Source organism: Kurthia zopfii (assembly GCF_003143955.1).
Taxonomy (GTDB): Bacteria; Bacillota; Bacilli; order Bacillales_A; family Planococcaceae; genus Kurthia; species Kurthia zopfii.
The window spans coordinates 57,672-112,545 of record NZ_QFVS01000004.1 but is presented as its reverse complement, the minus strand read 5'-3'; the positions used below and the strand labels follow the sequence as shown (position 1 = coordinate 112,545).

General features: G+C 35.4%; 79 protein-coding genes and 1 riboswitch (1 of these 80 running past the window's edge). Of the genes, 69 read left to right on the top strand and 10 right to left on the bottom strand.

Going from position 1 to position 54,874, the window contains the following annotated elements; translation table 11 throughout:
* Positions 1–82: 82 nt before the first annotated feature.
* The 4 genes from DF281_RS03010 to DF281_RS02995 form a co-directional block, all read right to left on the bottom strand.
* Positions 83–1,204: a site-specific integrase gene (locus DF281_RS03010; protein WP_109348764.1), complete on the bottom strand. Its 1,122-nt coding sequence runs from the start codon at positions 1,202–1,204 to the stop codon at positions 83–85.
* A gap of 56 nt (positions 1,205–1,260) precedes the next feature.
* Positions 1,261–1,737, bottom strand: a complete 477-nt coding sequence (locus tag DF281_RS03005; RefSeq protein WP_109348763.1) for an ImmA/IrrE family metallo-endopeptidase — start codon at positions 1,735–1,737, stop codon at positions 1,261–1,263.
* 167 nt (positions 1,738–1,904) lie between these two features.
* A complete protein-coding gene (locus DF281_RS03000; protein WP_109348762.1) occupies positions 1,905–2,423 on the bottom strand; it encodes a DUF4352 domain-containing protein in 519 nt (172 codons plus the stop codon).
* Positions 2,424–2,615: 192 nt separating this feature from the next.
* A complete protein-coding gene (locus DF281_RS02995; protein ID WP_109348761.1) occupies positions 2,616–2,966 on the bottom strand; it encodes a helix-turn-helix domain-containing protein in 351 nt (116 codons plus the stop codon).
* A gap of 154 nt (positions 2,967–3,120) precedes the next feature.
* Here DF281_RS02995 and DF281_RS02990 point away from each other — a divergent pair, with 154 nt between their 5' ends.
* From DF281_RS02990 to DF281_RS14660, 52 genes are all read left to right on the top strand, one after another.
* The gene (locus DF281_RS02990) at positions 3,121–3,321 is read left to right on the top strand and encodes a helix-turn-helix domain-containing protein (protein ID WP_109348760.1); all 201 of its coding nucleotides are present in this window, start codon (positions 3,121–3,123) and stop codon (positions 3,319–3,321) included.
* Positions 3,322–3,357: 36 nt separating this feature from the next.
* Positions 3,358–4,020, top strand: coding sequence for an ORF6N domain-containing protein (locus DF281_RS02985; protein WP_109348759.1), 663 nt, complete (start codon positions 3,358–3,360; stop codon positions 4,018–4,020).
* 10 nt (positions 4,021–4,030) lie between these two features.
* Entirely contained in the window at positions 4,031–4,300 is a 270-nt protein-coding gene (locus DF281_RS02980; RefSeq protein ID WP_109348758.1) for a group-specific protein, read from the top strand.
* A gap of 97 nt (positions 4,301–4,397) precedes the next feature.
* Positions 4,398–4,922, top strand: coding sequence for a helix-turn-helix domain-containing protein (locus DF281_RS02975; RefSeq protein ID WP_109348757.1), 525 nt, complete (start codon positions 4,398–4,400; stop codon positions 4,920–4,922).
* Positions 4,916–5,191 carry a hypothetical protein gene (locus tag DF281_RS02970; protein WP_109348756.1) on the top strand — a complete coding sequence of 92 codons (276 nt, stop codon included), beginning with the start codon at positions 4,916–4,918 and terminating at the stop codon, positions 5,189–5,191. The genes DF281_RS02975 and DF281_RS02970 overlap by 7 nt, the downstream gene beginning before the upstream one ends.
* Before the next feature lie 33 nt (positions 5,192–5,224).
* The gene (locus DF281_RS02965; protein ID WP_109348755.1) at positions 5,225–6,001 is read left to right on the top strand and encodes a conserved phage C-terminal domain-containing protein; all 777 of its coding nucleotides are present in this window, start codon (positions 5,225–5,227) and stop codon (positions 5,999–6,001) included.
* Positions 5,946–6,767 (top strand): ATP-binding protein, encoded by an 822-nt coding sequence (locus tag DF281_RS02960; protein ID WP_109348754.1) that lies wholly within the window; start codon positions 5,946–5,948, stop codon positions 6,765–6,767. Before DF281_RS02965 ends, DF281_RS02960 begins: the two co-directional genes overlap by 56 nt.
* Before the next feature lie 2 nt (positions 6,768–6,769).
* Entirely contained in the window at positions 6,770–6,973 is a 204-nt protein-coding gene (locus DF281_RS02955; protein WP_109304952.1) for a hypothetical protein, read from the top strand.
* Positions 6,974–7,035: 62 nt separating this feature from the next.
* Positions 7,036–7,242 (top strand): hypothetical protein, encoded by a 207-nt coding sequence (locus tag DF281_RS02950; RefSeq protein WP_109348753.1) that lies wholly within the window; start codon positions 7,036–7,038, stop codon positions 7,240–7,242.
* A complete protein-coding gene (locus tag DF281_RS02945) occupies positions 7,243–7,437 on the top strand; it encodes a hypothetical protein (protein WP_109348752.1) in 195 nt (64 codons plus the stop codon). It begins immediately after the preceding gene.
* The gene (locus DF281_RS02940; RefSeq protein WP_109348751.1) at positions 7,434–7,676 is read left to right on the top strand and encodes a hypothetical protein; all 243 of its coding nucleotides are present in this window, start codon (positions 7,434–7,436) and stop codon (positions 7,674–7,676) included. The genes DF281_RS02945 and DF281_RS02940 overlap by 4 nt, the downstream gene beginning before the upstream one ends.
* 9 nt (positions 7,677–7,685) lie before the next feature.
* Positions 7,686–7,943 carry a hypothetical protein gene (locus DF281_RS02935; RefSeq protein WP_109348750.1) on the top strand — a complete coding sequence of 86 codons (258 nt, stop codon included), beginning with the start codon at positions 7,686–7,688 and terminating at the stop codon, positions 7,941–7,943.
* A 75-nt stretch (positions 7,944–8,018) separates the two neighbouring features.
* Entirely contained in the window at positions 8,019–8,336 is a 318-nt protein-coding gene (locus tag DF281_RS02930; RefSeq protein ID WP_109348749.1) for a hypothetical protein, read from the top strand.
* 265 nt (positions 8,337–8,601) lie between these two features.
* The gene (locus tag DF281_RS02925) at positions 8,602–8,853 is read left to right on the top strand and encodes a hypothetical protein (RefSeq protein WP_109348748.1); all 252 of its coding nucleotides are present in this window, start codon (positions 8,602–8,604) and stop codon (positions 8,851–8,853) included.
* Between the two features lie 82 nt (positions 8,854–8,935).
* Entirely contained in the window at positions 8,936–9,115 is a 180-nt protein-coding gene (locus DF281_RS02920) for a DUF3954 domain-containing protein (RefSeq protein WP_109348747.1), read from the top strand.
* Between the two features lie 135 nt (positions 9,116–9,250).
* Entirely contained in the window at positions 9,251–9,766 is a 516-nt protein-coding gene (locus tag DF281_RS02915) for a sigma factor-like helix-turn-helix DNA-binding protein (RefSeq protein ID WP_166636125.1), read from the top strand.
* Positions 9,763–10,320 (top strand): tyrosine-type recombinase/integrase, encoded by a 558-nt coding sequence (locus tag DF281_RS02910; RefSeq protein WP_109348745.1) that lies wholly within the window; start codon positions 9,763–9,765, stop codon positions 10,318–10,320. Before DF281_RS02915 ends, DF281_RS02910 begins: the two co-directional genes overlap by 4 nt.
* A gap of 336 nt (positions 10,321–10,656) precedes the next feature.
* A complete protein-coding gene (locus DF281_RS02905) occupies positions 10,657–11,274 on the top strand; it encodes a hypothetical protein (RefSeq protein ID WP_109348744.1) in 618 nt (205 codons plus the stop codon).
* A gap of 48 nt (positions 11,275–11,322) precedes the next feature.
* A complete protein-coding gene (locus tag DF281_RS02900; RefSeq protein ID WP_109348743.1) occupies positions 11,323–11,583 on the top strand; it encodes a Rho termination factor N-terminal domain-containing protein in 261 nt (86 codons plus the stop codon).
* A gap of 134 nt (positions 11,584–11,717) precedes the next feature.
* Positions 11,718–12,050, top strand: coding sequence for an HNH endonuclease (locus tag DF281_RS02895; RefSeq protein ID WP_370447833.1), 333 nt, complete (start codon positions 11,718–11,720; stop codon positions 12,048–12,050).
* Positions 12,051–12,149: 99 nt separating this feature from the next.
* Positions 12,150–12,566 carry a P27 family phage terminase small subunit gene (locus tag DF281_RS02890; RefSeq protein ID WP_109348741.1) on the top strand — a complete coding sequence of 139 codons (417 nt, stop codon included), beginning with the start codon at positions 12,150–12,152 and terminating at the stop codon, positions 12,564–12,566.
* Complete coding sequence (locus DF281_RS02885) at positions 12,563–14,290, top strand: terminase large subunit (protein ID WP_109348740.1); 1,728 nt, start codon at positions 12,563–12,565, stop codon at positions 14,288–14,290. The genes DF281_RS02890 and DF281_RS02885 overlap by 4 nt, the downstream gene beginning before the upstream one ends.
* A gap of 12 nt (positions 14,291–14,302) precedes the next feature.
* Positions 14,303–15,505 (top strand): phage portal protein, encoded by a 1,203-nt coding sequence (locus DF281_RS02880; RefSeq protein WP_109348739.1) that lies wholly within the window; start codon positions 14,303–14,305, stop codon positions 15,503–15,505.
* Complete coding sequence (locus tag DF281_RS02875) at positions 15,474–16,052, top strand: HK97 family phage prohead protease (RefSeq protein ID WP_109348738.1); 579 nt, start codon at positions 15,474–15,476, stop codon at positions 16,050–16,052. Before DF281_RS02880 ends, DF281_RS02875 begins: the two co-directional genes overlap by 32 nt.
* Positions 16,053–17,387, top strand: coding sequence for a phage major capsid protein (locus DF281_RS02870; protein ID WP_109348737.1), 1,335 nt, complete (start codon positions 16,053–16,055; stop codon positions 17,385–17,387).
* 1 nt (position 17,388) lies between these two features.
* On the top strand, positions 17,389–17,664 hold the full coding sequence (locus tag DF281_RS02865; RefSeq protein ID WP_109348736.1) for a head-tail connector protein: 276 nt from the start codon (positions 17,389–17,391) through the stop codon (positions 17,662–17,664).
* Positions 17,630–17,968: a phage head closure protein gene (locus tag DF281_RS02860; protein ID WP_206058878.1), complete on the top strand. Its 339-nt coding sequence runs from the start codon at positions 17,630–17,632 to the stop codon at positions 17,966–17,968. Before DF281_RS02865 ends, DF281_RS02860 begins: the two co-directional genes overlap by 35 nt.
* Positions 17,965–18,390, top strand: coding sequence for an HK97 gp10 family phage protein (locus tag DF281_RS02855; RefSeq protein ID WP_109348735.1), 426 nt, complete (start codon positions 17,965–17,967; stop codon positions 18,388–18,390). The genes DF281_RS02860 and DF281_RS02855 overlap by 4 nt, the downstream gene beginning before the upstream one ends.
* A gap of 8 nt (positions 18,391–18,398) precedes the next feature.
* A complete protein-coding gene (locus DF281_RS02850; RefSeq protein WP_146983545.1) occupies positions 18,399–18,887 on the top strand; it encodes a phage tail terminator family protein in 489 nt (162 codons plus the stop codon).
* Between the two features lie 5 nt (positions 18,888–18,892).
* Complete coding sequence (locus DF281_RS02845; RefSeq protein ID WP_109348733.1) at positions 18,893–19,948, top strand: phage tail sheath C-terminal domain-containing protein; 1,056 nt, start codon at positions 18,893–18,895, stop codon at positions 19,946–19,948.
* A 13-nt stretch (positions 19,949–19,961) separates the two neighbouring features.
* Entirely contained in the window at positions 19,962–20,399 is a 438-nt protein-coding gene (locus DF281_RS02840; RefSeq protein ID WP_109348732.1) for a phage tail tube protein, read from the top strand.
* A 15-nt stretch (positions 20,400–20,414) separates the two neighbouring features.
* Positions 20,415–20,816 (top strand): phage tail assembly chaperone, encoded by a 402-nt coding sequence (locus DF281_RS02835; RefSeq protein WP_109348731.1) that lies wholly within the window; start codon positions 20,415–20,417, stop codon positions 20,814–20,816.
* Between the two features lie 170 nt (positions 20,817–20,986).
* Positions 20,987–22,783: a tape measure protein gene (locus DF281_RS02830; protein WP_109348730.1), complete on the top strand. Its 1,797-nt coding sequence runs from the start codon at positions 20,987–20,989 to the stop codon at positions 22,781–22,783.
* Between the two features lie 11 nt (positions 22,784–22,794).
* On the top strand, positions 22,795–23,229 hold the full coding sequence (locus DF281_RS02825) for a hypothetical protein (protein ID WP_109348729.1): 435 nt from the start codon (positions 22,795–22,797) through the stop codon (positions 23,227–23,229).
* A gap of 8 nt (positions 23,230–23,237) precedes the next feature.
* A complete protein-coding gene (locus tag DF281_RS02820) occupies positions 23,238–24,197 on the top strand; it encodes an XkdQ/YqbQ family protein (RefSeq protein ID WP_109348728.1) in 960 nt (319 codons plus the stop codon).
* A gap of 4 nt (positions 24,198–24,201) precedes the next feature.
* A complete protein-coding gene (locus DF281_RS02815) occupies positions 24,202–24,462 on the top strand; it encodes a hypothetical protein (protein ID WP_109348727.1) in 261 nt (86 codons plus the stop codon).
* Complete coding sequence (locus DF281_RS02810) at positions 24,462–24,920, top strand: DUF2634 domain-containing protein (RefSeq protein ID WP_109348726.1); 459 nt, start codon at positions 24,462–24,464, stop codon at positions 24,918–24,920. The genes DF281_RS02815 and DF281_RS02810 overlap by 1 nt, the downstream gene beginning before the upstream one ends.
* Positions 24,913–25,959 (top strand): baseplate J/gp47 family protein, encoded by a 1,047-nt coding sequence (locus tag DF281_RS02805; protein WP_109348725.1) that lies wholly within the window; start codon positions 24,913–24,915, stop codon positions 25,957–25,959. Before DF281_RS02810 ends, DF281_RS02805 begins: the two co-directional genes overlap by 8 nt.
* Complete coding sequence (locus tag DF281_RS02800) at positions 25,956–26,297, top strand: phage tail fiber protein (RefSeq protein ID WP_109348724.1); 342 nt, start codon at positions 25,956–25,958, stop codon at positions 26,295–26,297. The genes DF281_RS02805 and DF281_RS02800 overlap by 4 nt, the downstream gene beginning before the upstream one ends.
* Before the next feature lie 8 nt (positions 26,298–26,305).
* Positions 26,306–27,118: a putative phage tail protein gene (locus DF281_RS02795; RefSeq protein WP_109348723.1), complete on the top strand. Its 813-nt coding sequence runs from the start codon at positions 26,306–26,308 to the stop codon at positions 27,116–27,118.
* A gap of 2 nt (positions 27,119–27,120) precedes the next feature.
* Positions 27,121–27,726, top strand: coding sequence for a tail fiber protein (locus DF281_RS02790; protein WP_109348722.1), 606 nt, complete (start codon positions 27,121–27,123; stop codon positions 27,724–27,726).
* 3 nt (positions 27,727–27,729) lie between these two features.
* Positions 27,730–28,851, top strand: coding sequence for a hypothetical protein (locus DF281_RS02785; RefSeq protein WP_109348721.1), 1,122 nt, complete (start codon positions 27,730–27,732; stop codon positions 28,849–28,851).
* 22 nt (positions 28,852–28,873) lie between these two features.
* Positions 28,874–29,203 (top strand): hypothetical protein, encoded by a 330-nt coding sequence (locus tag DF281_RS02780; RefSeq protein WP_109348720.1) that lies wholly within the window; start codon positions 28,874–28,876, stop codon positions 29,201–29,203.
* 1 nt (position 29,204) lies between these two features.
* The gene (locus DF281_RS02775) at positions 29,205–29,342 is read left to right on the top strand and encodes an XkdX family protein (RefSeq protein WP_109348719.1); all 138 of its coding nucleotides are present in this window, start codon (positions 29,205–29,207) and stop codon (positions 29,340–29,342) included.
* A 103-nt stretch (positions 29,343–29,445) separates the two neighbouring features.
* Positions 29,446–29,898, top strand: a complete 453-nt coding sequence (locus DF281_RS02770; protein ID WP_109348718.1) for a Bsp6I family type II restriction endonuclease — start codon at positions 29,446–29,448, stop codon at positions 29,896–29,898.
* A gap of 43 nt (positions 29,899–29,941) precedes the next feature.
* The gene (locus DF281_RS02765; protein WP_109348717.1) at positions 29,942–30,301 is read left to right on the top strand and encodes a hypothetical protein; all 360 of its coding nucleotides are present in this window, start codon (positions 29,942–29,944) and stop codon (positions 30,299–30,301) included.
* Between the two features lie 10 nt (positions 30,302–30,311).
* A complete protein-coding gene (locus tag DF281_RS02760; RefSeq protein WP_109348716.1) occupies positions 30,312–30,578 on the top strand; it encodes a holin in 267 nt (88 codons plus the stop codon).
* Position 30,579: 1 nt separating this feature from the next.
* Positions 30,580–31,398, top strand: a complete 819-nt coding sequence (locus DF281_RS02755) for a GH25 family lysozyme (RefSeq protein WP_109348715.1) — start codon at positions 30,580–30,582, stop codon at positions 31,396–31,398.
* Positions 31,399–32,070: 672 nt separating this feature from the next.
* Complete coding sequence (locus DF281_RS02750; RefSeq protein WP_109348714.1) at positions 32,071–32,328, top strand: hypothetical protein; 258 nt, start codon at positions 32,071–32,073, stop codon at positions 32,326–32,328.
* A gap of 148 nt (positions 32,329–32,476) precedes the next feature.
* Entirely contained in the window at positions 32,477–33,040 is a 564-nt protein-coding gene (locus tag DF281_RS02745) for an SH3 domain-containing protein (protein ID WP_109348713.1), read from the top strand.
* Positions 33,041–33,225: 185 nt separating this feature from the next.
* Complete coding sequence (locus DF281_RS02740; RefSeq protein ID WP_109348712.1) at positions 33,226–34,209, top strand: hypothetical protein; 984 nt, start codon at positions 33,226–33,228, stop codon at positions 34,207–34,209.
* A gap of 25 nt (positions 34,210–34,234) precedes the next feature.
* Entirely contained in the window at positions 34,235–34,387 is a 153-nt protein-coding gene (locus DF281_RS14660) for a hypothetical protein (RefSeq protein ID WP_166636084.1), read from the top strand.
* Positions 34,388–34,430: 43 nt separating this feature from the next.
* Here the strand turns inward: DF281_RS14660 and DF281_RS02735 are convergent, their stop codons facing one another.
* Positions 34,431–35,069: a PBECR4 domain-containing protein gene (locus tag DF281_RS02735; protein WP_109348711.1), complete on the bottom strand. Its 639-nt coding sequence runs from the start codon at positions 35,067–35,069 to the stop codon at positions 34,431–34,433.
* A gap of 475 nt (positions 35,070–35,544) precedes the next feature.
* Here DF281_RS02735 and DF281_RS02730 point away from each other — a divergent pair, with 475 nt between their 5' ends.
* From DF281_RS02730 to DF281_RS02670, 13 genes are all read left to right on the top strand, one after another.
* A complete protein-coding gene (locus tag DF281_RS02730; RefSeq protein WP_109348710.1) occupies positions 35,545–36,081 on the top strand; it encodes a hypothetical protein in 537 nt (178 codons plus the stop codon).
* Between the two features lie 143 nt (positions 36,082–36,224).
* Positions 36,225–37,034: an ABC transporter ATP-binding protein gene (locus DF281_RS02725; protein WP_109348709.1), complete on the top strand. Its 810-nt coding sequence runs from the start codon at positions 36,225–36,227 to the stop codon at positions 37,032–37,034.
* 41 nt (positions 37,035–37,075) lie between these two features.
* The gene (locus tag DF281_RS02720; protein WP_109348708.1) at positions 37,076–37,981 is read left to right on the top strand and encodes an iron-hydroxamate ABC transporter substrate-binding protein; all 906 of its coding nucleotides are present in this window, start codon (positions 37,076–37,078) and stop codon (positions 37,979–37,981) included.
* Positions 37,982–38,063: 82 nt separating this feature from the next.
* Positions 38,064–39,065 carry a FecCD family ABC transporter permease gene (locus DF281_RS02715; protein WP_109348707.1) on the top strand — a complete coding sequence of 334 codons (1,002 nt, stop codon included), beginning with the start codon at positions 38,064–38,066 and terminating at the stop codon, positions 39,063–39,065.
* A complete protein-coding gene (locus DF281_RS02710; RefSeq protein ID WP_109348706.1) occupies positions 39,058–40,056 on the top strand; it encodes a FecCD family ABC transporter permease in 999 nt (332 codons plus the stop codon). Before DF281_RS02715 ends, DF281_RS02710 begins: the two co-directional genes overlap by 8 nt.
* 194 nt (positions 40,057–40,250) lie before the next feature.
* Positions 40,251–40,469: a hypothetical protein gene (locus DF281_RS02705; protein ID WP_109348705.1), complete on the top strand. Its 219-nt coding sequence runs from the start codon at positions 40,251–40,253 to the stop codon at positions 40,467–40,469.
* 62 nt (positions 40,470–40,531) lie between these two features.
* A complete protein-coding gene (locus tag DF281_RS15050; RefSeq protein ID WP_109348704.1) occupies positions 40,532–40,708 on the top strand; it encodes a GyrI-like domain-containing protein in 177 nt (58 codons plus the stop codon).
* Between the two features lie 5 nt (positions 40,709–40,713).
* Entirely contained in the window at positions 40,714–41,190 is a 477-nt protein-coding gene (locus DF281_RS02695) for a glutathione peroxidase (protein ID WP_109348703.1), read from the top strand.
* A 40-nt stretch (positions 41,191–41,230) separates the two neighbouring features.
* A riboswitch (cobalamin riboswitch) is annotated at positions 41,231–41,428 on the top strand.
* 372 nt (positions 41,429–41,800) lie between these two features.
* On the top strand, positions 41,801–42,439 hold the full coding sequence (locus DF281_RS02690; RefSeq protein ID WP_109348702.1) for a GntR family transcriptional regulator: 639 nt from the start codon (positions 41,801–41,803) through the stop codon (positions 42,437–42,439).
* Positions 42,440–42,665: 226 nt separating this feature from the next.
* Positions 42,666–43,865 carry a quaternary amine ABC transporter ATP-binding protein gene (locus DF281_RS02685; RefSeq protein WP_109348701.1) on the top strand — a complete coding sequence of 400 codons (1,200 nt, stop codon included), beginning with the start codon at positions 42,666–42,668 and terminating at the stop codon, positions 43,863–43,865.
* Positions 43,858–44,709, top strand: coding sequence for an ABC transporter permease (locus DF281_RS02680; protein WP_109348700.1), 852 nt, complete (start codon positions 43,858–43,860; stop codon positions 44,707–44,709). The genes DF281_RS02685 and DF281_RS02680 overlap by 8 nt, the downstream gene beginning before the upstream one ends.
* Before the next feature lie 10 nt (positions 44,710–44,719).
* Positions 44,720–45,586: a glycine betaine ABC transporter substrate-binding protein gene (locus DF281_RS02675; RefSeq protein ID WP_232025792.1), complete on the top strand. Its 867-nt coding sequence runs from the start codon at positions 44,720–44,722 to the stop codon at positions 45,584–45,586.
* A gap of 161 nt (positions 45,587–45,747) precedes the next feature.
* Positions 45,748–47,067 carry a hypothetical protein gene (locus tag DF281_RS02670; RefSeq protein ID WP_109348699.1) on the top strand — a complete coding sequence of 440 codons (1,320 nt, stop codon included), beginning with the start codon at positions 45,748–45,750 and terminating at the stop codon, positions 47,065–47,067.
* Between the two features lie 62 nt (positions 47,068–47,129).
* Here the strand turns inward: DF281_RS02670 and DF281_RS02665 are convergent, their stop codons facing one another.
* The 5 genes from DF281_RS02665 to lexA all read right to left on the bottom strand — a co-directional run bounded on the left by DF281_RS02665 (position 47,130) and on the right by lexA (position 52,692).
* The gene (locus DF281_RS02665) at positions 47,130–47,924 is read right to left on the bottom strand and encodes a DUF4309 domain-containing protein (RefSeq protein ID WP_109348698.1); all 795 of its coding nucleotides are present in this window, start codon (positions 47,922–47,924) and stop codon (positions 47,130–47,132) included.
* A gap of 169 nt (positions 47,925–48,093) precedes the next feature.
* On the bottom strand, positions 48,094–49,866 hold the full coding sequence (locus DF281_RS02660) for a bifunctional metallophosphatase/5'-nucleotidase (protein ID WP_109348697.1): 1,773 nt from the start codon (positions 49,864–49,866) through the stop codon (positions 48,094–48,096).
* Positions 49,867–50,357: 491 nt separating this feature from the next.
* Entirely contained in the window at positions 50,358–50,579 is a 222-nt protein-coding gene (locus DF281_RS15045) for a 5'-nucleotidase C-terminal domain-containing protein (protein ID WP_422730514.1), read from the bottom strand.
* 184 nt (positions 50,580–50,763) lie between these two features.
* Entirely contained in the window at positions 50,764–51,891 is a 1,128-nt protein-coding gene (locus tag DF281_RS02650; RefSeq protein WP_109348695.1) for a metallophosphoesterase, read from the bottom strand.
* 159 nt (positions 51,892–52,050) lie between these two features.
* Positions 52,051–52,692 (bottom strand): transcriptional repressor LexA, encoded by a 642-nt coding sequence (gene lexA / locus DF281_RS02645; RefSeq protein ID WP_109348694.1) that lies wholly within the window; start codon positions 52,690–52,692, stop codon positions 52,051–52,053.
* Between the two features lie 161 nt (positions 52,693–52,853).
* On the opposite strand from lexA, the gene yneA reads away from it, so the two are divergent.
* From yneA to tkt, 4 genes are all read left to right on the top strand, one after another.
* On the top strand, positions 52,854–53,159 hold the full coding sequence (gene yneA / locus DF281_RS02640) for a cell division suppressor protein YneA (RefSeq protein ID WP_109348693.1): 306 nt from the start codon (positions 52,854–52,856) through the stop codon (positions 53,157–53,159).
* Complete coding sequence (locus tag DF281_RS02635) at positions 53,159–53,815, top strand: YneB family resolvase-like protein (protein ID WP_109348692.1); 657 nt, start codon at positions 53,159–53,161, stop codon at positions 53,813–53,815. Before yneA ends, DF281_RS02635 begins: the two co-directional genes overlap by 1 nt.
* A 266-nt stretch (positions 53,816–54,081) precedes the next feature.
* Positions 54,082–54,318, top strand: coding sequence for a DUF896 domain-containing protein (locus tag DF281_RS02630; RefSeq protein WP_109348691.1), 237 nt, complete (start codon positions 54,082–54,084; stop codon positions 54,316–54,318).
* Positions 54,319–54,475: 157 nt separating this feature from the next.
* Positions 54,476–54,874, top strand: partial view of a transketolase gene (gene tkt, locus DF281_RS02625; RefSeq protein ID WP_109348690.1) — the 5' portion only. 1,599 nt of this gene lie beyond the right edge of the window; only the first 399 of its 1,998 coding nucleotides appear in the window; it begins with the start codon at positions 54,476–54,478; its stop codon lies beyond the right edge, outside the window.

Below are 54,874 nucleotides of genomic sequence, written 5' to 3'. Positions count from 1 at the left end.
CAAGAGATTGGGGCTGTTTTTATTTGTCTTTTTTTAGATGGACCAAAACGAATAAACTGCTTGGACCAAAATTAGACCAAAATTATTTTTCATTCATATAGGAATCAAATAATTTTATGGCTCTGTTCTCCATTTTTTGTGTTACATGAGAATAAATATCCGCAGTTACTTGCATTGAAGAATGACCTAAACGTTCTTGTAAATCTTTCATTGATACGCCAGCCTCTAACATCATAACAGCGTGAGTATGTCTTGTAGAATGAATAGGTAAGTGAACATGATCAATAAACTCTAAAGCACTTGAAAAAGTATTAAATAAAGTAGCTTTTGGGAAGGCGGTACCATCATCGCGACCAAATACAAAATTTTGTTGTTGGTTATATAGTTTCCCTACAAGGCTTCGTTTTTGTATCTTATGTTTTGTATAAGCACGTAACTTATTCATGAATGATTCTCTCATTAAAATAGTACGATTTGATTTTTCAGTTTTCACTTCACTTAATTTTGGTTCGTTTTTTGTTGCTTGATAATCGTAAGTGGCGTTTACTCTTAATGTAGAATCATTCCAATTAATATCATCTAATTCTAAAGCGCTGCACTCGCCTTTACGCATGCCACTTTCAAATAAACATTCAAAGAATATCCCTTGATCATAACTTCTTTTGTAAATATAGTTGAGAAGGTCTTCGATATATTCAGGGTTTAGGTATTTTAGCTTTTTGACTTTTTTCTTTTCGATTTTCACATATGCTGCGGGATTCATTTCTAAATCCCCATTTATTACTGCTTGCTGAAAGGCTAAACGAACAGGTGTGTGAACCCTTTTGGCACTTTCTGAACTTAAACCATTCTCCATTATAGAGTCTACAAATTTTTGATATTCTAATGGTTTCAATTCTCTCACTTTTAAGTGACCTATCCCTGGTATAATATGATTTTTGATAGATAACCAGTATGTTTTTTCAGTGTTGGGTTTTCTTTTATTTTTTATATAAACTTGATACCAGTCTGTTAAGTAGTTTGCAATCGTCATCTCTTTTATTGTGTTTGTTGTTTCAATATCTTCTTCTTTTTTTCTGGCTGAAATTTCTGCCTCTTTTTTTGTTTTAAAACCACCCTTTGATTTAACTTTATATTTTCCTGAATTATCTTTGAAACTAATTCTATATTCCCATAAGCCATTTCTTTTTCTAAACGATGCCATCTAAATCCCTCCTTGATTTGAGCCTAGCATAAAACCATAGCATTGATGTGCGTTCTTTACACTGCTTTCTGTGCATTTGTGAGTGTATGTAAGTGATTGTTAATGAAATGGTTTAAACGACGACATGCGAACTCTGGACTAACGCTAAATGTATCTTGAATAACAGACACAGCTTCAAAATAATTAGATGGTAAATTCAGTTCCATCAACATGGTAGTCGGTACTGCAGCATGAAGTGCAAAGTTGTTCGCTTTAATTTCTTGATATTCGACGAATAACGGATCCATATACATTTGATCGCCAGCATGCAATAAAACGTGACCTAACTCATGGCAAAATTCTTCTGATTGAACGAGAGATCGATTCAAAAAAATGAAAATCACATCATCATTTGAAAATGCCTGACTCGGTTCATCCCAATACATAATCTCAATATTTAATTGATCTGCAATATTCTCTACAGTTAGTTCTGTCGGTGTTACGATGTTCAATCTACTATATAAATTCCTAATACTGTCTTCTAAATAATTCATATTACACCACCTAACAAACGTATGTTCGTATTTAGTATAAAATAAAAACAAGCATATTGGAAGTATGCATGTAAATTATAAAGAACTATGGGAATTAGAAATAAAAAAAGCCCAATTCTTATCACTTAGTAAGTGCGGAAGAATAGGAGCTTTTTTTGCTTCTACAATTATTTTACTTTGATATTCCATTTTACTTCTTTGTTATCTAATGAGAACGAAGGAGTGTAAATTAATTCATAAGTTCCTGGACCAGCAACATCAAATTCAACTACTCCTGTAGTTTTCTTACCTTTATTTAAATCGCCCATAAGCGTTTTGTCGCCACTTCCGAAATAACTTTCAGCTTGATCATCGCCTTTATAAAGGTTAAATTCACCAGAAGAAACGAATGTTTTTGATTCAGACTTGTTATGAACTTCAATACTTAAAGTTAAAACTTTACCACTTTTAGGTTCGATATATTGCGAACCATTTCCTAAAGTAGCCGACTTGATTTTATATTCAATGTCATTGATTTTAACAACGTCGCCAACTTTAAATACTTCATCTTTTTTAGCTTCATCTTTTTTAGGTTGTTCTGCAGCTGCTGGAGCATCGCTCTTTTCAACTTTTTCTACAGCAGTTTCTCCGCATGCCCCAAGTAATAGTGCCGCAGTGATCGGTAAGCTTAGTAATAATTTTTTCATCAAATTTACCTCTTTTCATTTTATACCTAATTTTAGCAATAAAACTAAATGTTGTAATCAATAAAAAAATGATAAAAATAATATTTTTATTAGAAAGATATTATCAACAGAATACTTCTAATAGTGTATTTATATTGATTTTTTTAAAGTTTATTCCAAATTTAATCAAAATAAAAAGCACCATGTAGTGCTTTAAATCTTACCGCTATCCTTCAATATCTCCCACATCTTGCGCAGGCGACGTAAATCTTCTTCTTTTGATTCAGGTAATTCTTTATACCATTTTTGTAATGACGGATCGTTAGCAAAAGCTTCGAATTCTTTATCTTCAGGTTTCGGAGAATTAGATTCTATTCCTAGCAAGTAATCTGCAGAACATTCAAGAGCAATAGCAAGTTTTGAAAGTTCTTCATCTTTAACTGGTCTTTCACCAGATTCAATTCTATTCATGACACTTTGATTTATATTAATTCGTCGCGCTAACTCTTTTTGACTCCAATTTTTCTTTTCACGTAAGGAAATAATTCTTTTATTGATACTCATGAATTCACCATCCTAACTAATATGTATTTTATCATGTTTCTGAAATGGAAATAAATAAATTGCTAAAATAGAAATATATCTATTGCATTTCTGTTTTAGCAATGTTATATTTTATTCAAGGAGTTGCTGAAACAGAAATTCCGGAGGTGCTAAAGTGAAAATATTCAGCTTAACTTATATTAAAAATAGAAGAATTGAATTAGGAATGACCCAACAAGAACTTGCTAAATCATTGGGTTATAAGGGTTCATCAACATACTTGAAGTATGAAAATGGAACATATTCATTTAAGGCAGAGCAATTACCATTGCTAGCCAATGAATTAAACTGCGATATTTTAGATTTTTTTATCTAAACGATTGCTGAAACAGAAATTTAAGGAGATGGGAATATGGATCAATTACAGGTTATTGAACGTGGTGGCCACAGAGTTTTGACAACACAACAAGTTGCAGATGCATTTGGTGTAGAAACAAAACAGTTGCTTAGAAATTTCCAACGTAATTCTGAAAGATATATGGAAGGAAAGCATTACTACGCTCTAAATGGTGAAGCCTTAAAGATGTTCAAAGCTGAACGTCAACATGACGACACCCTTAAATTTGCATCATCTTTATATCTTTGGACTGAACAAGGTGCTTGGTTACATGCAAAATCATTAAATAATGATGCTTCATGGAAAGCATACTCAATGTTAGTGGACGACTACTACATGGTTAAATCGGAATTATCATTAGCATCTGTTGCAGCAACAACAGACAAAATTTTACTCAGTCATGATGAACTGAAGAATGAAATATTAATGATCAACAAACGATTAGATGAACAAATTACCTTGTTAGCTGGAGAACAACGTAGGCTTCAAAAAGTAGTCGCAACTAGGGTTTATGAATTAGAGTCCGATTCACAATGTAGACCACGACTTTTCAGTGAGATTTATCGAGAGATAAAAGATCGTTTTGCAGTGTCTAGCTATAAAGATGTTAGACGAAAAGATTTACAGTCTGCAATATCTTATATCGAACATTACATTCCTAAAAAAATAGCGATGTAGGAGGTGCAATATGTTAAACGTGCAAATAGATTCAGAACAGTTGGAACATGATTATAAAGTTGCGCTCAATAAGGCGATCAGTGAAATCACATTCCAAAAAACATTCTGGGATTTCAAAGAATTAATGAACCAAACGTGTATGAGTAAATCTTTCATCTTAGAAAAATTCTTTTATGAACCTGATTTCCCGAAATACAAAGTTGGACAGAAGTGGTTAATGCCAGCGGTTGAAACACAGGAGTTTTTAAAAAACTGGTTGAAAAAACAATCGCAGAATTAATTTCTTCTATATTAAAATTTTAACAATTATTAGAAGTTACGTTGGTAGCTTTAATGATATAGAGGTAATGCAGTGTGAGTGAACAGGGGGAATAAACATGAAAAAAGTGGGCGAAATCATGAAGGAACTTAGAGGTGACGATACTCAACAGAAACAGGCTTTGAAGATGTCTATCGCAAGAGAAACGGTATCTCGCTATGAAACAGGTAAGGACAAAGTAAACATTGATGTAGCACGTCAGTATAGTGCTAAATATGATAATCCGAGGTTTGCAATTACAGTTCAAAATCAGTACACAGGTACAGGGCCAGTGTTATTAGATGGTGAAAATGTTGATTTACATCGTTCAGCAATAAAAGAGAAAACGCTCGAAGAATTAGAAGAAGCGTTTAATCGACTTAAGAAGACGAGCTTAGCGAAACCACTCGCTTGTTTAGAAATTTATGAAAAACAAGATTTGCATGATGCGCTTGAAGAACTTATAGAAGCAAGTACAGCAATAAGTAATTTAGTAGCTGTTGTTTGTATGGAGAGTGACATTAGTTATAAAAGTCTTTGGTTAGACCATTACAACTATTTGATTAGTAAAGGATTTTTGAAAGGAGAAATGACGACATGTTAGAAAAATTCAGAGCAGACGATGCTCAAAAGGCGCAATGGTTATACGATTCAGCGGAGGACACACTTGCAGAAATTCAAACATTCTTGAAGGCTGGACATTATGCTGCAGCTGAAATCGCAACTGAAGAACTTCACGATAATATCAATCAGATCCGCATGCTTTCAAAAGCTAAAAAGGACCACGATCGGTTAGCTAAACTCGCAAAATCTTTAAAAGGAAAAAACGTTAAAGCAGAAGTAATATCGTTTGTTTCGACACAATCAATCTAGCTTTGAACGAAGTGGTAATTAGGAGGATTTATCATGGCAGAAAAAATAGAAGGAGTTAAACATGAAGGGATACTTTCAAAAGGGTTCGGATTAATTCCACGCATGTTGACTCGTGATAAGGATTTAAGTATTGAAGCAAAAGCAATTTACGCATATTTAGCTGCATTTGCTGGTAACAATACTGAAGCATTTCCGAGTGTTGAATTGATATGTTCAGAATTGAATATTTCTGAAAATCGATACCATAAGCATCGCAAGGCACTATTAGAGAAACAATATATTCGCATCAGGAGAGAGCGACTAGAAACAGGGTTTTCTAAAAATCATTATGAATTGGTACAAATGATTCCTGATACCGTATCCCTTCAAAACGTAGGCATAGGAAATGTAGGCATAAGAATCGTAGGCATACAAAATGAAGGTACTAATAGTAACAGTCTTAATAAAAACAATATTAATAGTAACAGTAATAAAGAGAATATTACGTCTTGCAAGCAAGACAACGCATATTCTGAAATTATTGATTACTTAAATCTCAAAGCAAATACGAAATATAGAAGTACAGCTGGAGCTACAAAAAAATTGATTAAAGCACGTATCGAAGAAGGATTTACGGTTGATGATTTTAAAATGGTCATCGATAAAAAAGTAGCTGCTTGGTTGCACGATCCACAGTTTAACCAATACCTAAGACCAAGCACATTATTCCAAGCATCAAAATTTGAAGGTTACTTAAACGAAAGGGTGAGAGGTTATGAAGGCAATCGCACAAGCGTTACCAAAGTCTATTCAGATGACATTAACTTCTAATGAATGCTCGTTACATGCAAAGCCAGTTCCATTAATGATGATTGATGGTAAAGAACTTTGCCCAGCTTGCCAGATCGCAAAGGAAAATCAATCTTTTGAACAAAGCTTTCAAAAAGAAATCTTAGATCGCGCAGCTAAGAAGAAGAAAAACACTTTGTATATGCGTTCAGTTTTTGCAGACGAAACGATTCGTGAAGCTAGTTTTGGCAAATTCTTTGCTGAATCTAGTGAGGAATCAAAAAATAAAGATTTGGCAGTACAATCTTTCAAGCATTACAAATCAGGTAAAACATTCACTACATTGCTTCAAGGCGACACAGGAGTTGGCAAGTCGCACTTGGCCATGTCTATCCTACGAAACTTAAATGAGAAGTTGGATGTTGAGTGTGTATTTGTTAGCGTTCGAGAGATGATGGCGAAAATACGTGATTCATTCGACAACAAGGAATCAAAGTTCACGCAACTTTATTTCGTCGAGATGTTATCGAGAGTGGATTACCTTTGCTTAGATGACTTAGGGGCAGAAACAGGGGCTATTACGACGAATAAAACCGCAACAAACTTCACACTAGAAGTACTGACGGCAATCTTAGAAGCTAGACAGTCGAAATCGACGATCATCACTTCAAATTTGTCACGTAATCAAATGGAATTAATGTACGACAAAAAGCTAATTTCTCGTTGCCTTAAAAATATTGCGGTCATCAAGTTCACAGATACTCGTGACAAAAGAATTTCAGTCTTTGATCTATCGCAGGAGGTGTAGTCATGGCGCATTCATCAGCACATACGCAATTTGCGAGTGGTAATGGAGTTGGACTAATGCGTTGTCCTTATCCGAATTGTGGCCACTCTAACACAATCATCACAAAAGTACATTGTCGTATGCATCATCAAATGGAAAGGGAAGTCTTGTTTGAGCAATATGGCAAGCCGACTAGGGTGCTATTGAATTATGGAAATCTTAAATAAAGTACAACAAGATCTACATAAATTGCGTGAAGAAATCTTAAAAACATTGGAGGATATTGAGGATGACAAACGTAATGAAGCCAATTTTAATGGGGTTTGATGGTCCAGAACCACTTGCAATCGTAATTGTAAATCGAGTTGCTGGCAATCGATTCAAGAAAGTTTGCTACGATGCAGCAGAACTTCAAGTAGTTTTCGAAATGTACCCAACTAGCGAAGGTTATGTGCTAGAAGTGTTGATGTCAGAACCACTTGAGGAGGTAGTTTGATTGGATAAGATTTTCGCTCTGTACAAAGGTGAAAGATGGATTTGGGATGGTACGATTCAGGAATTGGCAGAATACACAGGGAAGCCTTTAGGAACTTTACGCTGGCTACAATATGATTCGGTAAAAGCACGCGCATTAGCTAAAAAGAATTATAAAGGCTTTTGGCTAGAACCGATCGAGGAGGAATCGGTATGAATTTAAAATATCAAGGTGTTAACTCACGCGGTCGTAGATTATGGCTAGAAACAGATTTAAATCAGAAAATCGAAGAATGGCAAAAAGAGCATTACGAAAAGTGCGTAACTGAATTGGAGGTAATGCTCAATCGTCAACTTTCTAAAAATGAATTACAGCATATTTTATGGTTAAGTGGCTGGGATAAAAGCACGATTGATACGTTTAGAGGACTATTTATGGATTTAAAGAAGGCGTGAGGTGGAAATATGAAAAGCGAGAAAGAGATTCGAGCAAAGCTTGATAAATTATGCGACGAATATTCAACAGTGGCAGAATTATTAGCTGCTAAAGAAACTTATTTTGAAGGATTTAAAAAGACGATTAGACATGATGTTAGTTCGTTATCCTTCTGTGGAGAAATATGTCGCAAGTTAGAAATGGAGATTTGGGTAATAGATCGTAAAAAAATCTCGATGCTTACTCAAATCGAAACCTTGTCATGGGTGTTGGATCGTGCGGAATAAACAAAATTTGAGACGCATAAGAAACATAACGTGCATTAACGCATTAACAAACTTTAAAAAAGAGGAGCAAAAGTGATGGGAACATATTTTGAAACGAAACACGATACTTTCAATCTTAAATTTAAAGAACATGAAGTGTTTGATGGAAAGATGGTAATAGTCGATGAATCAGATGATCCGTATCTTTGGATTGACAAAGAATCTGGGAAAGTCAGTTTCGGTGGAAAATACTTCTTACAATACAAAGAACAACGATTATTAGAAACACTATTAGAATTCGTTTATACGACACATAGATTAATGGAGAACGTTGATATTGACGAAGTGAAAGCCGATTTTGTAAAAAACCTTATTAAATTTGAAGAAATTAGTCGTGACTTTGCATTGAAGTGACTTGTACATCACGCAGCGAAGGAGAGAGAAAATGGATTCAAGAGAAGCATTTAGAATTTTTATCAGACATCATTTAGAAGTGATGTCTGATAAAAATATATTAATTTACCCAAAGAGAAAACAGAGGAAATCGCAGAATGGATTGAAATCGACCCTAGTTTTTACGAAAGTTTAAGCGAACTACTAGTTGAATACATTCGTGATTTTCATGTTGATATAGATTAACGTCACATCACGACCAAACTATGAATAAAGGAGAATGAACATGGGAGAACAATTAGATTTATTCGGAGTTCTATTTGAAATGAAGGCGGTCGATAAGATTCGTCAAGAGATTGCAGGATTGAAGGAGTTGGATTATATACACACTTGCCTTTGCATTGTTGAGCGAGGATCTAAAAGCAATTACGTCGTTAAAACAGACGACTTTGAAAAATGTTTCAGAGATACAAATGAGTTGCTTCGTTTTGTAGAACTTGGATCAGTACATGGTTGGGAAAATGTACATGGATTTTAAGACAAAAAAATAAAGCATTAGAGATTTCCTCCAACGCTTGTTTAATGTGGTAATTAAATTATAGCATAGGAGGAAACTTAAAATGAATAAACAAGTAGAATTAAAAACAGAAATCAGCTTGATGGAGAATGGAGTCTACATAGTTTCAAACGGTAAATTGATTCCTTTAGAAAGTCCACAAGCTGGGTTCGGTAAACAAGAAATAAATTGGCAAAGTGGAAAAGTAACACATGTAGATTATAAATATACTAAAAAAATCTAAATGTGGTATTATAAGTGTAACAAAATATTCGTGCTTATCAGATAACCTGGGAGCGCTAGATAAATGCAGAAAACACTTCTGTGCTTATTTAGCGCTCTTTTTATTTTCATTTTATTGGGACTGGGAGGAAACCACATGAAAGAGTTGATAAATGAGTACATCGTTACAAGAAAACAAACAAAGAAATTATATAAAGATTTATTAGAAAGAAAAGATGAAATGATAGATGATGAAGAAATCGAAAAAGCAGTTGCCGATCTAGCTACTGTACGACAAATGATTAGCAGTTTAACGTATTCAATTGAAACAATGTCATTGGGCCGTTTTCGTGGCAGGTCGTTAAATAGACGTGCAGCTTATGAAAGAGAAATACCAGTAAGCAACGAAATACTAGCGATGAATAGCGATAAACGTCAGCAAATGCCATTTGAAAAAGAAGAAAATCAAGATGAAGAAGAAGTGAAGGAATTGTTGGCCAAAGAAATATCAAAAGTCTTAGATGCCAGGGAACGAGAAGTTTTTAACTTAGCTGCAAATGAATTTAGTCATCGTCAAATTGCAGAGATTATGGACATTCCAAAGTCTACAGTTCAGGGCATACTGCAACGATGTAAAAGTAAAATCATTGCGGAAGGTTGGGTGATTGTATGAGATTTGTTGAGCCAATTAGAGATAAAGAACAATTAGATGATTTAACAAATTATTTAAAAGAGCATAATGAACGTGACTATATAATGTGGTTGATCGGCATTCATGTAGGCATACGTATAAGTGATATTCTTCAGTTACGCGTTAAAGATGTACGTAAACAAACGCATCTGAAAATCTTTGAACAAAAGACGAAAAAATACAAACGAGTTATTATTCCACCAAGATTAAGAAAAGAGTTTGAACAATTTATAAAAGGAAAGAAGGAAAATGACTATCTTATTGCATCTCGTGAACGGACCAGCACAGGAAAACAAAGACCGATCACAAGAAAGACTGCTTGGACAAATATTAACAAGGCAGCAAAAGCAATTGGCTATCGAGAAAAAATAGGAACGCACAGCATGAGAAAAACGTTTGGCTATCATTATTATAAGAAATACCATTCTGTAGGCGATTTGATGGTGTTATTCAATCACTCTGAAGAAGCAACAACACTTCGCTACATAGGCATTGTACAAGACCAACTAGATAGTAATATGTCGAACCTCTATTAAGGGGTTCTTTTTTTATGCTTACAAATAGCTCAACAGAGCAACTTCATAACACTTATAGAGGGATTGGGTAGGTATTTAAAAAAGTAATAGTTACACTCAAATAAAAAGAATTTTACAGGTATTGATATAGAGCCATTTTAAAGGCTTTTTGAAATGTAACAGAATATTAGATATGTTACACCCAAAGAGAAAACCGTCCAGATGCCCATAATAAGTGTAAGGGTAACAACTTACAGCTCATGAAAATCCTCCTCGAAGGACAGGCTATATGCACAGTAACGAAAGCATATAGCTTGGACTTCTAAATATGGTAATATGTTCAAGGGAGTGATTAATATGAATATAGTTATTTGGACAGCAGTAATAACAGCGATAACTACTTTATTTGCTAATATATTATTTCATTTATTAAAAAATGAATTTGATTGGTTTACAGATAAAAAAAGATTTAAAAGAGAGCATGCATATAAGCAACTTACAGAATTATACTTAGAGTTATATGGTATAGTTGCTCAATCTGAGTATATTAGGAAATTTATAAAATTATCTAAAGAAAGTGAATTTACTATATACGAGGTGCCGTTTTTAGAGTGGGTAGTAAAGAATACATCACTTGACGCCGAAACGAAAGAACTAAAAGTAGAATTGGAACAGACAGATGTGACTAAATATAATAAGAGCAAAATTGATGAATTAGTTATAAAGAATTCAAAATACGCTTCAAGTGAGTTATTAAAATTATGCATAGCACATAGATTTTGTAAAAGTAATATGGTAAAGGATCTTGAAGAAAAAACTCAACAAGATTTTTTTGACGAGGAAGTAATGTTATTAAGAAAAATTGTTAATAAAATAATTATAGAAACTAATGAACTTTTAGAAATAACTCATATGAGATATGAAAGTAACGAAAAAGCAAGTGGACTGATGAATACTAATATATTTAAAGAGTGAAACTACATTTTATAAGTGTAGTTTTTTATTTAGAAAGGAGAATGAAAAATGCTTAAAAAATATCGAGTAACATCAACTGGTATTGAATACTGGGATACAGAAGAAAAGCGCATTGTAGTTATGCAGGAAGAAATTGAAGTTGCAGATCAGCATGAACAAGAACATGTCGATACTTCAGGAATCAATCTTGAAGAAATGACAGTGAAGGAATTGAAAGAGTTTGCTGAATCACAGGGCATTGATATTCCTAAGTCTATGACAAAGAAAGAATTAGTGATTGCTCAAATCACAGGTGAATCAATTGATTAAGAAAACGGTATATAAAGAACCAGGTACTACAATTACAACATTGCGTTTATTTGGTATTACGATTTATTCAATTACTGAAAACGAATGGAATATGTAATATGAAGTATTGTGATTTCAATGGCTGTAGAAACAAGATGGAAAAAGGGCAGTATTGTGAAGATCATAAAAGGGATAAGAAGAAGGCTATTACTAAGGTCAAGTACGATCTAAGTAATAAGCCTTTTTATAATTCAGCAATTTGGAAAGCGACACGACGGAGAGTGTATGAACGTGAGCGTGGTTGTTGTCAGCGTTGCAATCGCTTTGTATTTGGAAAGCTTGCGCAGGTACATCACATCGTTAAGGTGAAGGACAACCCAACACTCAAGCTTCAAGAGGACAACCTACGTTTGTTATGTCCTGAGTGTCACATGATAGAGGAATATGGCGAGAAAAATAAAAAAGTTTTTGCAAATTTTTTCAAATAGCCCCCCTATCGAAAAAAGATTTTTTGGAAAAAAGCTCAAGACCGGTTGTGGCGGTATTTAAATGGTTGTGCAGTCTAAAAAAGTGAAGGGGGTGTGAGAATGGCGAGAATGTCGAAAAAAAGAAGATTGGAACTTCTCGATGAAGCGAGAGCTGACGAGGAATTGCGCATAATGGAACTATTAAAAGAAGAAGACCTTTTTCAAAAATCACTCACACCTCTTATTGAAAATTATTTAGATGCATTTGTCATTTATAAAACGATGTATGATAAGTGGTTAGATTTAGGATTTCCACCGACAAAAACGCATACGAACAAGGCTGGTGCAGTGAATGAGATGAAGCATCCGTTATCGCAGCAAGTCGAAACATGGAACGAAAAAAAGAATAAATTATTAGATTTACTTGGAATGACGAACAAAGGAAAAAGTGTACAAAAAACTACAAATAATCAAGCTGTTAATGCGAGTGTTGATGAACTAGCAGCACATCGTAATAAATGGCGAAAAGTTAAATGATTACGATTGAGCAAGGAAAAAACTATGCTGATCTATATGCAAACCGAGTTATGCGAAACAAAAAGAAATATCCAACTTCTATTATCAAATCGGTTGAAAGATACCGAAAATGGAAGAAACGAAAGGATATTTGGTTTGATGTAGACAAAGCAAATGAGATGTTAGATTTTGTACAGTCCTTTGTACGTCATGTTAAAGGCCCACTCGCAGGTGAGTTGATCTCGCTTGAAGAATGGGAAATGTTTATCTTTGCGAATATGTACGGTTGGCAACATAAAAATGAAAAAGGTAATGTAGTACGCGTAATTCGTGAAGCTTACGGACAAGTACCAAAAAAGAATGGTAAAACAATAATCGCTGCAGGAGCTTTATTGTATGCAATGTATGGTGAGGGTGAACGTGGAGCAGATTGTTATTGTGCAGCAACAGATTATGAACAAGCACAGAATGCAGCTGAACCAATTGCACAAGCGATCGAAAACTCAGAGCCACTCTTAAAAAATACTCAAATTTATAAAGGAATCAATGGTTCAACATCTGGTGCAATGTATCGTTATTCGATTGATGGACTTGTTTATCAAAATAAATTTAAGGTTTTAACAAAAAATACAAAAGGACTTGAAGGTAAGAACCCTTATTTTGTATTAAATGACGAGTTGCATGCACAAGAAAATATGGACATGTACGATAACTTAAAGTCCGCACAGATTTCTCGTGAACAACCAATGATGTTGAACATCTCGACAGCTGGTAAAGGTTCATCATCTGTTGGTATGCGTGTTTATAAATATGCGAAGCACGTACTTAAAGAAGATGATGACGATTCGCTATTTGTTTATATAGCAGAGCCAAATCGTGGATATGATTGGGAAGACCGTAAAGTATGGGAAATGGTTAACCCGAATATAGGCGTGTCTGTAACGATGGAACAATTAGAAACGGAGTTCAAAAAGGCGCAGCAGTCGGCACATTCAAAGTCTGAGTTCCTTTCGAAACACTTGAACGTCTTTGTAAATGGCGCTGAAAATTATTTTGAACGTGAGCAGATCGAACATATATTAGTTGATGATCTAGGCGAATTAGAAAATGAACGTTGTTTCATCGGACTCGATTTGTCGAAAGTAAACGATTTAACATGTGTTAGCTTAAATTTCCCAACTTATGATGAAGAAGGAAAGGCAATACTGAAAGTAAAACAGATGTATTTCATTCCTTCAGACAATATTGACTTCCGAGAGAAAGAGGACAATGTGCCATACAGTGATTTAGTCGAGCGTGGTTTTGTGACACTTTGCGATGGCAAAATGATAGATCAAGACATGGTGTTGGAGTATATTATCGAATGTATGAATTTATATGATGTTCAGCAAATAAACTATGACCCAGCAATGTCACAGAAGCTTATTGAAAAATGTGAAAATCTCGGTTTAGATTGTATCGTTGTAAACCAGTATCCAGCAGTAATGAATGCCATGATTGATGATAGTGAATTATTAATATATGAAAAGCGTTTAGTGACGGATAATCCTTTGCTTGTCTACTGCGCACTGAACATGGTTGTTATAACAAATATCAATGGAATGAAAGGGCCATCGAAACGTCAATCTAAGAAAAAGATTGATGGCTTCGTTGCTTTTTTAGTTGCGCATAAAGAAAGTATGTTCCAAATGGAAGATATTAATCAAGATCAGTTTGATGAATTACTAGATGAAATCTATAGGTAGGGTGGTGATTAAGTGGGGTTACGAAATTGGGCTTCCAATAAAATATATAAACAAGTAGAAAAGCGTGGTTGGTTTGAAGATGCATATTCATCTGTACTTCGTTACAGTGGTCGTTATGTGAGTGACGAGAATATATTGGAATCGAGCGACGTGTACGAGCTACTAAATGACATCAGCAATCAAATTATGCTTGCTGACATTGTTGTTACTAATGAAAAAGGTGAGGAAGTTGAAGATAGTATTAAATCAATTATTTCACATCCGAATAATTATTTAACGCAAGCAGAGTTTTTTAAATTGCTTACAAATACTTATTTACTCGAAGGAGAAGTTTATCCAATTCTTGATGGCGATCAACTGCATATCGCTAAAAATGTATATCCTGAACTTGATGAAAAGTTAGTGGAACATTTTAAAATTGGCGGTACTTCTATTCCATCATCAATGATTCGCCACATTAAAAACATTGGTGTGAGCCATCTTCAAGGACAAGGGTTATTATCGCTCGGTAAAAATACTTTAGAAGGTGTTATGAGCGCCGAAAAGGTTTTGACGGATAAATATAAGAAAGGCGGTCTACTCGCCTTCCTGTTGAAGCTAGACGCGAATATCAACCCACAAAACGCTGCACAGTCAAAATTGATTAAAGCAATCCTCAATCAACTCGAAGATATTGACGAAAGCAGGTCAGTAAAAATGATTCCACTCGGTAAAGGGTACGAGATCGACACAATGGAATCACCAATCGATGACGAAAAAATATTAGCGTTCTTGAATGTGTACAAGAAAGATTTAGGAAAGTATTTGAATATTAATGTTGCAACGTATCAATCGCTCATTAAAAGCGATCTAGAGAAAGCAATGATGTATTTACACAATAAAGCAGTGAAACCGATTATGCGTAATTTTGAAGACCATTTGAGTCTTCTTTTTTTCGGCAAAAAATCGAAGAAACGAATTAAATTCAAAATCAATATTTTAGATTTTGTTACCTATAGTACAAAAACAAATATTGGTTACAACATTGTTCGTACAGGTATTACATCGCCAGACAATGTAGCGGAAATGTTAGGTTTCCCTAAACAAAATACACCTGAATCAAGTGCAATCTACATTTCTAAAGATTTATCAAAAATTGGAGAGAAAAATGCCACAGATGATAGTTTGAAGGGAGGTGCAGAAAGTGACAACAAAAAAGGAAACGAGAACATTTAACATTGAAAATTTGAATACGCGTGATGGTGGTGAAGGAGAATCTGTCATCGGTGGTTATGCTGCGGTATTTAATTCACCAACTGAGATTGGTGGTGGATGTTTTACAGAAGAAATTGCACCTGGCGCATTCAGTCGAGCAATCGCTGAAAATAGCGATATTCGAGCGCTCTTTAATCACGATTGGAACAACGTGTTAGGTCGTACAAAGTCAGGAACTTTACAGTTAAGTGAAGATGAACGTGGCTTGAAGTTCGAAGTAACATTGCCTAACACATCACTTGGTAGAGATTTAAAAGAATCTATGCAACGTGGCGACATTAATGAATGTTCATTTGGTTTCATACCAACTGAAGAACACTGGGACTATAATGTAGAACCTGCAAAAAGAATGATTTTAGAAGTTGATCTCTTTGAAATATCAGTAGTGTCTATTCCAGCGTATGAAGATACGGAAGCAAGTGTTATTCGTAGCAAAGAAGTGAATGAACAAGTCGAAAAACGAATGAATTTAATTAAAAAAATCAATACAACATTGGAGGCAATATAAATGGATAAACAGTTATTAGTAGCATTACAAAAGCGCACAAAAGCACGTCTAGTGGAGTTACGCACAAAAATTGAAAAAAATGAAGTGCGTGAAGATGACATTGCATCAGTGCAAACAGAAATTGAAGAACTCGCAGAAGAAGCGCAAGCAATCGCCGAAACATTAGCGAGCCTTGATGATGAAGGAACAGAAGAAGGCGGAGAAGATGCTGGAGCAGAAGGTGAAGAAAGCAACGGAGATGGAGAAAGTCGTTCTGGAAACGAAGGTGAAGAACGCGGTTTAAATCCAGAACAGCGATCTAAAGCAATGAATGGAATTAAATCAGCTCTTTCTACTCGAAATGCGAAATCAACTAAGAATCGAGAAAAAGAAATTCGTTCCGCATTTGCGAACTTTGTGGTTGGAAATATTAGTGAAGCAGAAGCTCGATCACTTGGTATTGAAGTTGGTAACGGTTCTGTAACAGTTCCAGAAGTCATTGCATCGGAAGTTATTACGTACGCTCAGGAAGAAAACTTACTTCGTAAATACGGTTCAATCCATAAAACAACAGGTAATGTAAAATACCCTGTGCTAGTGAAGAAAGCCAAAGCCAATGTAAATAAAAAAGAGCGCACAACTGAAATTTCAGAAACAGATATTGAATTCGATGAAGTTTTACTTGATCCAGCTGAATTCGATGCGCTTGCAACAGTGACTAAAAAATTATTAAAAATGTCAGGTGTAAACGTTGAAGAAATCGTTGTTGAAGAACTGAAAAAAGCCTATGTAGAAAAAGAAATTAACTATATGTTCCGAGGTGACGATGCAAGCAACGAAAACTTGGGTGCATTACAGAAGAAAGCAGTTGCTTATTATGAAACAGAAGCAATCGATGTGAACGCTGCAGGTTACTCACAAAAGCTATATCAACAACTTGTGAAGCTAAAAGGACAACCTGTAACTTCTGTGCTTAAAAAATCGATGTGGATTATCAATCGTGCGGCATTAACAATTCTTGAAGGAATGACTGACACAACAGGACGTCCACTATTACATGAAGCAAAAGACGGTGTAGGTTATACGTTACTTGGACATAAAGTGGATTTTACAGATGCAGCGAATAAAACGGAAACAGATCATACAACACCTGTTTTCTATTTTGGTGACTTCTCAGCATTCCATATTCAAGATGTAATTGGATCGTTAGAAATGCAAAAGTTAATTGAAAAATTCAGCGGTACTAATAAAGTAGGCTTCCAAATCTACAACTTACTTGATGGACAACTGATCTACTCACCATTTGAGCCAGCTGTATATCGTTACGAAGTAGCATTAGTTAAACCAGGTGTTTAGTATGGATGAGCTATTAAATAAGCTTCGTAAACATTTACACATCGAAGACGACATGGATGATTCCATGTTGTCTTTATATTTAGAACAAGGTAAAAAGTATGTGCAAACAGCTACAGGCAAACAAACAGAGTGGCTCGTCATTATGACGTCAGCCATCTTTTATGAATATCGAGTAGCTGAAAAAGAATTAGGCGATGCATTAAATGCACTCACACCATTCTTTGTACAGGAGGTGTACGCAGATGCCGAAACACCAAATGAATCGACTACGCCATAAAATCGAAGTACATGGCAATCGAAAGGTAAAGAATGAAATAGGAGAATCATCTTATAAGTTCGGCCTTATTAAAGAAATGTATGCGGAAGTCGTTCCACAAACAGGTGCATTGATTAAACAACAAGCTGATACAATCCTCACGAATGTTACACATAAAATCATTGTGCGATATATTGCTGGCAAAGATATTACCAAAGATATGCAAATTTTTTTCCGAGGGCATCGCTTTGAGATTAAGTACATTTTAAATCCATACTTCGCAAATGAAACATTAGAAATCTTTGTACAGGAGCTAATGCGATGAGTTTAGAAATTGAAGGACTTACTGAATTTCAAAAAGACTTATTGGATGTCGCTCAAAATAAACTTCCAAAAGAAACGTTTAAAATCATGCGTAAACTTGGTAGTAAAGCACGTACAAAAGTGGCTAGGAGCGCTCGTTCGAAAGTCAAAAAGAAAACAGGCAACTATCACAAAGGTTTCAAGCGTGGGAAGGTGTTTAAAGACGGTGAAGGTAAATACGTTGTACGAGTAATTAACTCACAACCACATGCCCATTTAATCGAATATGGACATAAGCAGGTCACAAAAAATGGTCGTAACATTGGATTCGTCCCAGGGAAAAATGTACTCGGTAGTGGTATTGCTGATTTTGATAATTCGGGCATTTTCGAAGAAGAAATACTGAATTGGCTTGATGATCTATTAGAAAGTGGTGATTTATAGTGATTACCATGAAAGATGTAAAAAAAGCGATTAATAGTCGCTTACAAGCAAAGTTTCCAAGCATTGAAATCAATAGTAATGATGTTAAGGAAGGTTTTGCTAGACCTTCTTTTTTTGTTGAATTAGTAGGACGTAGAACAAGTTTAACAGAACATGTGGACCGAGATATTAACATCACAGTGTATTATTTTCCTACGGATGATTATGAGAATGCTATTGAATTATTAGATACGCAGGAGCAACTAGAATCAACCTTTGATTTAAAATTTAAAGTTGCAGATCGGTGGATCAATATTGAAGATACAAGCATCGTCACAACAGACGGTGTTTTAAATATGTCTTTTTCTCTTGAATTTAACGATGCAAGAGATATTACTGAAGACAGCAACTGGTTAGATAAAGAATATACAAAACCTACAGGACCACCACCAGAACATTTTGAAAAATATCCTGTTGAGTTGATGGAAGATTTAAATTTTATTTTGGATAAGGAGTGAAGAATTTGGGATTACCACAAATTAATATTGAATTTTTAGGACGAGCAACGTCAGCAATTGCCCGAAGTGCTAGAGGTATTGTCGCTTTAGTATTAAAAGATGATACACCAAATGCAAAATCGCAAGAGATTAAAAGCATTGATGACTTAAAGCCAGCTGATTGGACAGTGAGAAACCTAGCCTATATTAAACAGGTGCTAAAAGGTACGCCATCAAAAGTAATTATTGAAGTTGTACCAACAGAAACTGTAGATTATTTGGAAGTATTAAATCGCTTGAGTTTTAAAAAATTCAATTATTTAACGATTCCAGATATTACTACACCACAAACATCAGATGTAGTGACATGGATTAAAGAAAAGCGTAAGGCTAAAAAGACTTTCAAAGCTGTATTATCGAATGTTAAAGCTGATTCAGAAGGCATTATTAACTTTACGACAGCAGGTATTAAAGTTGGTGAAGAAACGTACACAAGCGCCGAATATGCGCCACGTATTGCTGGTATTTTGGCTGGCTTAGACTTTACTCGTTCTTCAACATATTTTGTATTGGACGAAGTAGAGTCGATTGTTGAACACGCAGATCCAGATGGCGCAATTGATGCAGGTGAATTAATTCTAATTAATGATGGCGAAAAAATTAAAATTGGACGTGGTGTGAATAGCCTTGTTACAACTACTACGACTAAAACGGAAGATTTTAAGTCTATTCGTATTATCGAAGTTGTAGACATGATTTCAGACGATGTACGTAGCGTATTTGAGGACGAATATGTTGGGAAGGTCAATAACATCTATGACAATCAAGTGTTGTTTATTACTTCTTTAAATGCGTATTTTAAAGAATTATCAACTGATGAAGTGCTTGATAAAGAAGCAGACAATATTGCAGAAATTAATGTAGATGCACAGCGCTTAGCTTGGGAAAAAATCGGCACTGATACATCAACCTGGGAAGATCAAGTGGTCAAAGAAACTTCTTTCAAACGAAATGTATTTTTAAAAGGTAATGTGAAAATTGTCGATTCTATGGAAGATTTGGACTTCAATATCTTTATGTAAAGGAGGAATTTAGATGGCAAAAAAGGTTACAGCCAATAAGCAGATTAATGGTACGTTTGGTGCGCTTTGGGTAAACGGTGAAAAATGGATGGACATCGAAAGCTTTGAAGGTAAAATTTCATTGAATTTTGAAGATGTCAACATGGCCGAGGATTTATCAACACGTAAGAAATATACGGGTTGGGCAGGCGAAGGAACAATTACTGTTAAAAAAGTATTCAGTCGTGGAGCAAAATTAATTGCCAAAGCTGCTAAAACAGGTAAGATGCCTGCAATTAAATTAGTTGGGAAATTAGCAGATCCCGATGCATATGGTTCAGAACGTGTTTCATTTTCAGATGTGACAATCAACGAAGCTACATTGCTTGCTTTCGAACAAAAAACATTAGTAACGGAAGAAATTCCGTTTAATTTCGGGGACTATGATTTCCTTGATACGATTTCAGCATAAATTAGGAGGGGTACTATGGATAAAAAAGTACGAGAAAAACTAACTTTATTACAATTAATTAAAGAAAAGGAAAAATACGAAGTGAAAAGTGGTGTGAAGGAGGAACTTTACATCGAACGATTGGATGCAACAATTGTTTTTGAAAAGCCAGATCGGGCGCTGGTTTTGGAATCAATTGAATTGTCACAAGACAAAGATACTGATCCGGGTTCAGCTGACGTTCATATTCTTTATAATTCAATCGTTGAACCAAATCTAAAAGATGATGAATTACAAAAAGCGTATGCATGCGGAGCGCCAACCGATATTGTATGGAAAGTGTTCGAACCTGGCGAGGTTTCAACAATCGCTGGAGAAATTATGAAATCGGTTGGTTATGGATCACACATCGAAAAGGTTGAACACGTAAAAAACTAATAAATAGTGATGGGGATTTTTATTTGCTTCATCACTATTTGCAAAGAGGACATTCGTTGAGCTATCTATTAAATGTTAGCCCAACGGAACGTCTTTTTTTATTTGCTTCATTGGAGCAACATTTTGAGGAAGAAAAGGCAAGGCATGAAGCAATGTTTGGAGGTGGTTAAATGGCTAAAAAGCGTGTCATATCAGCAGTTTTAACACTTAAAGATAAAGACTTTTCGAGTGGTGTCGGTAAGGCTGCAAATAAGACCACAGATTTTGAAAGAAAAATGAGGCAATCTTCAAACGCAGTTACGAGTTTTGGTAGATCAGGCGTTTCCGCATTTAAAAGTGTTGCGTTAGGAGCTACAGCGATCGTTGGAGCTATAGGTGTTACAAAAGCATTATCAGGCGCATTTAATATGGTTAAATCATCCGTTTCCTCAGCATTTGACCGTATTGATACAATGGAAGCCTTTAAGTCTACTTTGACAGTGCTAACAGGTTCAGCTGAGAAAACACAAAAAGCATTAGATGCGACACGAGAATCTGTCAAAGGTACAGCATACGGATTAAACGTAGCTGCAAAGTCTGTTCAAGATTTTGTTACTCGTGGTATGAAAGTTGACGATGCAACAAAAACATTAGCTCAATGGGGCGATGCAGTAGCGTTCTACGGTGATGGTAGTAACGAACAGTTGGCAAGTGTAACAGATGCCCTTGCTAAAATGTATTCAAGCGGCAAAGTTGGCATGGATCAAATGAATACATTATTTGATGCAGGGATTGATGGTGTCGGAACTTATGCAAAAGCAGTTGGTCGTGACACAGCAAGCGTTCAAAAAGATTTATCTGGTGGTAAAATTTCAGCATCAGAATTTATTGATGTTGTAGGGACAGCCTTTGAAAAAGGAACAAATGGAGTCGTCAAAATAGCGGGTGCCGCAAAAGGCGCTGGTGCTTCCTGGGGATCTGTATTTAGTAATATGCAAGCGGCAGTAACTCGAGGTACTGAGTCAATCATATTAAAAATTGATGAAATGCTTGTTGCGAATGGCTTGCCAGATATGCGATCAATGGTTTCTCAATTTGGGACTACTTTTGAATCCGTATTAAGTGCTATATCCGACAAAATACCAGTTGTGACAGATTATTTAGTTAATATGTACACTGCAGCTCAACCCGGTTTAGATTACATGAAAGACACCGCATTTCCAGCAATCAAAGATGGAATAGGTTATGTCGTTGATAAGGCGACTGAAATGTACGATTTTATTGCGACAAACTGGTCGACACTTGAACCGGTTATTGCAGGAGTAACGGCTGCAGTAGCAACATTCAAAATCGGTGTAATGGCAATTTCGGCGGCACAAACAACTTGGAAAGTAGTTACATCTGGATTGCAAATTGCGACAGCATTATTAAACGGTACATTGGCATTGTCACCACTCGGTTGGGTGGCTATTGCGATTGGAGCAGTTATTGCAATTGGAGTATTGCTATGGCAAAACTGGGATAAAGTAAAAGCTGCAGCAAGTACTTTATGGACAAGCTTAAAAACATCATTTTCAAATGCAAAAGATGCAGTAGTCGATTTTGCAGAACCTGTAATCTCATTTTTTGACCGCATGATGGCAAAGTGGAATAGTTTTAAAGATGCTGTATCTAGTTTTAAAATGCCAAAGATTTCACTTCCGTCGATGGAAAGCATTAAAGAAAAAATCCCTGGGTTTGCAACAGGTACGAATTCAGCGCCAGGGGGAATTGCTCAAGTACACGAAAAGGGTGGAGAGATTATCGATTTACCTCGTGGATCGCGAGTATATCCTCACGATAAATCTGTCGCAATGGCTCGTGCAGAAGGCGCTCAAAGTTCAGGTGGTAATGTATTTACGATTAATATCAATGGTTCAGGCAAATCAACAAATGAAATTGTAAACGAGCTAGTGCCAGCGTTACAAAGTCGATTGGCAAACATTTAAGGAGGGATAGATTGAATATATATTTGAGTGTGAAAAATCGTAAACAAGTATTGAAGCTTCCTATCGTTCCTGAAGAAGTAAAGGTGCAAACTAATCGCAAGAATGAAAAATTCGAAACAATTAATTTTGGTGAAATCTTATTGCTAGGTCAAGCAGGTTTGAAAGAGTTTGAAATTGAAACTTTTTTCCCGAAAGATCCTAAGCGATATTCTTTTTCTAGGAACAAAAAAAGAAAAGGTTGGGATTGTGTAAAGCTAATCGAATCTTGGATGGCTAAAAAATTACCTGTACGCGTCACAGTGACTGGTTCACCAATCAATATTTTAATGGCCATCGAAAGCTTTGAGTATGGTGTACAAGACGGTACAGGTGATATTTATTACACAATGGCATTTTCTGAATTCAAAAAAATATCTTTGAAAAAGAAAAGACGAAAGAAAAAGTAGGTGATGTCATGGCCCATCAATTATGGTTAGTAAAGTCAAATCAACTCATTGATATAACGCCTATTGTTGGTGGTATATCATGGCGGTCCAATGCAGCAGAACTATCAATCGAGTTGAATTTTAATGTTGCAATCGGTCCAAATTTGCCGAAAAATCCATGTGCATTAGGCGATATGGTGATATTAAAAAACGGTAGTCTAGAAATAACTCGTGGAATCATTCTGAATCAGAAGAAAAGTGGCAAAGATCCTGTGGAGTATGCTGCATATGAATATGGATTTTATTTAAATAAATCTGATGCAGTATATCGTTTTAAAAAAGTCAGAGCAGACGATGCCATTCGGAAAATTTTACGTGACTTCAATCTTCCAATTGGTTCAATCCCCAATTTTTCTACGAGTATTAGTAAAATTTATAACAACAAAAAAGTGAGTGACATCATTAAAGACATCTTACGACAAGTTAGGCGATCTACTGGCAAACGCTATATGTTTGAGCAACGCAATGGGAAAATGCACATTGTATTACGTCAAGGTATGAAAATCAAAGCTACTTTTCGCCTTGATGGTACAAAATACAATGCAGCCGATTTTATTGCAGATCCATCTCGAGATTTAGATGTAACTGACATGATTAACTCAGTCCAAGTTGTGAGCAATGATAAGTTAGTATTAACCAAAACTGATAAAGCAATGATTCGTCGTTTTGGTAAATTTCAAAAAACGATTTCTGTCGATAAAAAGAAAATTAAAGAAGCTTCTAAAAATGCGCAAAGTGAGCTAAATCAGCTTTCAAAAATTACTGAAAGTGGCAAGGTTGTATTGATGGGCGACGATCGTGTGAAAGCTGGTCGAGTGCTTGAAATAAACGAGAAATATACGGGCTTAAAAAATGATTACACGATTAAAGATGTTACGCACAATTTATCAAATGGTATTCACAAAATGACAGTGAATTTAGAGAGGTGATTGGATGAAAGAAGATGGTTTAACAACATTAGCAAAAATGTTTAAATCACGAGAAAATGAATCAATTTCATCTATTGGCATAGGTACTGTTATGAGTGAGAGTCCTTTGACGGTGGCATTTGGGAATATTAGTGATTTAGATCAAGATGATTTAGTTTTTGCACAAGGCTTAGAAAACACTTTGAAAAGTGGCGAAGAATTAATTATCATGCCATCCAGCGACGAGCAAACTTATTTCGTAATTGCAAAGGCGGTGACGTTGTAATGTTGCCTGATATAGCAGACTTAGAATTTGAAAATGAAGCATTGATTGATGAAGACATACCGACTATTGGTAAGTCTTTTTTGTTTGACTTTAAAAAGGGCGAGTTTGTAATGAAAGATGGAAAACTTGTCATTTTAGAAGGTACTGAAGCTTTGAAAATTTGGATTACAAAGGTAATACGGACGGAAAAATTCAGATTCCGTATTTATGAAAATAAAGGATTTGAAGATGATGAACAGTATGGAGTCTTATTGGAAGATTTAATAGGATCTAGCTTTGATCGAGAGTTTATCGAAGCTGAAATCGAGCGTGAAGTGACAGAAGCATTATTGCTACATGAATTTATTATTTCCGTTGATGAATGGCAATTTGAACGTAATAGCAAGAAGATGACGATTACATTTGCAGTAACAACATATGATGAAACGATAGATATGGAGGTGGAATTAGATGGCTGAAACAGAATTAGAAATACACAATCGCATGCTAACGAAAATTAGTGATGAATATGATAAAACGGACGGTTCTTTCATTTATGATGCAACACGTCCACCTTCTATCGAATTGGCCCAAATACAAGGTGATATTTCGACTGTAGAAAGTAAGCTCGACATTCAAAATTTAAAAGAAGATGAATTAAGTCGCTTTGTTTACACACGTACAGGTATTATTCGCAAAAGTGCAACGTATGCAACGAGCATTTTAAAAATTGTAGGTAATGCAGGAACGAGAATAACTCAAGGTGATTTAACTTCAACACCTAGTGGTGCGCTTTATGAGTTTATTGAAAGCGTGGTTATTGATAATACAGGTGTAATAAATGCCAAAGTTATTTGCCAATCATCTGGAGCAGTGGGGAATACGCCAGCTAATACAATCACGATTCTTCCTATATCAATCGACGGTGTGATTAGTGTTACGAATGATAATGCTGTTACAAATGGTTATGATGCCGAAACAGATGATGATTTGAGATTACGGTATTTCGATAAGCTTCAACGACCAGGGAAAGCGGGTAACAAGTATCACTTCGAAGAATGGGCTAAGTCAGTAGTTGGTGTTGGTGATGCACGTTGTGTGCCACGCTATAACGGTCCTTTATCAGTAAAGGTAATCATTATTGATAGTAATGGCTTGCCAGGTAGTACGGAGTTAGTAACAACTACTCGAAAATTGATTGAATCTGAAATGTCTTTCGGAGTGGAAGACTTAGCTGTAGTGAGCGCCACAGCAGTGCCGATTAATTTAACAGTGACATTACGGATTTTAAGTAGCGCTGATGAAGCAATCGTTATTGCAAGAATTAAATCGAATATTAAAGATTATTTGAAAGAGCTTGCTTTCCAATCGGATCGAGTAAGTTATGCAAAGATTGGTGCGCTGATTATCGAAACAAATGGGGTAGCTGATTATGAAAATTTACTCGTAAATGGAGCTACTGCAAATGTAGAAATACTAGATGATCAAGTAGCTATCGTAGGAGGTGTAAATGAATGAATCATATGACCGATTTTTTAAAAAACAAAGTGCTATTAGACAATCTATCAAACGTCTATGTCGGTTTGTTTAATGATAAAGGCGAAGTTGCTACGGTGAGTTATAAACGATTACCTGTTAGTTTTATGCCTGCTGTAGAGGGACAAACGAGTAATATAGCGGATTTATTATTTCCAATCGCAACTGAAGCGTGGGGAACTATTTTATCAGTTGGTATTTTCGATAAATTAACTAGTGGCAATCTTTTATTTAAAGCACCTGCCGAATTTATTAAAACAATTGATGTGTCTAGCCAATACAAGATCCCTAAAAACTATTTGATAGTCCGTTTAAAGTAGGTGAATAAATGAGTGTATTACCGAATCAATTGTGGAATGAAGCTAGCGTTTATAGATGGGCAGACCTAAATAACAATCAATGGTTAGATTTCCGGTTAGCTTTAGCAGATGTTGAAACTGAGCTATTGGGGCAAGGTGTTTCGATAGTTACTAGCAACGCAAATTTCTCGATGGAATCTTTGTTAAAAACGCAAGGTATTGTAATCGAACATTCGAAATTTGATGCTCAAACGGAAACAGAAATGATTTCAAGCGTAGTGGTAAGTAATCGAGATTATTTAAGCACAATGACAAAATATCTTCCGTTGTACGAACGTAAATCAAATGTTTTTAAAGCAATTTTAAAAGCTTCGGATCGTGAGTTTAGATTAATCGAGCAACAAAAAAATGTTGTTGAAAGAAATATGTTTATTGATACTGCCATTGAAGATTTAGCGTTGTACGAACGTGATTTAGCAATCAAAACACAACTAGATTTAAAATACGATCAACGTAGAGAACAGATTACAGCTCGTACTCGTGCAGCATTTGATCAAACAACATTACAAACGATGAAAAATGTTGCTAGCGCATTTTCAAATGGTGAAGTTGATATTCATAAAACTTCAGTAGCGGGAGTGTACGAATGTGAATTTATCGGCACGATCGGTATTCCAAATAATATGGCAGGCTTGCAAGAAGCAATCGATTTAATATTGCCAGCTCACTTAGAGATGACATATAAATTTAAATACCAAACGTGGAGTACATGGACTAACAAACAATGGTCTTCTCTCAAAACAATTACATGGAATGATCTAAGAACGAAAGATGAGGTGTAAGCATGCAATATACAAAAAACTTAAATTTAAAAAAGCCAGATCAGAATGATTATGTAAATATTGCAGACATTAATGAAAATATGGATGTACTAGATGAATCAGTTCAAAAGAAATACGAAAAGCCGACTACAGGCATTTCAAAAACCGATTTATCCCAACCTGTACAAGATTCATTACAAAAAGCTGATAATGCAGCAACACAAACAGAACTAACAAAAACAAACGAGGCTGTTGCGACGCATATGGCAGAAGATGCTACGAATGCAAAGAAAGGTCATGTACAGTTAGTTGATAATGTGGACGGTAATTCAGCTTCACTAGTCCCTACTCAGAATGCTGTAAAAATTGGTATTCGTAAAGGGTTAGAACAGATAGATTACAGGGTTACTAAAAGCGGGAAAGATACAAACGGGGTTTTTACCTCTGTAGAATATCGAAGGAAATCCGACAATACATTAGCAGTCAAGTCAGTTTTAAGTGGTGGATCAAGTCCGAAATATACGACCCGTACTTTAACTTATTACGGTGTAGATGGCATTACGGTTGAGGACACGACAACAAGAACACTGTCGTATGACGCAGACGGTGATTTAATAAGTGAGGTGTAATATATGATTGATATTCGGGAACATGGCGGGGCATATGCCAGTGGTAAATATAAGAAAGGGACGTTCTTGAGATTTCAAGATGTACCGGATTTAGCTTCTCTATTTGCTTTACCGACTTTTAAACAGATATATACAGCAGCCTTTAATCAATGTTATGCACTAGAGTCAGATATTCCAGGTACATCTTATCTATTTGGTAGTGATACTCGTCCAGGTGTTCTTGTACACAATAGTGGGACTACGTCAAATATTATTAACTTCACTGCCTATAGTGGGTATAGTTTTTTTGTGACCAATTTTAAGGATTCAGTTAAATGTTACACTGGTAGAGCGGCTAGTCAAGGTAACAGTAGCGGAACTCTAAGAGAAGTATGGAACTCCTACAAGGCAGCTACTAGTATAGCAACCACTAGTTTCAATACTGCGTATGATAGTGACACCAATATTCATAAGTATGCGATTGATAAAGATGGTAATTTTTATAACGCGCCGTTCAGATCAAACATAATCTCAAAGTATAGTAGCTCCGGTACTCTAATATGGCAACGTGACCCTGGTGTTTACGGTGGGTATAACCCTGAGAGTTCGTACACTAATATGGGCGTGAGGATTATCGTTGATTACACCACTGGTGCGAGTATAGTAGTGGGTAGGCTGTACCCTGCGTACTCTAACTTATATGGTTATCGTGTGTTATATCTGAAACCAGATGGAGCTGTCGGCTCGCAGTCGATTCACCCTGCAAGCCTACCAATTATGTTGAATACAGATCAAGTTGTAATGGATAACGGTATATTGTATTCGGTACAATGGGACGGTAACTCAACATACACCCTGTATAAGTACGATGTCAGCAATTATGCCCATACTGTAAGTAATTTCCCAATCATTAGTTACACGAAAATACCGTCAACATATATGAGTGGTGGCGGTGTTGTTAATATCGATGTGTCAAGACGACGAATTTATGTCGCTAGAGCAATATACGATCTTGACACAATGAATCTAATATCATCATCCACTGATATAATGAATTTTATTACTAGAGGGGTGAATGACTTAGATACTACTAAGCATACCTACAACAATAACGGATTTATGACGTATGGTTATTATTTACCATAACTCAATTTAGGAGGTTTTATAATTGGCTGATTATATTTATATCGAGAAAAAATATACTGACGACGTAGATAAGATTTCTTATTTCAATAGTTTGCCCTTTGATGAGCAGGTGGGGATGGGAAAGACAGAAGAAGAATTGCGAGTGAGTGGCGAACTTATCGACAAGAAATTATTTATCAATCATGAGATTAAAGACGGTTATACTCCAGTGATGAAGCACAACGCCACTGATGGTTTTTACTATCATTACGAAAAAGTTGTACAAGTGCCAAGTCAACAAGAGCAAATTGAATCGCTTAAAGAGCAAAATGCTCAGATGTTATTAGCGCTGGTGAATGGAGGTCTGTTATAGTATGGATTGGTTTAAGACAATTTCAGATTTTTATAAATCAAGTTTTTATACAGATACTCAAGTTAAGGTATTTGTTGAGAAAGGTAAAATCACACATGAGCAATATGAAGAGATAACTGGGAAACCGTACTCAGCTTAATACACAACAGGAACATTACGCGTCGTAATAAGCTCATTTTATTAAGTTTAATAAAATGAAACTTCTCTTCCTGTTGTACGTAAATAGGAAGAGGAGTGATAAAATGGATGAAAAATTTCGAGAGTATTATGCATTCTTAAAAGGGTTTGTCGAAAAAACGATAGAATTTGAATTTGGAAATGGCTTTTTACCACAAAAGTACACTGAAGGATTATGTAGAAATCTTTTCAAATTAGATAAATATAACGGTAAAAAATTTGATGCAATTAAATTAGCTGATTCAGGAAAAAAAGAAACTGTAGAAATTAAAGCGACTTTAACGAATGCGGGAACTACAACCTTAAATATTGATAGTAAATTCGATTGGTTATACTGGATGTATTTTGATTTCGAAAAAGACCGAATAGAAATTTATGAAATTGATGGTAAGGAATTGAGAGGGAATCCTAATTTTAAAAAAGGTAAAAAAAACAAGCGAATAAGCGTTACTCTCTCTCACTACACAAAAAAAGCAACTCCAAAAGTCTATGATTTCAATGAAAACACTCTAAAATGAGTGTTTTTTATTATGCACAAAATAAAATGTTTGGTGGTGGCGTATGGATGTTACAACAATTGAAAAATTAGTAGGTAGCCAATTTGTGTGGGCTATCTTATTTGTCGTTCTGGGTGTAGCAGTATTGGGCTATCTAAAGAATGAGAATGCGAAACGTGAAGAAATGCTTGAAAACGCACAGAAGGAGCAGAAACAAGAAGCAGAAAAACGTTTCAAAGAGTTAAAAATTGAATCTCGTGATCGTGAAGATAAATTAATGCAAAACCAAGAAAAGTTTGTTGATTCGCTTAGTAAAATATCTAAGTCTGTCGAGGGGCTTAACCAGGCATTCAATGGCTTGCAAAACGACCATTCTTCTTTGGCTCGAGAAGTAAGTCACTTAAGAAATCAAATCCAAAATTAGGAGTGTTATTATGTTAAATGTATTATTATTAGCAACTATTTTATTGCCGATCGTTACTTCGATTGTGGAACTTGCAAAGCGAACTGTGAATATTAAAAAGAATTTAATTCCAATGATCGCAGTTGTTTTATCAATTCTAATTGCCACTGTAGCGTATCCATTTACAGACTTGAACCTTGTCATGCGACTATGGGCAGGGTTATTCGCAGGTCTAGCTTCAACAGGTTTATTCGAAATCACAAAATATCGTGAAGGCTTTACGAAAGGGGATAAATAATATGGGGAAAATTTTAGATATTAGCAAATGGCAACCAACTGTTCACTACAAAGATTTGGCTCAGGAATGTGACTTAGCCATTTTACGTGTGCAAGATGGCTCAAATGTAATCGATAAAATTTTTACAAAGCATGCAACAGGGTGCGAAAATAATGATATTCCTTTTGGCGTGTATGCTTTTTGTCGTTTTACTTCAGTAGAAGATGCAAAAGTGGAAGCTCGTGATTTCTACAAACGTTCACGAGTTGACGGTCACAAACCACTATTTTATGTGGCAGATGTCGAAGTGAAATGTATGACAAATATGCGAGCAGGCACAAAAGCATTTATCAAGGAATTACGCGATCTAGGAGCAAATAAAGTCGGAATTTATATCGCACATCATTTGCATGATAGTTTCAATTTAGACTATGGTGATGCAGACTTTAAGTGGATTCCGAGATATGCTGCAGACGGTAAATCAATTATTAAACCAAAATTCTCATGCGATTTACATCAATATACAGACCGAGGGACTATCAAGGGGATTAAAGGTGGGGTAGATCTTAATGTACTAACAGGCTCAAAATCATTGGAATGGTTTACTGGAGCTGGCAATACAAAACCAAATGAAAAACCTTCTAATAAAGTAAAACGATATACTGTAACTGCCGATCTACTCAATATTCGCAAATCACCAAGTAATTCTGGTAAAGTTTTAGGACAACTTAAAAAAGGTCAGACGGTTCAAGTTGTTTCTGTAGATCAATATGGTTGGGCAAAAATCAAAAGTAATAACACGTATGTTTATATGCATGTAAACCATTTAAAAAAAGCATAAATAAAATCCCTTCCTATCTAAAGTGTAGGAGGGGATTTTTTGTTTAGATCATCTTAGTCATGGCAACTTAAAATACTTTTCTATATTTCCTTTTCATTACCCTACAATAACTATATTTTTAACAACCATATAAAATATCATAAATGGAATAATATTTAAAATGAGTTTCTACTATTTAAATAAGAGAAAAAATGATTTTAATAAAATTTGGAATGAAGGGTTCAAAAAAACGGACCAAAATATTTAATAGGATAAGTTTAACCGACCAAAATCGGACCAAAAAAGTGTTTATTTCTACAAACCAATAAAGCAAGAAATTCAATAAACACAACAACGGAGTATTCCTAAAAAAGAATAAAAACACTATGTTTATTATCCGTACTCAAGTTCACCAATGGGAACGCGACCAGTACCTTAAAATGTACTAAGTCGATGAACCTGAAAGCCCCAAGAGATTGGGGCTTTTTTTATACCCAGAAATTATTTTCTAAGCGTAACACGAAACTTTCATATATAAACGGCGAAAGCGCCCATTCAGAATCCCTGTCTTTATAGACTTTTTGTGTCCAAAAGTTGATGAAAGAGAAGTAACTACCAGAATAGTCCGAAAGTTATCATTTGAAACATTATGAAATGTATGTATGATTAAGGAGAGGGAAAGGTGGTGTAGAATTGGGAACTAAAACTAAAACTAAAAAGTCAAAACAAGCAAAACTTGCAAAAGAAGTGAAAAAGTTAGATAAGTCTAAAGAACTTAATAAAAAAATCGTTAAATCATTAGAAGAAATCGAAAGATTATCTAAAAAGCTAAGTAAAGACAAGGATAATGTGAAACTTTCTATTCTAATTAAAGAAAAAGAAATTAAGTACTTAAAGCTACAACAAAAGCTAGACTCTAAAAAGAAAAAGAAAAAGAAAAAGAAAAAATAATGTATAAATTAAAGCCCTTGAATAGGATTTACTATTTGAGGGCTTTTACTATTCAATAATTAACGTCATTTATATACAAAAATAAACAAAATTAGGATATATTTGATTGCATCTTTTCTGTATAGTTAATAGAAAAGGAGGTATACATATGAAGAAAATTATTTTATGTATTGTATTATTTTTCAGTTTTTCGTCAGTATTTGCTGCGAGTGCAGATGCAAAATTAAAAGATAGCCCTAAAACGGGATATAATTTATTTTTTGGTAGCAAAACGGCTGTTTACAACAAGCCGAATGGCAAGAAAATTACTACGCCACCAATGTCATTTGGTAAATTCGGTGAACCAGGTGAACCGAATTATGTGAAAGTAATCAAATTTTCAAATGGTGGTTGGGTAAAAGTAAAATACACAACGAAAAATGTTAAAAAGAACGGACACTTATTATTGAATAAAACAGGTTATATGAAAACGAATAATCTGAGAGCGAGTGCGCAAGATGGTACGCGTGCATTTGTTAAATCAAGTAATGTGAAGTTATATACAAAACCAAGTACATCATCAAAAGCGATTAAAAAAATTGCTTTAGGTACTCGAGTAGAAATTAACTTTAAAGGAGCTTTTGATCACGCAAATTTCATTAAAGTGAATTATGTAAAATCGGGTAAGAAATATACGGGTTATGTAAAAACAAGTAACTTGAAATATATTTAGAACATACGAAGCATAGGTTATAGATCGCCTATGCTTTTCTTATTAGAACCTTCACTTATTCTTTCAATTGTAGGGATGACTTCTTAAAATTGAAATAAACCTATAAATTTTACTATAAATCATATAATATTATTATTTGATGTATAGAAAAAGCAAAATAGTATGAGTGAGAAGGGGTTAATACAATGGGTCAAGAGCGAAAGTATAGGTCGCAGCCGAAAAAATCTGGCATAAAAAAGCCTATTTCCATCGGATTGTTAATTACTTTAGGAATCATAATCGGGGCAGGTTGGATGTATTTTCAAGGAAAGCAAGATGAAAAGGTAAGTGAACCACAGGAAAAAATACATAAAGAAGTGAAGGAAGAAGTAAAAAAAGAAAAACCGAAAGTTGAAGAATCGCCAAAATTATCATTTGAAGATTTCAAAGGAACTTTCGTAGGGTTTGAAGGAGAACCGTACAAATCACCAGTCGATTCCTCAAAGTTTTTTATTTTAAAAATTACTGAATCAGATTTTCAATCATTTAATAGATGGGACACTGAATATACTTCACCCATTACGAAAAAAGAAATAACGAAAAATGTCCTTACACTTCATGTGGATAGTATGATCAATAGAGGAAACAAACATAGTGAAACGGGCGTTGAAAAGTTTGAACTGAATTATGAAGGTGACTATAAAACTTTACGATTAAGTTCTAATGGATTGACATACTACTCGATGACGACGGAAGATTTACAAAAATACTATAGTCAGTCTGAAATTGATTATGCGCGAATATTTATGACGATGCATGGTGAGCCACCACTTGATATGCGGGCAGCTTTTCACCTTAATCAACAAAAACCGAATATCATTATTAATCATGATGCTGCAGGGCAACCGACAGAATTTTTTGATGAAATCGTCTACCCAACAAACGTCACACATATGACTTCAGAAGGTACGCTTAACGAAGATGGTCCAATAACTTATAAAGCTACTGGTGGCGGGAATATTACGTTATTCAGTCAACCTGAAATTACCGAGTCTATTCCAACAAAAGCGGAGTATATTCGAGTTGTGCAACAAGAATTTAATAAAGGAAGCGGCCATCGCCATATTGAACCGTTCGAACCTTATGTAGTAGCTGACTTTATAAAACGAGTTAATTTTGTTTATAATTAACCTATTATTTATAGGGGGATTTCAAATGCCGAGAGGGTTCGTAACCATCTGTTTGATCAGTTCGTTCATTTTGAATATCATTTTCTTAAATAAATGGACAAGTATTCTTATGCTCCTTGCACTTGCATTATGGGGAGTTCATCTATTTTCTCAATTGAAAAAGCAAAATGGTGTTTGAAAAGAAGTTACTTTGATCAGGTAGCTTCTTTTTTATAAAAAAGTTAATCTTTAGCTCTTTTGTGTCTTGATTTTTCGGTTTTTTGAATTTCAATAGGTGTTTGTCCATCGATAAAATAGGTTTTCGCTTCAACCAACATTGTTTTGGGGGCGTATTGATCGCCTGCCTTTACTAAGCCAAGATGAATAATCTGTCCATACATTGATTTGTAAAGGATAATATCACAGTCGATATTTGAACTTCTACTGTTTATTTCTTTATTGTAGTAAATACCTTCAGGGTTTTCTAAAACAGTATGTAGGCAAAAGAAATAGCGCATTTTTTTCGTCATATCTTTATAATATTTAGGCTTTTTCGGAAGAATATCCTTAATTGTTTGTTTAGTTATGGAGCCACTTTTAACACCTGAATATCCCGAAAAGCCTTTAAATTTATTAGCTTTAGATGAATTACGTCCGTACTTTATGTTTGGGGCATAATGCATTCCTATTAAATGAGGTGCGTGAGCTTTTGAGAATTTTAAATTGATTGTTAAGTCATTTTCCTTGGTTCGATATGAAAATAAATAGGGCTCTAAAAATTCATCATAATATTCTATAATTAATTTTAAAGATAATTGATCTGCTGTAGGTACAGTAGTTGAACTGGCAAATTCATCTGCAAATATAATCAAATTAGACATATTTTGCTCTCCTATAAAAAAACAGCTCTGATAGTAAAATACCAGAGCTGTTTAATGAATTAAAATCGTGATCAACGTAGGCTACTATATGTGTTTCCGTAGCAGGATGGGGATTGCACTCCTATATTTTTTTAGCCACTGGAGTATAGAGGATACAACATTCAACGTTGACATCGTTGTATAACATGCCAAGGCACGTCACATAATATATATTTATGAGTTAATGATAGCATTTATCTAGTTAGAAGTAAAATACTCTACCGGTATATAAATTATTCCAATTTTAGAATACATACTAATAATATTGATTTCATGAATTAATATGCCCCAAAGTTTTATTATGGGTACTTTGTAGAAGGCGTTCTTTTATCTAAGATGAAAAGAAGTTACTTTGATCAGGTAGCTTCTTTTTTTGATTTGAAAATGATTTTTCAGGGTAAATAATATGTTGAGTATTCAATTAGGGGGAATTGTTATGAAGAGAATCGCTTGGATCCTTACTATTTTCGCATTGTCATTTATTCTTTTCCAACAGCCAACTTACGCGAAAAATAGTCCAACATCAAACTATACAATCTATCTCACGAAAAATGTTCCGTATTATTCAAAAGTGAACGGAAAAAAGCTTGGAACAGTGAAAAATCACTTCATTGTAAGCGGTGAATATAAAATAAATAAAATAACATTAATAAAACTTCAAAACTCAAAATGGGCAAAAATCCATTTCAAAACAACAAATAGCTCGAAAAATAAAAAGTATGGGTATATTCATGCGAAGAATATACATGCGAATGATCTGTCATTGAATTATGGAATTACGAAAAAACCCCAGTCGAAAATATATTTGAAAGCTTCAAAATATGCAAAGGTTCAAAAGGAATTACCGGCTGGAACTAGAGTGAAAGTCATCCACGGTGTCGGCAACGGTAATGGCATTTGGTATAAAGTGAAAGTGACGACAAAAAGGAAGTCGACAATTGGTTATATGACAGGTGCATCTTTATACATTTAAAAGGGGACATGCAATTTTGTGCAGAAGTTAATGCAAAGTTGTATGTCTTTCTTTTACGATTAAAACTTTATTGACAGTCAATCGAAAAAGACTATAATAAATACGGTAATGATTATCATTCTCATTTAAAAGGAGGCGAGCCAATGCGCTTGAACATCAATAATATTCAAGTTGGCTATGATGATCGCAAAATTGTACATGATTTAAGTATCGAAATCCCAGATGGCAAGATTACAACGATTATCGGGGCAAATGGTTGTGGTAAATCCACTTTACTTAAAGCGATTACGCGAATAATTCCTTATCAATCAGGAATGGTCATATTGGATGGCGAAAACATTCAAAAAATGAATACGAAGAAACTCGCACAGGAATTGGCGATTTTGCCACAAAGTCCTGAAAGTGCCAGTGGTTTATTAGTAGAAGAACTCGTATCTTATGGTAGATTCCCTTATCAAAAAGGTTTTGGAAATCTTTCAACGAAGGATAAAGAGATGATTGACTGGGCATTAGAGTCGACGAATACAGCTGAATTCAGAAAACGACCTGTCGATGCATTGTCGGGTGGTCAACGCCAAAGAGTTTGGATTGCGATGGCTTTAGCTCAAGATACGGACATTATCTTTTTAGATGAACCGACTACTTATTTAGATATGGCGCATCAATTAGAAGTGTTGGAACTGCTGCAACAATTGAATGAACGAGAAAACCGTACGATCGTCATGGTACTTCATGACTTAAATCAAGCGGCGCGTTTTTCGGATTATATGATTGCATTGAATGCAGGTCATTTAATAAAAGCAGGTACACCGACTGAAGTGATGCAAAATGATGTTTTGCAAAAGGTATTCAATATCGATGCAGTCATTGGGGAAGATCCTCGCACGAAAAAACCGATGTGTATTACCTATGATTTAGTTAAATCGGTTGAAAAAGAAAAAACTTTCATTTAGTAACAATGTAATAATAATATATATTTTAAGGAGAATTATCGATGAAAAAAATAATGGTAGCACTTGTTGCACTAATGGTATTAGCTCTTGCAGCATGTGGTTCAAATAACGAAGATTCAAAAAGCAAAAAAGAAGAAACAGTAACATATAAAGCAGCAAACGGTGAAATCAAAGTACCGAAAGATCCAAAACGTGTCGTTGTACTCTCTAGTTTTGCGGGAGATTTAATCAAATTAGGTGTTCCAATTGTTGGGGCTGATCAATGGTCAATGGACGATCCAAAATTCAAAGAAGATTTAAAAGATGCTAAATTAGTTTCAGATGAAGATGTTGAGAAAATCGCAGCATTAAATCCAGACCTTATTATCGGTTTAGATTCAATCCAAAACAAAGAGAAAATTGAAAAATTAGCACCAACTGTACTATTTACTTACAATAAATTCGACTACCTACAACAAAAAGTTGAAATTGGTAAAGTCGTAGGCAAAGAAAAAGAAGCACAAGATTGGGTAGACCAATTCAAAAAAGATGCTGAAACAGTAGGTAAAGATATTAAAGCGAAAATCGGTGAAGATGCAACTGTGTCAGTAATCGAATCATTCGGTAAAGAAATTTATGTTTACGGTAACAACTGGGGACGCGGAACGGAAATTCTTTATCAAGCAATGGGCTTAAAAATGCCAAAAGCTGTTGAAAAAGATGCACTAAAAGCAGGTTACTATGCAGTTTCAAATGAAGTATTAAAAGATTATGCAGGCGACTATGTGATCCTTTCTGTATTCGGTAACGAAGCACCAGCATTCACAAAAACAAAATACTACAAAGAAATTCCAGCAGTGAAAAACAATCATGTATACCAAGTAAATGGTAACGAATTCTACTTCAACGATATGTCGACTTTAGAATTCCAACTTGATTTCTTCAAAAAATCATTTTTAGGTAAATAATTTATAAAGTTAGAGATGCATTTGCTTACTCCGTGTGAGGAAGTGAATGCATTTTTACATAGGAAAGGTGGCTAGTAGACTTATGACGACGAAACGACGAATTCCTTTGACAATTCAATTAATTATTGCAGCAATTGCACTAGTCATCGTGATGTTTTTTGGTGTCACACTAGGCGCTGCAAATACATCAATCGCTGATGTATGGCATGCGATTTGGTCAGATAATGGCGGAGAGAAAACGGATATTTTACGAGGGATTCGATTTCCACGAGTAGTGGCAGCGGTATTTGTCGGTGCAGCATTAGCGGTTGCAGGTGCGATCATGCAAGGTGTCACAAGAAACCCTTTAGCTGATCCGGGCTTACTAGGTTTAACATCAGGTGCAAACGCGGCATTAGCGGTTGGATTCGTACTATTCCCGACAATCGGCTATACAGGCTCGGTAGTTGCTTGTTTAATCGGTGCAGCAATCGGTATGGGAATTGTTTATGGCATAAGTGCGAGCAGTAAAAAAGGGATGTCCCCACTGAAATTAGTACTTGCGGGTGCAGCAGTTTCGATGTTTTTACAAGCAGTTGCTGATGGCACAGGTTTACTATTCCAATTGTCGAAAAATGTGTCGATGTGGACTTCTGGTGGACTTCAAGGTGTGACATGGGATATTTTAACGATTATTCCGATCATCATTTTGGCACTACTGATCAGTATTTTAATTAGTCGCCAACTGACGATTTTAAGTTTAAATGAAGAAGTAGCAGTCGGTTTAGGGCAAAAAACTTTCTTAATCAAATCTGTCATGTTCATCGTTGTCGTACTTCTTGCAGGTACAGCGGTGGCGCTTGTCGGAAACTTAGCGTTTGTTGGATTAATGATTCCGCATATCGTCCGCGCAATCGTCGGTGCAGATTACCGAGCGATTATTCCGATGTCGATGCTAGTTGGTGGTATGTTCATGGTCATTGTCGATTTAATCGGAAGAACGATGAATGCGCCATTTGAAACACCAGTAGTCGCGTTAGTCGCAGTAATCGGGCTACCTTTCTTCCTAGTACTCGTGAAGAGAGGGGGACGATTCTTTGCGTAAAGATCGCTCGAAATTAATATTATTCATCACATTTTTATTAACGATTGTCTTTGTCATCATCGGCCTTTCAGTCGGTTATACGTCTTTAGGCATTACGCAATTATTCCCAACAATGTTTGGTGGCGGTACGGGTGGCGATGAGTTCATCCTATTCTCTGTCCGCATGCCGCGCGTAATTATTCTCCTATTAGCAGGTATGGCGCTTGCAGTAGCAGGTGCATTACTACAAACTTTAACGAAAAATGACTTAGCTGATCCAGGAATCATCGGAATTAATGCCGGTGCAGGTGTCGGAATCACAGTCCTTTATTTATTCGCAAAAGGAGATTTAGCGAACTTCTCATATGCATTGCCAATCGTTGGATTTTTAAGTGCAATGTTAACGGCGTTTTTCATCTATATCTTTTCTTATGAAAAAGGAAAAGGGATTCAACCATTTAGATTAGTATTGGTCGGTGTCGGCTTTGCAGCAGCATTATCAGGCATTATGATTATGCTGATTTCAACAGCACAGCGTTCAGATGTCGCATTCATTTCGAGCTGGTTAGCAGGGAATGTATGGGGCGGCGACTGGCCATATGTGTGGGCGCTATTACCGTGGATCGCTATTTTAATTCCATATGTAATTTATAAATCAAATCATCTCAATATTTTAGGTCTTGGTGAGCAAACGGCCATTGGATTAGGCGCGAATTTGAAAAAAGACCGTTTTATCTTATTAATAATTGCCGTTGCTTTAGCAGCTGCAGCAGTGTCTGTAACGGGGGGGATTGGATTTGTTGGGTTAATGGCTCCTCATATCGCCAAATCACTTGTAGGCCCAAGACATCAAAAATTCCTACCAGTAGCAATGTTGATTGGTCCGGTATTACTGTTGCTTGCGGATGCAATTGGTCGCTCGATCTTAGCAGAATCAAATATTCCGGTCGGCATCGTTGTAGCAATTATTGGCGCACCATATTTCTTATACTTGTTGAAAAAGAATCTGTGAGGATTCTTTTTTTCTATTTCGGGAAAAGTATTGAAAGGAGTGGTGAGTGGTGGAAAAACATGAATGGCGAAAAGAGGAAAAGGCGCTGTATTTCCCAAATGCAAAACTAGAATTACAGACGATCCCCTCGATGAAATACATCAAGATTAAAGTGTGGGAAGTCCAACAGATAATATGTTTTAAGAAATAACTGCGTGCTTAATAAGTTCTCTTATTCTTTGAAAATGATGCCGAAATATGGAGAGACGACGAATGGCTATTTTGATTACGTCGTGTATTCATTAGAAGGTGATTTCGATGCTGAAGCTGAAAAAGAAATCGCTGCTAAAAATTTTCAATATGATTTAATGATTCGACAGCCAGATTTTTTAAATAGAAGAACTTTTCCGAAAAATAAAAGCTCTCTTAGATAGAGAAAAGTGTTATGATGAACTTTATTTTGAGGAAGACAAATAGTAAGTAGGTTGTTCAAGCGATGCATATTGGCCCTTTTCGAAATATGTGTGAAACAACAGACCTCATACTAGGATTTTTAACGAAAAATAATTTGGATAAGACTGAAAAAGGACATAAGGAAATATATTTAAGCGATCCGAAGCATACAGATCCAAAAAATTGGAAAACTGTGGTACGATTTACTTTAAAGGAGTGATTAGTGTGACAATTTATGAAATTGAAGTAACAACTGATACAGGCGGGAAATATCCGTTATCTGATTATGAAGGAAAAGTCATGCTTATTGTCAATACTGCGACGAAATGTGGTTTTACACCTCAATTTGAAGAGTTGGAGGCCCTTTTCCAAAAACATAAAGATGAGGGATTTGTCGTGCTAGGATTCCCCTCAAACCAATTTAAGCAGGAGCTAGACTCTGGCCATGCAGCAGCGGAGAAATGCCGCTTAGATTACGGCGTGACGTTCCCTATGCATGAATTAACGAATGTGAACGGGGCGCATGAGCATGAGTTATTCACATATTTAAAAGATCATTCCAAAGGATTTTTAGGGAATAGCATAAAGTGGAATTTCACAAAGTTTTTAGTGGATCGACAAGGTCATGTTGTGGAACGCTATGCTTCAAAAGATAAGCCGAGTAGCTTCGAAGACGACATCATCCAATATTTGAAAAAATAGGTGGACAATTTAGATAATTCGCCTTATACTTAAAAAGTAAATTAATATTGCTTGAGTTGGTGTGAGGGAATCTTGAATTCGCCTTACTTAAAAGGGAAGTTGGTGTAATTCCAACGCTGTCCCGCAACTGTAAATGTGAGTGTGCAGTGCATATCCACTGTCTAATTTCTAATTAGATGGGAAGGGCAAGTACACGTTGACCATGAGCCAGGAGACCTGCCAATTCTACCGTGCATCTTTATTTACCTACGAGGATAGGTTGATGTTAGCTACTTATTTTTATCAGTAGATAACAGTTTCCTGCGTGGAGGCTGTTTTTTTTAGGTCATGTAGCGATTCCCATTCAATGATTCATTAACTATTTAGAACTCCCCAACTTCCAAATAGTAATACAAATGTATCGTCACTGATCCTAACAAAACTAAACTCTTAGTTTTGAGTTCCTTAATTGGACTCAACCGAGAACCAATGAACTTCTTTTGAAGTTCTTGGTTCTTTTTTGATGGAAAAAGTAAATATGACAACTGTAAAGATTTTTCATAAATATAGAAAAACCTAAATATTAATGATATATTGACAATACAATGCCTTTGAAATGGGGGTTCAGTTCATGACTGAGCAGTATAAAAAAACAAAAATAAAACAATCGCGCTATCAAATCATAGCCGCAGACTTAGCCTCGAAAATTGTCGACCGTGAATATGAGGTCGGTCAAAAACTATATGCAAGATCTTCGTTAGCAAGCAAGTACGGTGTATCTTCTGAAACGGCGAGAAGAGCAATCGCTGTATTACAAGATTTAGGAATTGTTCAAGCGACTAAGGGCAGCGGTGTATATATTCAATCATATGAAGAAGCGGCAAAATTTGTCCATCAACTAAAAGATGTGCAATCTGTCAACGAAATTCAACATGATGTATTTGAATCGATTAAGAAACAAAGAGATGAATTGGATCGTTTAGAAAACCTTTCGCAAGAATTAGTTTCGAGAACGAATCGATTCCACTCATTAAACCCATTCGCTCCATTTAATGTGACGGTGAATTCTGAATGCTTATATTTAGGAATGACCATTCAAGAATTGAATTTTTGGCAAAATACGACAGCTACAATTGTCGGCATTAAAAGAGAAGATGAGATTCTATTGTCACCAGGCCCATATGCTTCAATTAAGGAGAATGATGTGATTTATTTCATTGGAAATGAAGCTTCTTTTGATGTCGTAAAAAATTTTTTATACAAAGGTTAGAGTATGTAAAGACTTTAGTAATTATTTTGGAATAAATGTAGTTATACCAACCATTCAGACAGTAAAATGCAAAAACAAATAAACCGCTATCATTTTTGGATGATAGTGGTTTTTTTTACAGTGTTCGTTTGACATAAGTAACAACCTTTTGTTACGGTTAGGTTGTTACTTTTCGGGGTAAATAATATAAAAATTGTATTTCAAATGAATTGAGGTGTCGGTACTCTTGACGAAAATTAGAGTAGAAAACGTAAGTAAAGTATTTGGTAAGAAAGTCGCGCAAGCGCAAGATTTAGTAAAGCAAGGGAAGTCAAAATCAGAAATTCTGAAGATGACAGGTGCAACTGTCGGTGTATATGATGCAAGCTTCGAGGTAGAAGAAGGCGAGATCTTCGTAATCATGGGACTATCAGGGAGTGGTAAATCCACTTTAGTTCGATTACTAAACCGATTAATTGAACCTACTGCAGGACAGATTTACATTAATGGTGATGATGTTTCAAAAATGAATAAACAACAATTAAGAGAAGTACGTAGAACATCTGTAAACATGGTGTTTCAAAACTTCGGTTTATTCCCACATCAAACGATTTTAAAAAATACAGAATATGGATTAAAGGTTCGAGGGGTACCAAAGGAAGAACGAAAAATAAAAGCAGAAAAAGCATTAGAGAATGCTGGGCTTTTAGATTTTAAAGACCAATACCCTAAACAACTATCAGGCGGAATGCAACAAAGGGTAGGTCTTGCTCGTGCATTAGCAAATGATTCGGAAATTGTTTTAATGGATGAAGCCTTTTCAGCCCTCGACCCTTTAATTAGAAAAGAGATGCAAGATGAGCTGATTGAACTTCAGCAAAATATGAAGAAAACGATCATCTTCATTACCCATGACCTGAATGAAGCACTTCGTATTGGCGACCGAATCGCAATTATGAAGGATGGTAAAATCATTCAAATCGGTACGGGTGAAGATATTCTGACGCATCCAGCTGATGACTATGTACGTAGCTTCATTGAAGATATTGACCGTTCGAAAGTATTAACTGCTGAGAACATTATGGTTCGACCTGTAACGGTGAATCCAGAGCATGACGGCCCTAAAGTGGCGCTGCAACGTATGAAGGAAGAGCAAGTGAGTCTTGTGTTAGCGATGTCTAAAACAAGAGAATTGCTAGGCTATATTACTGCAGATGACGCGTTACGTTGTGCGAAAGAAGGACAGCAAAAATTATTACCATGTGTACAAAAAGAGATGAATACTGTACCACATGATTTATTACTAGAAGAAGTGTTACCAATTATTTCTGACTCACCTACACCAGTAGCCGTGATGAAGGATGGTAAATTAGCAGGTGTGTTAATCCGAGGAATTGTAATTGAAGCACTGGCAAAAGAAACTTCGGAGGTGGCTTCAAATGAATAATTTCTTAGATGATATTCCGCAAATTCCATTAGCACAATGGACAAACGATGCGATGGATTATGTCACAGATCACTTCCAAGGGTTCTTTGATCAAATCCAAGAAACGACAGAATCATTAATGGTATCTGTAACGGATGGATTACTATTCATTCCAGCAATCGTTATGATCATTTTAATTGCAGTATTAGCTTTCTTCGCAACGAAGAAAAAATTTGGATTGGCTATTTTCTCAGTTCTAGGTTTACTTTTCATTTATAACCAAGGACTATGGGAAGATTTAATGAATACAGTAACACTCGTATTGTTTGCGAGTATTATATCAGTGGTCATTGGTGTTCCTGTCGGGATTCTAATGTCTAAAAGTAAAACAATCGAGAGTATTATGAAGCCAATCTTAGACTTCATGCAAACAATGCCAGGTTTCGTTTACTTAATTCCAGCGGTAGCATTCTTCGGAATTGGTTTAGTACCAGGTGTATTCGCCTCAATTATTTTCTCGATTCCACCAACAATTCGTTTTACAAACTTAGGGATCAAACAAGTTCCAAAAGAATTAATTGAAGCGTCAGAGTCATTTGGTAGTACTGGCTCACAAAAACTGTTCAATGTTGAGTTACCACTTGCGAAATCAACAATTATGGCAGGGATCAACCAAACAGTTATGCTTGCATTATCAATGGTAGTAATCGCATCGATGATCGGTGCTGACGGTCTAGGTAAAAAAGTATTAACTGCCGTACAACGTGCAGACGTTGGACCTGGTTTCGTAGCAGGTCTTGGATTAGTTATTTTCGCCATCATTATTGACCGTTTAACACAAAGTTTCAACAATAAAAAAGGATAAGGATGATTACATGAAATTCTCAAAAACAATGAAAGCTTCAGGTTTAGCATTAGCATTAGGATTATCAGCAACACTAGCAGGTTGCGGATCTTCAGATAAAAGTGCAGAGAAAGACAAAAAAATCGAATTAGCATACGTTGAGTGGGATACAGAAGTAGCTTCTACTAACGTAATTGCTCAAGTATTAAAAGATGAAGGTTTCAAAGTTAAAACAACTTCATTAGATAACGCTGTAATGTGGGAAGCGGTTGCCAATGATAAAGCAGACGCGATGGTAGCAGGTTGGTTACCAAATACTCACGGTACACAATTAGCGAAATATAAAGATAAAGTAGTCGACTTAGGTGAGAACCTTAAAGGTGCAAAAATTGGTTTAGCAGTTCCGGAATATATGGACGTGAACTCAATTGAAGACTTAAAAGATCAAGCTAAAAAAGAAATTACTGGTATTGAGCCAGGCGCTGGTATTATGAGCGCAACTGAAAAAGCATTAAAAGACTATCCAAACTTAAAAGATTGGAAACTTAAAACAGCTTCTTCAGGTGCTATGACTGTAGCTTTAGGTCAAGCAATTAAGAAAAAAGAAGATATTGTCATCACTGGTTGGTCTCCACACTGGATGTTCCAAAAATATGACTTAAAATATTTAGAAGATCCGAAAGGTGACTTCGGTGGCGATGAAATGATTCATACATTCGCTTCGAAAGAATTGAAGAAAAAATCTCCTGAAGCTTACAAAATCTTAGACAAGTTTAACTGGACGAAAGAAGATATGGAAAAAGTGATGTTAGATGTAAATAACGGCGCTTCTCCAGAAGATGCAGCGAAAACTTGGATTAAAGACAACAAAGATAAAGTAGCAGAGTGGACGAAATAAGTATGAGAAAAGACTTCAGCATAGAAATATGTTGAAGTCTTTTTGTATGGAATAAAGTTGGGAAACCATTTTTTACAAAATAGTATAGATATCCACCAATTACTGATATAATATAACTATATGCAATTATACTAATAGTTATATTTGAGGAGGAAATACAATTGAAGAAATGGATCATCGCATTGACATTAGTAGCGAGTACACTAATCCCAACAGCGACACAAGCCACAGCAAAGGAAAAAACATATAAAGATGGACGGACAGAGTTTTATACTGCCGAAGTTGGCAATGTTTCAAGAGCAGAAACTAAAGAGATAAACACAGAAGGTTTAGAATGTACCATCACTATTGATGCAAAGACTGGGAAAGGTAATTATAGTGGAAATTCAAATTGGTATAAGTATTCTAATAAAGCTAAAGGTAACAAATATTCTAAAACAGATAATGATATTTGTGAGTTCGCACAAAAAAATGAGAAATATCAAGTTTCTTATGAATTTTCTGGAAAACAAATAGTTTGGAGAACAGGTGACCTTACAGGATTTGTTACAAAGCAGGGATATAAAAATGTAGTAAGAACTTCGAAATTACCAAAAAATATTGTTGAAAAATACAAAAAAAAAGGATTCAATATTGGAAATCGAACAAATGTGATATTTACACATAGAGTAATTAATCATAAAAATATACCAAATAAAAAAGTAAATAAAGATATTAAGAAAGATTTTGTTAGAAGTAGTACGATCAAACCATCACAAGTAAAATTTAATAATCAACATATGGCTGATGGTCAAGATCGTTTGACTGTCACAGGTCTTAAAAAAGGAACTAGATTATCAGTCTATAATACTTCTGGAGTTTTATATAAAGAAGTAGAAGCTAAAGGAAATTCATATACATTCACAATTAAGGAGTATGGAGATATTTTAGATGTAATGAATGGTAAAAAAGGTAGAGATACAATCTTAATCTCCCAAAGAAAACCAAATGAAATGGAATCATTCCGATTGCCATATAAAATTCCAAAACAAAAGAAACAAGTACACGCTTTAACATTTGGTGAACACTCTGAAATGTATCAAGGTAAAAAGGGTGTGGGTTCAGTTTCTAAATATGTAATTAAAGAAGATAATGAATCTGGAACAGCTTTAGGATTTACAATTGAAGATCAGCCGCAAGATGTAATATACAAAATCAAAAAAGACAATAAAGTAGTACATGAAATTAACATGAAAAAAGAAGATTTCAAACAAATGAAAAATTATGGTACAACTAAAAATCCGAATTATGAATATGATCAAACTATCATGTCAGATGCAAGTGAAGAAGCAATCAAGTTCCTTCAAGCAAAAGATCTAAAAGAAGCAAAACGATATACATTTACTGCGACTAAAAAAGGTTTAAAAGAAAGTAAACCATTGCCATTTTATGAGATTGATGAAAAAGAAGGAACTTTCTCTTATGATGAAGGGATTTTCTAACCTTCTATACAAAATAAAAAAACTGGGACGTATGAATTTACGATCCCAGTTTTTTTGTTTATTTAGTTTTTACCACCCATTGGTTCAGATGATTTTTGATTGAAAATAGAAATATGATCTAATTTCTTCGTGCTTGATGGTCCAACAAATTTTAAAGTGTTTTTCCCAGCATTATACGTTAATACTTGGTCGCTACCTGCCGTTTTAATCGAAGCGGGTTTACCAAGTGTTGTCGTAATATCGTCAAATGAAATATCAGAGAGTTTGAATGATGCATCAGGTGCTTCGAAAGTACGAACATCATAGATACGATCACCACGTCCTACAGCAAATGCATACTGTACTTTGCCTTTTTTTACGTATTCGACATAGTTCGTATCGTTCGAGAACTCCGTAGTAGGCTTGCCATAAGCTTTAATAACATCTTCATATACTGACTTCCCACTTTCGATGGCAACGCCCTCTGTCATACCGTTATGCGCTGATTTCAATTGGAATTGTAAGAAATCACGGTGAATCGGGTTCACTGCATGAATTGGATTTTTCTTCTCGGTTGTTTGAGTCGTATTTTTGTCAGCAGTGTCATCCTTTTTAGGCTTTTCTTCTGTTTTATTAGAAGTTGCTGGTTTTTCGCTTGAAGTATTTTGTTGTTGTTCTGTAGACGGTTTCGATTCTTCTTTAGAATCAGTTGTTTCTTCTTTTTTAGGTTGTTCTTGCTCAGTAGATGTCACAGCACCTTTATTTTCTTTTACTGTTTCTTCTTCTTGAGGTTTTGCAGATTCACCATCGCCACAAGCTGCTAATAATAACATTGAAGTAGCGAACACTGTAAGTATTTTGCGTGATTTTCTTGTCATATTGAAATCCTCCTATGTAAAAATATCATTTATCCAAGTATAACAGATTGATCTTGCATTATTTATACAATTGACGTTAATAGTTGACATGTTGTTTCAATAATTGTAATGAAAAAGACATATAAAAAACTACTGCCTGGAATTCAGACAGTAGCGAGGTTTATCGGAATTATTTAACTTCTTTTAAACGTAATTGAGTAACAGAAGAAGATTCTAAATGTTTACCATTTGTTAAATAGTTGATGAAAGCGTCAGTATCAGTACCTAAATCACCAAGTACTTTAGCAGATTTGAAAGTAGGGAAGTTATCGCCGCCACCTACAAGGAAGTCATTGATTACTGCTTTGTAAGTTTTTGTTTCATCGATTTTCTCACCATTTACAAATACATCAACAACTTGATCGTTTTTGTATGTGTAGTTTAAACCAGATACTTCAAGACCGTAACCACCAACGAATTGATCATTAATTGCTGCACGAACTTGCGCACCATTTAATTCAACGATTTTTAGGATGTTACCGAATGGTTGAACTGCTTGAGCTGCACCACGAGTAATTGAATAATTGTCGCCAACTTTCACACCATCTAAATCTGAACGAATACCACCAGAGTTTGTGAATGCGAAATCAACATCTTGGTTAGCAGCTTTAGCAAATGCTAATTGACCATCCGTTACTAAGTTACCAACTGGAGAGCCACCGATTGGGTAATCACCATTTACAGGCATGTTGTAACGTGCTTTTGAAATTTTCTCAACATCCATTGTAGCGATTGGAGTATCCATCACTTTACCAACGATTGTTTTCGCTTCTTTTACAATACCGTCAACTTTTTTAGAAACTTTGTTTGATAAAATAGTTGTTTCAGATTGTGTGTAGTTATATTTGATTTTAGCAGAAGGTGTGCTAATGAAATCTTTAGTTTTAGAGCTTAAAGTACCAGTTACTACTGAATAAGCAGAACCATAGTTTAATGATTGTACAATACGAGTGTTTTTGTAAGTATCATTTGCATATCCGTGATTGTGACCAGCAAATACTACGTCAATTGAGTTTTTAGGGTCAATTTTATTCGCAGTTTTTAACATATCGATGATATCACCTTTTAAGTGAGGTTGACCTTGTGTTTCGATTGAAGAGTTTGCATCTTTATCAACTTCAACAGCTGAGTGAGCAACTACTGCGATTGCTTTAACGCCTTTAGAACGTAATTCTTTCGTGTATTTTGCAACTGCTTTACCAGGATCAACAACATCGATATTTTCTGTATGTTGAGCAAGTACGACTTCTTTAATGCGAGGTGTTACGATTCCGATGAAACCAACTTTTACACCATCAACAGTTTTAATTTCATAAGGTTTGAAGCCTTTAATTAATTTCTTCGTCTTTTTGTCTACTACGTTTGCAGATAGAATTTCCATCTTAGTAGATGTTTGTTTGTAGTTTTTCACGTATTCATAGTTTTGAGTTACGCCAGCGATTGGTTTTTTACCTTTCCAAATACGTTGGAATTCTTCAATACCTTCATCAAATTCGTGGTTACCTAATGCGCCAACTGTGAAATCCATTGCGTTTAATGCATTGATTGTAGGTTCATCTTGTAACATTGCTGAGATTGCAGGTGATCCACCAACAGTATCGCCAGCGTGAACTGATAATGAGTTTGATTTTGTTGATTTTAATTTGTACTTTTTAGCGAAAGATGCTTTTTCTTTTTCAAAGTTGTAAGCAAGAGAAGACATACCGCCGATTGCAACACCGTTTGCATCTTTCTTATTATTACCATCAATGTACCCGTGTAAGTCATTCATACCAAGTAATTGAACTGGAATTTTCTTTTCTTTTGGTGCAGATTTAGCCGTTACGTCTGTACTACCCATAAATGGTACAGTAGCTAAAAGTGCTGCAGCCGATAGTGAAGCGATTAATTTTGATTTAAACATTTCGACACCCCTTAGTGAATTAGTTGTTTGTGCTTGTTAAATATAAAAAGAATTGCTCGAATAAGCAATATATTGTAAAGAATATTGAATTTTTCGAAAATAGTAGAAAAAGGAAGTAATCTCAAAAAAATATCTGACAATTCATCGATAGTCGTACAATAGTAATAAGTCAGACCTTAGACGTTCGTCATTAGGACAATTAATATCAAAAAAAGAAGCAAAAGTCTATAATAAAAAAATAAATTCATTCTGTGTTACAACAACATGGAAAAAGAAGCTAAGTAATTGAAATACACAGCTTCTTTTAACGTTAAAATATTCTGTTTTGAGAAAATGGCTCTACTTGTGTAAGTTGAATTGATGTTCTTGATTTCTTGTAAATACTCAATGAAAATTTCAGTATCAATGGAAATCGTCTTTTTATTGATCGCTTTTTTGAAAGTAGGGTATTGATCTTTCCCTCCAATTAAGAAATCATTAACGACGATACTCTAAAGTTTGCTAGTCAATTGTGAGTAGACTTCTTTAATCCCTTGTTGGTTGTATGTGTAGTAGATTCCTGCCACTTCCAATTTGCGGTCACCATTTTCAAATTGTTCATTCAATACTTGCTTGATCTGTGCGCCAGTTAACTGAGCATGTTGTAAAAAGTTTTGGAATGGTTGAACAGCTTGAGCAGCCCCCCAAGTGATTTTATAGCCTTTTATACCGATTAAATCAGTACGAATCCCACCTGTGTTCGTAATCGCTATATCAGTTGGGTATTTTTTTGAATCGCCATGTTCAATTGTGCATCCGTCACAAGATTTCCAAGTACTGTACCGAATCCGTCTTTGCTCGGAACACTATTTAAACGTGGGACATCCGTCGTAGCAATGGTAGAAGAAGTGATCGGTGCTACTCTTTTTTAGCATCAGAAATGATTGATTGCACTTTTTTCGAATGCGCATTTTTCTTCAAAGTTGAGCTCGTTTGTGTGTAATTATATTTAATTGTAGCAGAAGGTGTTGCGATGAAATCCTTCGTTTTGGTACTTAATTTTCCTTTAACAACACTGTAAGCATTGCCGTAATTCAATCCTTGAACAATACGAGTGTTTTTATATGTACCATTTACATATTTATGACTATGACCTGCAAAAACTAAGTCAATTGAGTTTTTCGGATCCAATTTATTGATTGAACGAAGCATAGTGACTACTTCACCAGTGATTTTGGCATCTAATTGTGTTTCGATTGAGCTATTTGCTTCCGTATTCATCTCAGCGCCAGCATGGGCAACTACGGTAATGGCTTTGACGCCTTTACTACGTAATTCCTTCGTATATTTAGCAATCGCTTTTGGGGGATCGATTCCTTCGATATTTTTCGTATGTTGTTCCATGACAATATCATGAATATTCGGTGTTACCACGCCGATGAAAGCAACTTGCACACCATTGACTGTTTTAATTGTATACGGTTTAAAACCACCGACGATTTTCTTCGTTTTTTTGTCGATTATATTTGAAACAACCATCGACATTTTCGACTTAGTTTGTGTGTAGTCAAAAATATTTTCATAGTTAGGTGTGTTGAAATTTGGTCGTGTGCCGCTCAAAATTCGTTTGAATTCATTGATTCCTTCATCAAACTCATGATTGCCAAGCGTCCCAATATCAAAGCCAATCTCATTGATGGCGTTCATCGTCGGTTGATCTTGAAGAAGGCTAGAAGTAGCGGGTGAACCACCAACTAGATCCCCGGATTGAACTGAAATATTGTTCGTATTGCCTGCTTTTAATTTATATTGTTTATTGAAAGCATTTTGTTCATTTTGAAAATGGAAAGCGAGAGAATCTAGACCGCCGATTGCTTTCCCGTTCTTAGCTGTATCGTTATTCCCCTCGATATAACCGTGTAAATCATTAATACTAAGTATTTGTATAGGTACAATTTTCTCCGTACTCTTTGCATCCGCTTGCACCCCGCTCGTAGAAGCTAAAACCGCTGCTGCAAGAAGTGAAATAGACCATTTGTTTATCATTATCAAGTATCCTCCAAAAGACTTAATTAAAATTCAAAATATAGGTAAAAAGAATATTAATCAATAACGCTTATGAGTAAAAAGGATTAGTAAATGAAGTTGTACCTAAAAAACCCCTTAAAAGATTCAGTATTGAATCCGTTAAGGGGTTTGAATTATTTAATGAATATTGCGGTACAGTCCAACTACTTTACCTAAAATAGATACATTATCAACGATGATTGGTTCCATCGTTGAGTTTTCAGGTTGAAGGCGGAAGTAACCATCTTCTTTATAGAAACGCTTCACTGTCGCTTCAAATTCATCGGTCATCGCAACGACCATCTCGCCATTACTTGCAGATGATTGTTGTTTAACAATGACATAATCGCCATCCAAAATACCAGCTTCAATCATTGACTCACCCATGATCTCGAGCATGAAAATATGGTCATCAGAAGTACCATATGTATTTGGGATTGGGAAGTATTCTTCAATATTTTCGATAGCTGTAATTGGCAACCCTGCAGTTACCTTACCAAGTAGGGGAACATGCATAACCCCTTGTTTGATTGCGCTCGATGATTCAAATGGATCTAAAATCTCGATGGCACGCGGTTTTGTCTTATCGCGGCGAATATAGCCTTTATTCTCTAATCTCTCAAGATGTCCATGAACAGTGGAACTAGATGCTAAACCAACTGCAAGTCCAATTTCACGTACTGAAGGCGGATAACCTTTGCTTTGAACCTCATCTTTAATAAAATCAAGAATCGCTTCTTGTCGCTTAGATATTTTAGTTTTTTTAATTGTGTCGTTCATATCTTCACCTCTTCTTCTACTATTAGTTTGTAATTGAAGTATATCATTGCCATTTTCTAAATGCAAACAATTGTTCTTAAAAACTATTGACAAAAACGTATGTTCGGGTTTATCATATGAGAACAAACATTCTTATATGAAAATTTTTAGGGGGAACTAAAATGATGAGTTGGATTAAAAGAAATGTAAAGAACGTATTGATGGTTGCGATTATGCTTGCAGGAGCAGGTTATATGATGAATGATTTATTAAATCAAAAAGAATATATAGAAGTACAGATTGTTGAGGGCGATACTCTTTGGTCATTAGGTAAGGAACATAAGGGTGACATGAAATTAAATAGATGGATTAACGAAGTAACGTCAAATAATGCTATTATTGATAATAAAATTATTGCAGGTGATGTATTATTAATTCCTGCCGAACAAAATGAATCTAATAAAGTAGAAATTGCGAGTGATAAATAATGAAAGAACAAAAAGCAATCGCTTATTGTCGTGTTAGTACAGAGAAGGAAACGCAAGATCGCTCTTTGGAACGTCAGAGAGAAGAATTAGAGAGTTATGCTTCTTCAAAAGGGTTTCAATTAGATGGTGTTTTTGAGGATCGTCATAGTGGTTATGATACCGAACGTGATGGTTTGTTAGATCTATTAGACTTTTTAAAGGATCATAATGGATCTATCTTATTTATTCAAGATGAGACGAGAATAGGGCGTGGTAATGGACGAATGGCTGTTCTTCACCTTCTCCAAAAATATGATACGACAATTTATTCAATGTCTACTAATAGTGAGATGAAGTTAAATGAGATGGATTCAATGTTATTAGAGATTTTGAGCATTGTAGAGGAATATCAGCGTAAGATACATAATTCAAAAATCAAACGTGGAATGCGTAGAGCCATCGAGAATGGTTATAGACCAGAGTTGAATATTTCTAATCGTGGTCAAAGTGAAGGTAGAGAGAGAATTGAAGTGCCGATTGAACAAATCGTCGCTTTGCGCAAAAAAGGACTTATTTACGAGGAAATTGCATCCACTCTTACTGCACTGGGTTACCCGGTCAGTAAGGCAACGATTCATAGAAGATATACCGAATACAAAAAAGAACATGGTGAATAACAGCGACGCTGATTTATTTACCTGATTAATAAAAGTAAATTTAGAGCGAAATCACCATTCATTATTGAAAAGTGTTTCGCTCTTTCTATCGTTTAGTAGTAAATTTCCTTTAGGAAGAAGTGAGAAAGCCTACTAGGAAGCAATGTTTTGAATGCTTTTAACTAGAAAAACATCAAAAATGCGCATGGCTTAGAGCTAAATACTTGCCAAATCGTCATTTTTTTCATACCTTTAGTATATCGAAATGGCAAGAAAGGATGAATATAATGTTATCAAAAGACAAGTTAGCTCGAATCAGTGAGCTTTCACATAAGAAAAAAGCAGGTACTCTTACAACGGAAGAAGCGAAAGAACAAACAGCTCTTCGTCAAGAATACTTAGATACATTCCGTAGTACGATGCGTGAAACAATCGAAAACGTTCGTGTATTTGATGAAAAAGGCGAAGAAGTTACACCAGAAAAACTTCGTGCAAAACAAATCGCAAGCAAACGATTAAATTAGTCAAAAAAAGGTACTCATTGTGACAATATGTCATCGATGAGTACCTTTTTCTATGTTTTAAAGTCTAACGTCAATTATAACCATTGTTTTCTAGGTGAAACTTGACTAAGATATAGATAGAAATACATTTTGTATAGAAGAAAGGATGTCAACTTTAATGACGCAACAAGCAGATCAGTTAGCAATTAACACTATCCGTACTTTATCAATCGATGCAATTGAAAAAGCAAACTCTGGCCACCCAGGATTACCGATGGGGGCTGCTCCAATGGCTTACACGCTTTGGACAAAACAATTACATCATAATCCGCAAAACCCTTCTTGGTTTAACCGCGATCGTTTCATCTTATCAGCTGGTCATGGCTCGATGCTTTTATACAGCCTACTTCACCTAGGTGGATATGATTTACCAATGGACGAAATTAAAAACTTCCGTCAATGGGGATCGTTAACTCCTGGACACCCTGAGTACAAACATACTGCAGGTGTTGAAGCTACAACTGGCCCATTAGGTCAAGGTATCTCGATGGCAGTAGGTATGGCAATGGCTGAGACT

What these genes read in the sequence shown, in the direction of transcription:
- DF281_RS03010 (WP_109348764.1), bottom strand. Translation starts at nt 1,204, where the DNA reads ATGGCATCGTTTAGAAAAAGAAATGGCTTATGGGAATATAGAATTAGT.
- DF281_RS03005 (WP_109348763.1), bottom strand. Translation starts at nt 1,737, where the DNA reads ATGAATTATTTAGAAGACAGTATTAGGAATTTATATAGTAGATTGAAC.
- DF281_RS03000 (WP_109348762.1), bottom strand. Translation starts at nt 2,423, where the DNA reads ATGAAAAAATTATTACTAAGCTTACCGATCACTGCGGCACTATTACTT.
- DF281_RS02995 (WP_109348761.1), bottom strand. Translation starts at nt 2,966, where the DNA reads ATGAGTATCAATAAAAGAATTATTTCCTTACGTGAAAAGAAAAATTGG.
- DF281_RS02985 (WP_109348759.1), top strand. Translation starts at nt 3,358, where the DNA reads ATGGATCAATTACAGGTTATTGAACGTGGTGGCCACAGAGTTTTGACA.
- DF281_RS02980 (WP_109348758.1), top strand. Translation starts at nt 4,031, where the DNA reads ATGTTAAACGTGCAAATAGATTCAGAACAGTTGGAACATGATTATAAA.
- DF281_RS02975 (WP_109348757.1), top strand. Translation starts at nt 4,398, where the DNA reads ATGAAAAAAGTGGGCGAAATCATGAAGGAACTTAGAGGTGACGATACT.
- DF281_RS02970 (WP_109348756.1), top strand. Translation starts at nt 4,916, where the DNA reads ATGTTAGAAAAATTCAGAGCAGACGATGCTCAAAAGGCGCAATGGTTA.
- DF281_RS02965 (WP_109348755.1), top strand. Translation starts at nt 5,225, where the DNA reads ATGGCAGAAAAAATAGAAGGAGTTAAACATGAAGGGATACTTTCAAAA.
- DF281_RS02960 (WP_109348754.1), top strand. Translation starts at nt 5,946, where the DNA reads ATGAAGGCAATCGCACAAGCGTTACCAAAGTCTATTCAGATGACATTA.
- DF281_RS02955 (WP_109304952.1), top strand. Translation starts at nt 6,770, where the DNA reads ATGGCGCATTCATCAGCACATACGCAATTTGCGAGTGGTAATGGAGTT.
- DF281_RS02950 (WP_109348753.1), top strand. Translation starts at nt 7,036, where the DNA reads ATGACAAACGTAATGAAGCCAATTTTAATGGGGTTTGATGGTCCAGAA.
- DF281_RS02940 (WP_109348751.1), top strand. Translation starts at nt 7,434, where the DNA reads ATGAATTTAAAATATCAAGGTGTTAACTCACGCGGTCGTAGATTATGG.
- DF281_RS02935 (WP_109348750.1), top strand. Translation starts at nt 7,686, where the DNA reads ATGAAAAGCGAGAAAGAGATTCGAGCAAAGCTTGATAAATTATGCGAC.
- DF281_RS02930 (WP_109348749.1), top strand. Translation starts at nt 8,019, where the DNA reads ATGGGAACATATTTTGAAACGAAACACGATACTTTCAATCTTAAATTT.
- DF281_RS02925 (WP_109348748.1), top strand. Translation starts at nt 8,602, where the DNA reads ATGGGAGAACAATTAGATTTATTCGGAGTTCTATTTGAAATGAAGGCG.
- DF281_RS02920 (WP_109348747.1), top strand. Translation starts at nt 8,936, where the DNA reads ATGAATAAACAAGTAGAATTAAAAACAGAAATCAGCTTGATGGAGAAT.
- DF281_RS02915 (WP_166636125.1), top strand. Translation starts at nt 9,251, where the DNA reads ATGAAAGAGTTGATAAATGAGTACATCGTTACAAGAAAACAAACAAAG.
- DF281_RS02910 (WP_109348745.1), top strand. Translation starts at nt 9,763, where the DNA reads ATGAGATTTGTTGAGCCAATTAGAGATAAAGAACAATTAGATGATTTA.
- DF281_RS02905 (WP_109348744.1), top strand. Translation starts at nt 10,657, where the DNA reads ATGAATATAGTTATTTGGACAGCAGTAATAACAGCGATAACTACTTTA.
- DF281_RS02900 (WP_109348743.1), top strand. Translation starts at nt 11,323, where the DNA reads ATGCTTAAAAAATATCGAGTAACATCAACTGGTATTGAATACTGGGAT.
- DF281_RS02895 (WP_370447833.1), top strand. Translation starts at nt 11,718, where the DNA reads ATGGAAAAAGGGCAGTATTGTGAAGATCATAAAAGGGATAAGAAGAAG.
- DF281_RS02890 (WP_109348741.1), top strand. Translation starts at nt 12,150, where the DNA reads ATGGCGAGAATGTCGAAAAAAAGAAGATTGGAACTTCTCGATGAAGCG.
- DF281_RS02885 (WP_109348740.1), top strand. Translation starts at nt 12,563, where the DNA reads ATGATTACGATTGAGCAAGGAAAAAACTATGCTGATCTATATGCAAAC.
- DF281_RS02870 (WP_109348737.1), top strand. Translation starts at nt 16,053, where the DNA reads ATGGATAAACAGTTATTAGTAGCATTACAAAAGCGCACAAAAGCACGT.
- DF281_RS02865 (WP_109348736.1), top strand. Translation starts at nt 17,389, where the DNA reads ATGGATGAGCTATTAAATAAGCTTCGTAAACATTTACACATCGAAGAC.
- DF281_RS02860 (WP_206058878.1), top strand. Translation starts at nt 17,630, where the DNA reads ATGCCGAAACACCAAATGAATCGACTACGCCATAAAATCGAAGTACAT.
- DF281_RS02855 (WP_109348735.1), top strand. Translation starts at nt 17,965, where the DNA reads ATGAGTTTAGAAATTGAAGGACTTACTGAATTTCAAAAAGACTTATTG.
- DF281_RS02850 (WP_146983545.1), top strand. Translation starts at nt 18,399, where the DNA reads ATGAAAGATGTAAAAAAAGCGATTAATAGTCGCTTACAAGCAAAGTTT.
- DF281_RS02840 (WP_109348732.1), top strand. Translation starts at nt 19,962, where the DNA reads ATGGCAAAAAAGGTTACAGCCAATAAGCAGATTAATGGTACGTTTGGT.
- DF281_RS02835 (WP_109348731.1), top strand. Translation starts at nt 20,415, where the DNA reads ATGGATAAAAAAGTACGAGAAAAACTAACTTTATTACAATTAATTAAA.
- DF281_RS02830 (WP_109348730.1), top strand. Translation starts at nt 20,987, where the DNA reads ATGGCTAAAAAGCGTGTCATATCAGCAGTTTTAACACTTAAAGATAAA.
- DF281_RS02820 (WP_109348728.1), top strand. Translation starts at nt 23,238, where the DNA reads ATGGCCCATCAATTATGGTTAGTAAAGTCAAATCAACTCATTGATATA.
- DF281_RS02815 (WP_109348727.1), top strand. Translation starts at nt 24,202, where the DNA reads ATGAAAGAAGATGGTTTAACAACATTAGCAAAAATGTTTAAATCACGA.
- DF281_RS02810 (WP_109348726.1), top strand. Translation starts at nt 24,462, where the DNA reads ATGTTGCCTGATATAGCAGACTTAGAATTTGAAAATGAAGCATTGATT.
- DF281_RS02805 (WP_109348725.1), top strand. Translation starts at nt 24,913, where the DNA reads ATGGCTGAAACAGAATTAGAAATACACAATCGCATGCTAACGAAAATT.
- DF281_RS02800 (WP_109348724.1), top strand. Translation starts at nt 25,956, where the DNA reads ATGAATCATATGACCGATTTTTTAAAAAACAAAGTGCTATTAGACAAT.
- DF281_RS02795 (WP_109348723.1), top strand. Translation starts at nt 26,306, where the DNA reads ATGAGTGTATTACCGAATCAATTGTGGAATGAAGCTAGCGTTTATAGA.
- DF281_RS02790 (WP_109348722.1), top strand. Translation starts at nt 27,121, where the DNA reads ATGCAATATACAAAAAACTTAAATTTAAAAAAGCCAGATCAGAATGAT.
- DF281_RS02785 (WP_109348721.1), top strand. Translation starts at nt 27,730, where the DNA reads ATGATTGATATTCGGGAACATGGCGGGGCATATGCCAGTGGTAAATAT.
- DF281_RS02775 (WP_109348719.1), top strand. Translation starts at nt 29,205, where the DNA reads ATGGATTGGTTTAAGACAATTTCAGATTTTTATAAATCAAGTTTTTAT.
- DF281_RS02770 (WP_109348718.1), top strand. Translation starts at nt 29,446, where the DNA reads ATGGATGAAAAATTTCGAGAGTATTATGCATTCTTAAAAGGGTTTGTC.
- DF281_RS02765 (WP_109348717.1), top strand. Translation starts at nt 29,942, where the DNA reads ATGGATGTTACAACAATTGAAAAATTAGTAGGTAGCCAATTTGTGTGG.
- DF281_RS02760 (WP_109348716.1), top strand. Translation starts at nt 30,312, where the DNA reads ATGTTAAATGTATTATTATTAGCAACTATTTTATTGCCGATCGTTACT.
- DF281_RS02755 (WP_109348715.1), top strand. Translation starts at nt 30,580, where the DNA reads ATGGGGAAAATTTTAGATATTAGCAAATGGCAACCAACTGTTCACTAC.
- DF281_RS02745 (WP_109348713.1), top strand. Translation starts at nt 32,477, where the DNA reads ATGAAGAAAATTATTTTATGTATTGTATTATTTTTCAGTTTTTCGTCA.
- DF281_RS02740 (WP_109348712.1), top strand. Translation starts at nt 33,226, where the DNA reads ATGGGTCAAGAGCGAAAGTATAGGTCGCAGCCGAAAAAATCTGGCATA.
- DF281_RS14660 (WP_166636084.1), top strand. Translation starts at nt 34,235, where the DNA reads ATGCCGAGAGGGTTCGTAACCATCTGTTTGATCAGTTCGTTCATTTTG.
- DF281_RS02735 (WP_109348711.1), bottom strand. Translation starts at nt 35,069, where the DNA reads ATGTCTAATTTGATTATATTTGCAGATGAATTTGCCAGTTCAACTACT.
- DF281_RS02730 (WP_109348710.1), top strand. Translation starts at nt 35,545, where the DNA reads ATGAAGAGAATCGCTTGGATCCTTACTATTTTCGCATTGTCATTTATT.
- DF281_RS02725 (WP_109348709.1), top strand. Translation starts at nt 36,225, where the DNA reads ATGCGCTTGAACATCAATAATATTCAAGTTGGCTATGATGATCGCAAA.
- DF281_RS02720 (WP_109348708.1), top strand. Translation starts at nt 37,076, where the DNA reads ATGAAAAAAATAATGGTAGCACTTGTTGCACTAATGGTATTAGCTCTT.
- DF281_RS02715 (WP_109348707.1), top strand. Translation starts at nt 38,064, where the DNA reads ATGACGACGAAACGACGAATTCCTTTGACAATTCAATTAATTATTGCA.
- DF281_RS15050 (WP_109348704.1), top strand. Translation starts at nt 40,532, where the DNA reads ATGCATATTGGCCCTTTTCGAAATATGTGTGAAACAACAGACCTCATA.
- DF281_RS02690 (WP_109348702.1), top strand. Translation starts at nt 41,801, where the DNA reads ATGACTGAGCAGTATAAAAAAACAAAAATAAAACAATCGCGCTATCAA.
- DF281_RS02680 (WP_109348700.1), top strand. Translation starts at nt 43,858, where the DNA reads ATGAATAATTTCTTAGATGATATTCCGCAAATTCCATTAGCACAATGG.
- DF281_RS02675 (WP_232025792.1), top strand. Translation starts at nt 44,720, where the DNA reads ATGAAATTCTCAAAAACAATGAAAGCTTCAGGTTTAGCATTAGCATTA.
- DF281_RS02665 (WP_109348698.1), bottom strand. Translation starts at nt 47,924, where the DNA reads ATGACAAGAAAATCACGCAAAATACTTACAGTGTTCGCTACTTCAATG.
- DF281_RS02660 (WP_109348697.1), bottom strand. Translation starts at nt 49,866, where the DNA reads ATGTTTAAATCAAAATTAATCGCTTCACTATCGGCTGCAGCACTTTTA.
- DF281_RS02650 (WP_109348695.1), bottom strand. Translation starts at nt 51,891, where the DNA reads ATGATAAACAAATGGTCTATTTCACTTCTTGCAGCAGCGGTTTTAGCT.
- lexA (WP_109348694.1), bottom strand. Translation starts at nt 52,692, where the DNA reads ATGAACGACACAATTAAAAAAACTAAAATATCTAAGCGACAAGAAGCG.
- yneA (WP_109348693.1), top strand. Translation starts at nt 52,854, where the DNA reads ATGATGAGTTGGATTAAAAGAAATGTAAAGAACGTATTGATGGTTGCG.
- DF281_RS02635 (WP_109348692.1), top strand. Translation starts at nt 53,159, where the DNA reads ATGAAAGAACAAAAAGCAATCGCTTATTGTCGTGTTAGTACAGAGAAG.
- DF281_RS02630 (WP_109348691.1), top strand. Translation starts at nt 54,082, where the DNA reads ATGTTATCAAAAGACAAGTTAGCTCGAATCAGTGAGCTTTCACATAAG.